Origin of the sequence: Acinetobacter sp. (assembly GCF_039596015.1) — a bacterium.
Lineage (GTDB): Bacteria > Pseudomonadota > Gammaproteobacteria > Pseudomonadales > Moraxellaceae > Acinetobacter.
The window spans coordinates 230686-288356 of record NZ_JBCNKN010000003.1; the positions used below are offsets into that span (position 1 = coordinate 230686).

Genomic DNA, 57671 nt, shown 5'->3' on the forward strand with positions numbered 1-57671 from the left:
TGAGGGAATAGAAACGGATGCACAATGGGCGTTTTTGAAGCATCAGATCAATTGTGCTTTCGCACAGGGTTGGTTATTTTATAAAGCAATGGGAATCAATGAGATATCTCGGTTGTTGCTTGAGCAGAAAAATAAAACATCATCATTTTAAAGTGAATTGATGATAAGACGTTTTAATACGAATTGTCTGTTAAAAATATAGCAATTCGTATTGGTCATAAGAAAGTAATTTGATTGTATCTTTTGTAAAAAGTAGAACATGTCTAATAACAAAAAATAGTTCTAACTTGTATATCAATAAAATTTGCTATCTAAAAATTGTCTCCGAGTTGCATTGAGTTTATAAAATGATCATAATATAATTGTGATGTAAGTCACATTTATTGTTGTAAATTTTAACGGGTTTAGCTTTTGTGATAATCGGGTATTCAAAAAACTTTTTTTTAAGACGAATGTCTGTTTTACCACTGATTCTTCCTGCTTATACATTTGCAGCTGTAAGTGATATAGACCATAGACGTGAAGCTGCTGTGGTATTGGTTCAACAAGGGCAAGTTGATTTAGGGCTAAGCCAGCTTAAAAAATTATTAGAACAATATCCAGACCAACAAAAAATCCTAGCTGATTATTGGGTTATTGCTGTTCAGCAGCGAAAGTTGAACAATGTTGAATTAAATGAATTATTACCTCATATTCAAATCAAGAATTTTCCAAGTTATGCCTATTTATCTGTTATTCGATCTTTAAGAGATCAAAAAAGATTTAATGAGGCTTTAGCTTTAAGTCAGCAGTTTGACGCGATCAATCCGAGTGTTGACCTAAAGTTGATGCAAGGTGTTTTATTGGTTGAACTGAAACGCAATGTACAAGCAAGTCAGCAACTTAAAAAAATTCCTCTTCAGGGGTTAAATGCAAATCAGCTTAGTCTGATGTCGTATGCTTATCGTCAAAACCAGAATAATCTAGAGAGTTTAAAAGCAGCTCGTGCAGCATATATGCTTGAACCCACAAAAAGTGCCATTCAAGAAGAGTATGTACAAGCATTATTGGCGATGGGAAGCTTACAGCAAGCCCAAACGGTTTTACAGCAAACAGGCTTAGGACAAACGAAACCTCAGTTGTATGAGGCATTGGTATTAAAACAGTTTAGTCAAAATATACGAGACGCGATCTCTAGATATTCTTTTTTATCGGGGCGTGGCGAATCGGATACAACCAGTTTTGCTTATTTAGATGAAGTGCTGGCTTCGGCACCATTGTTACAAAGCCAGTTCCCCATCAATAGCGAAACATATTTACGATTAACCTATGATTATATCTATGCGCTGGATGTGAGAGGGCGAGCAGCCGATGCAGTTGCGCAAATGGAAAAACTACCTGTCAATATGATGCAAATGCCGATCTATGTACGTCAGGCCATTGCCGATAGTTATCTGGATTTAAAACAGCCAGATCAGGCCGAGCGCTGGTATAAGTCGGTACTTCCCGAAAAAAAATATGCCAATATGTCGGTTTATTCTGGGCTTTATTACGCTTATCTGGAGCAAGAAAAATACCCACAGGCAGAGCAACTATTAAAAGACATCGATTCCAAAATTGCGATGTACCAATATAGCAATGCTGTAGGCGTAGACCGAACGCCCACAGCAGACCGTCAGGAATATATTCGCTTAAAAGGAATGCATCTGGCATATGGAAACCGCCTTGCAAAGGCTGAAAAATATTATCGTGAACTATTAAAAAAATCGCCAAATAACACAGCATATTTAAACAGCCTGGCAACGATTTTACGTTGGCGAGAACAGCCACTTGCAGCTCAGGCAACTTTAGCCCGTTTAAACGGGATTACGCCTATAGATAAATCAACCCGTATTAACCGTCTTCAAATCAGTCAGGCTTTAGGTGATATTTCAAAATGGCATGAGCAGCTAGATGATTCGCTGTTGATGTATCCACAGGATACGAGTGTCATAAATAACCGTAAAGAATGGAATGACCGTTCACATGCAAGTATTCGCTATCAAACAGATTTTGGGCATAGCCGTGCAGATCAGGCAAGTCAGTCGTTAAAGGGTACACGAGACCGAAATGCAGAGTTACGAGTCAATTCTCCGTGGTTAAATGACAACTATCGTGTGTTTGCATTACATCAAGACCGTACAGGCGATTATCGCGATGGAAACCAGCGTGATCAGCGTTATGGTTTGGGGCTTGAGTGGGCGTCAAAACGTAAAGATCTCACGCTTGCCTTGACCCAAAATACACGTCAGGAAAAGACAGGGCTTAGTGTTAACTGGTCACAGTGGTTAAATGATCATTGGCAATATGGTCTTGGGTTTAATTCTCAGGCACAGATTCCCTTACAGGCGGTTGCGCTTAATCAACATGGACAGCAGTATGCTGCAAATGTACTCTGGCAACAAAACGAGTCACGTAAGGTTAGACTTGGTTATCAGCTCACAGACATTTCAGATGGAAATCAACAGCAAGAATGGTTTTTAAACTATACCCAGCGTTTATTTTCCAGTCCGCATCATACGACACAAGCAACATTATCGAATTATTTTGGGCAAAATAGTCTACAAAAAGTGAGTTATTTTAGCCCGAAAAATCAATATGGCTCAGATATTACCATTGCGCATGATTGGTTGACGTGGCGTAAATATAATCAGGATTTTACCCAACATTTTGAAGCGGGCGCTGGTTTTTACCACCAACAAGGATATTCAACCAAGCCAACATGGAGCTTGCAATATACACATCAATGGTCACTTTCTCGTACATGGAAGCTGAATTATGGTGTAGGGGTATCTGGGCATCCGTATGACGGAAATAATGAACGTCGTGTTTATGGTTTATTTGGATTTCAAGGAATTTTCTAATGAAACGCCGATCTGTTTTATTGTCTAGCTTGTTGGGAAGCTCCTTACTTTGCATGATGTCTATGAGCCATGCACAGGATATACAAGCAAATTTAAAAAATAATCAGTCCATTGCACTTAACTTTCACGATGTACGTGATGATGTATTAAGACAAGGGGACAAAGATGTTTATGCCATTAGTACACAAAATCTGGCGGTTTTTTTTGATTGGTTGAGCCGTTCAGACTGGCACCCCGTGACTTTAAAACAGATTATGGAGGCTCGGCAGGGGAAAAAAGCCTTGCCAAAAAATGCCATTCTTTTAAGTTTTGACGATGGGACACTGAGTGGCTATACCCACGTTTATCCACTGCTGAAACAATATCGATTGCCTGCGGTGTTCGCAATTGTTACCAGTTGGAGCGATGGTAGAAATGATGGCGGGGAAAAGGCTTATGGTAAAGGCAACTTTATGACATGGGCACAAATGCGGGAAATGCAGCAATCAGGTCTGGTTGAGTTTGCAAGCCATTCTGACGCATTACATCAAGGTGTTCTTGCGAACCCTCAAGGAAACCAAGAGCCAGCCGCAATTACACGCCAATATTTAAAATCGCTTAACCGATATGAAACAGATCAGGAATTTGAAAAAAGAGTCCGTCACGATTTACAGCACTCAAAACAGGTCTTAGAACAGCAACTTGGGGTAAAAATTCAAACGATTATCTGGCCTTATGGTGCGGTAAATGCTGAAGTAGAGCAAATTGCCAAGAATGCTGGACTACCGCTTTCCTTTAGTTTGGGACGTTCTGGGGTCAATAGTGTATATGATGGGACATTAAAACGACTGTTAATGACCGATAACCCACAAGCAGAAAATATCCGTGAGGAATTATTGGGATTAACCGAATATTCTCCCCCCACTGACACCGATATTACACATTCCATTGGGCTTAATTTAGATGATTTAATGACAGCAACAATGCCAGAAGAAGAACAACGGCTAGGGGTGTTACTAGAACGACTAAAAGCAATGTCTGTTCAGCGGGTATTTGTTGATGCATTGCGTTATGACCAAAACCAATGGACAGCACTTTTCCCAAATCGTTATTTACCTGTAAAAAAAGATGTGTTGAACCGATTTGTTTGGCAGGCAAAAACACGCATATCCACAAAGGTCTATCTTAAATTTCCATTTTCATTCAATGCACAACCTGAGCACCTGTCTGGACTGGTTGTTGATGCTATGAAAAATAACACTGGCGTGTCGGGTTTGGTCTTTGATTTGGATAATCAAAATAAGAATGTCTGGATGGAGTCTCAAGACCTACAGCAAACGGCACAACTCGAGCAAGATTTAACGGCTATTCAACAGATCAAGCAGCAGGCACAAAAATATTCAAATTTGAGTGGAGTATTTAAAGTTGCAGTACATCAACAACTCCAATTTAATTCGCAAATGCAGTTAAAACCTGTTTTACAACACATGCTCAAATACACCGATTTTGTGTATCTGACCATTACACTTCCTAAAAACAACAACGATCAACAGCTATTGCTTAAACAACTCAATGACCTAGAACGAAACGTTAAACAAAAGCTAGTGGTCAGTTTTGATTTAAGTCAGTTGACCAATGAAAAAGACTGGATAAATGTCCAAAAAACCATGATTTCCTTGCAACAGGCAGGCATTCAAAATATTGGAGTGGATCACTACCAACTCAAGAATAGTCGGTCTGTTCAGCAATATTTATATACACCATTAAGTTTAAATGACAGCCCACTCAGTTATGAGAACCCATTTAAACTGGAACCCTATGTTGAGCGCTACAAATGAAGTGGATTGATTTTATTTTTGCTTTCGCTTTTTTCTATCCACTGTGTATGGCTTGGGTCTGGATTGTTGGGGGGCTGTGGTTTTTCTTTAAACGGGAGTACAGAAAACCCAGATTACCCGTCCCGACCACGGACGGCTGTTCAATTATTATCCCTTGTTTTAACGAACAGGCACAAGTTCGCCAGACCATTCGCTATGCGTTACAAACACAGTATCCTGAGTTTGAGGTGATTGCGGTAAACGATGGTAGTTCAGACCAGACTGGTGCAATATTAGATGAACTGGAACAACAACATGAACGATTACGTGTTGTACATCTGGCAACAAATCAGGGCAAAGCATTTGCCTTACGCTCGGGTGCACTGGTCAGCAAATATGAATATCTCGTTTGTATCGATGGGGATGCCTTGTTACATCCACATGCAGCCCTGTGGATGATGCATCATCTGACAAAATATCCACGTGTGGGTGCTGTGACAGGAAACCCGCGCATTTTGAACCGTTCAAGCATTTTAGGTAAGTTACAAGTTGGTGAGTTTTCATCGATTATTGGACTGATTAAACGTGCGCAGCGTACCTATGGTCGGGTATTTACCGTGTCGGGTGTTATTGCGGGGTTTAGAAAAACAGCTTTAGAGCGCGTTGGTTTTTGGTCAGAAGACAAAATTACAGAAGACATTGATATTTCATGGAAACTTCAATTTGACCATTGGGATATTCAGTATATTCCACAAGCGCTTTGCTATATTTATATGCCAGAAACGCTAAAAGGGCTTTGGAAGCAACGCTTACGATGGGCGCAAGGTGGCATAGAAGTTTTACGTGAATATATCCCTAAAGCCATGAAATGGCGTCTTAGGCGGATGTGGCCAGTTGTATTTGAAAGTTTTGTAAGTGCAATCTGGGCTTATATTATTGTGCTTATTTTTATCCTGTTCTTTGTTGGGCTTATTTTTCCAATCCCTCAAGATTTAAGGATTCATACGCTATTACCAGAATGGCATGGTGCAATACTTGGAGTAACGTGTCTTATTCAATTCTTTATTAGTTTATGGATTGATAAACGCTATGATGGTTCAAAACAATTTATTCGTAATTACTTTTGGGTCATTTGGTATCCACTTTTCTTTTGGTTAGTCACAATATTCACAACAGTCGCTGCTGTACCCAAAGCATTATTCCAACCGAAAAAACGTGCACGATGGGTGAGTCCAGACCGTGGTTTTAGAGGCATAGATGAGCAATGAACCAGATTCAAAATTTTAAACCAACTCAAACTCCTGTCATTATAGAAAATGAGGCCGAGTTGGATTTACCCGAATACATTAATAAACCTGAATATGTTGCGAATAAAAGTGTAGATTATGCCTTGCAAGCGGCTGGTTGGTTCTTATTTATGATGCTTTTTATGCCATTTATTACGCTGTTATTATGGTCGTATGGCATACATAATATCTATCATTATGTTCTGGATGGACAAAATCAGATTTACAAATTTAATATTATTTCATTGGGTATTCCTATTTTAATACTGGTGAGTTTACTTTTAATCTGGGCAAACTATAACTGGTTTAGATTTAGAAAAACAGAACGCAGATATAGATGTGAAGATACATCATTAACCCAATTTGCAGAAAATTTTAATTGTACAGAACAGGACATTTTGTCTTTAAGGCAAAGTAAAAATGTGACGCTGTACTATGATGATCAGGGTATGTTACAAAAATTTGAGGACTCATAATCCTTACATGACCTGTTAAAAGTGCAAAAAAGTAAAGATGACTAGAGAAAATTAAACGTATGTCGTGAAAAGCTGAATGATAGTAAATTGTAAATTATTGTAATATATTGATTTTATTTTTGTAAATTAGCTTTTGGTATTGTGCAAAAGTATTGATTTTTTTAACGATGGTTAAAATGTGGGCTATTTATAAAATGTATACAGCCTCTAATTGAACCCTAAAAAGATTAATGCTATTTTAGGCGTTAGTAGTGCAGGTCCTGAAAAATTCACCTCATTTAAACCAGAGGTGTAATTTAACTGAGAATTTAATGTCTATTTATTATTCAAGTATTTAAATCATGTTTTTTTCTAAATTCTCAAATAAAAAAGTATTACTTTTACAAGGGCCTGTAGGGCCATTTTTTAAATATTTAGCGCAGGATTTGGAAAAAGAAAATGCCCAAGTATTTAAACTTAATTTTAATGGAGGAGACCACTTTTTTTATCCCCACGGAGAAAACTTTACAGGTGGACACGCTGCACTTTCAGAATTTTTAAAAGTATATATTATAAAAAACAACATTAATAGCATTTTTGTTTTTGGTGATTGCCGTCCTATTCATCGAGTTGCAAAAGCAGTTGTTGATGATTTAAACCACCATCATGCAAATATAGATTGGTTTGTTTTTGAAGAAGGTTATTTGCGGCCAAACCATATTACGCTAGAGCGTGGTGGCGTAAATGGCTATTCAGAGTTACCACAAAAGGCCAATAACTTTCTAAACAATAAGTCCAGCTTTAGCCGAAAAGGTCATGTAAAAGAGATTGGAAAGACATTTTGGTACGCAGCACTTTGGGCAATACTCTACTATTTGTTTGCAAACTTACGTAAACGCAAATATCCAAACTATCTGCACCATCGTTCGTTAAAATTAACTGAAGGTCTTTACTGGGTAAGAGGAAGTTACCGAAAACTTTTTTATAAATTTAAAGAGCGTCATATTCAAAAGATACTTTTAGAAGAAAAACAAAAAAAATATTATCTTGTTCCATTACAAACACATAATGACGCGCAAATACGATGTCATTCAAACTATGATGATGTTGAAGCATTTATTAATGAAGTAACTAATTCATTTGCCAAAAATGCCCCGATAGATACTTGTCTAGTCATTAAGCATCACCCCTTTGATCGGGGCTATCGAGATTACACACTGTTAATAAACAACATAGCGAAGAAACTAAATATCACAGATAGAGTGATGTATATTCATGACCAGTACTTACCGTCATTACTCACCCATGCATTAGGAGCAGTGGTGGTGAACAGTACTGTGGGAATGTCAGCAGTTGAGACATTCTTGCCAGTGAAAGTTTGTGGTCAGGCGGTTTATAATTTGCCTAAAATTACGGTACAAGAAAGTTTGGATGATTTTTGGATGACATGTTGTACGTGGCAAGCAGATAAGGAAAGCATACAAAAATTTCTTTTTTTCTTAACACATACGACACAGTTCAATGGTAGTTTCTACAAACGTCTAAATGAGCGTTCGAATGCTTCAGGTGTTATCTGGAGCAGTAAAGAAATTTCTCCAAAGTTAACTGGAGAAGATTTTCAAAAAATATGATTTTGAGTGAATATGAGTTTTGAGTGAAAATAAGCCTCTTTCTTAGCACCTTTTAAGTCTCCCCTAAAAAGAGAGAAAACAAAGAGGTTATAAAAGCTTATGAAAGAAGTCTAATGTAAAGGAAATAAAGTTAATGATATTACAACCTGTTATTTTATCTGGCGGTTCAGGTACAAGATTGTGGCCACTGTCACGTGAAAAACACCCAAAGCAGCTTTTAAACCTGTTTGGCAATAAAACATTATTGCAAAATACAGTAGAACGCCTAGCTGGATTAGAAGAAAGCTTTAAAGAAATATTATCTCCTGTTGTTGTTGGTAACGCTGAATATCAATTTATTGTTGAACGTCAATTAAAACAAATTGAAGCAAACGCACATCTTATTTTAGAACCTGTTTCTAGAAATACAGCACCTGCGCTTACTGCCGCCGCATTAAATAGCCTTCAAAATAACCTTGATCCAATTTTGTTGGTGATGCCAGCAGATCATATGATTTTGAATATAAAAGCATTCCATGATGCAATTGCAAAGGGTGCTAGCAAAGCCAAAGAAGGGGCGATTGTTTGTTTTGGTATTACCCCCGACAGCCCAGAAGTTGGTTTTGGTTATGTGAAAACCATTTCTGCCGAAGATGGCATACATTTGCTTGACCGTTTTGTTGAAAAGCCAGATGAAGCAACGGCACAGGCTTATGTGGACTCGGGAGAATATTACTGGAACAGTGGAATTTTCCAATTAAAAGCCAGTACATGGATTTCTCTATTAAAAAAATTAAACCCAGAAATGCTGAGCGCATGTGAAAAAGCATATGAGTCTGCACAGCACAAAGGCCGTGTAACAAAGCTAGATGCACAAAACTTTTCGTTATCGCCAGATGACTCTATTGACTATGCCGTAATGGAGTCTTTAGGAAAATCTGGAAGTTTAGATGTAGAAAGTTTTGTTGTTCCGTTTGATGTTGACTGGTCAGACGTAGGAAGCTGGGGCGCCGTTTGGGATATTAGTGAAAAAGATGCTCAGGGCAATGCCATCAAAGGGATTGGAAAAGCTGTATTCCAATCATCAAACAATAACTTGGTACACACTACACCAAAACGCTTAATTTCGTTACTTGGGGTAGAAGACCTTGTTGTGATTGATACGGCTGACGCTTTGTTGATTGCAAACAAAAATAAAATTTCTGAAATGCGTTCTATGGTTAAAACCTTGAAAAAAGGCCATCCAGAAATTATGCAAACTGGTCGTAAAGTTGCACGACCATGGGGAACCTATGACTCGATTGACTCGGGTTCTAACTTCCAAGTTAAACGTATTGTGGTTAACCCAGGCGAAACTCTAAGCTTGCAAATGCATTACCACCGTGCGGAGCACTGGATTGTGGTGCGTGGTACAGGTCGTATCACGTGTGGTGATAAAGTATTCTTACTTTCTGAAAACGAATCGACCTATATTCCAATGGGAGAAGTCCATCGTTTAGAAAACCCAGGCAAAATACCTTTAGAAGTCATTGAAGTACAGTCTGGGGAATATCTGGGTGAAGATGATATTGTCCGTTTTGAAGATTTTTATGGCAGATGCGATAAAGAAACAACGGCAAAAGAGTAAAACCAAAGACCAACGCAAATTTAAACAAATTGGGTTTGCGCTTGGGGATTTAAAGTTTATTCTATAGCGTTAATAAATTAGGTTTAGCTATAAGATAGTATCCTTAGTTAGGCCTAATTTTTATTATTTAAATTATTTATTATGAATGTGTATAGCAAATTGAAAGGCTAGGTGCAAATGAAATCTGTCAACCAAATGTTGAAAAAAAAGCGTTTATCTTGGTCTTTCGTCATTATCGTCTTGGTTCCCTCCATAACATCGGGTGTTTATTTTGGTTTCGTTGCCTCTGACCGTTATGTTTCGGTATCGAACTTTGTTGTTCGTAGCCCACAAAAAACTACATCTGTAAGTGGTGTTTTTGCATTTTTACAAAGTGCTGGATTATCTAGATCTCAAGATGACTCTTATGTTGTGAATGAATATGTACTTTCTCGTGATGCAATGGAACATCTAAATAATAAATATGATTTGCGAAAGATATATAGTAGCTTATCTATTGATCTTTTTAGTCGATTTGATCCATTGAAATTTAATAATAGCAATGAAATGTTATATAAGTATTATAAAAATAAAGTATATGTCCAATTAGATAATGTTTCATCTATTTCAACTTTGGAAGTTAGAGCTTATACGCCTCAAGATGCTTATAAATTAAATAGTCAGTTGTTAATAATGGCTGAGTCTTTAGTCAACCAAATGAATCAAAGAGCAAGGAAAGATATTTTAGAGAATTCAATAGCAGCAGTAAATAAGGCAAAAGAAAATGTTGCTAATTTATCAAGTCAATTAGTTCAATACAGACAAAAACATAATATATTTGATATAGATAAGCAATCCTCTATAGATTTACAATTGGTATCTAAGTTACAAGATCAATTAATTCTGGTTAATACTCAGTTAGATCAAATTAGACTTATTACGCCTGATAATCCACAGATTGAAATATTAAATGAAAGAAAGGCATCTATTCAAAAAGAGATAGATAAAATCCAACAACAAATGTTAGGTGAGTCACATAGCTCATTAAATCAAAAATCTTCTGAATATGAACGGATTGTAGTTGAAAAAGATGTGGCAACAAAGCAATTAGCTGCGGCTTTAGCAACACTAGAACAGAATAGTAATGATCTAGAATCAAAACAATTATATTTGGAAAGAATATCTCAACCAAATCTTCCTGATATGGCAGAAGAGCCTTATAGATTGAAAAATATTAGTTTTACAGTTTTATTTAGTTTAATAATCTGGGGAATTTATCAATTAATTTATGCTGGTGTTCGCGAACATCAGGAGTAATGATAATGAAGACCTCTTTTATACAATCGACGAAAATTCAATTTAGGGTTATTAGTGCTTTATTAATGCGAGAAATTTTAACTCGTTTTGGTAAGCATAATATTGGATTTCTCTGGATGATTGTTGAACCTATGATGTTTACGATAGGCGTAACAGCACTCTGGTTGATTATAAGTCATAAAGAAGGGAACTTGTCGGTTGTAGCATTTGTATTAACTGGATATTCATCTATTGTTTTGTGGAGGAATTGTGCGAACAGATGTGCAATGGCTATTACTCCTAATCAAACATTATTATTTCACCGTAATGTTAAAGTTTTAGATATATTTGTTGCCCGTATTATCTTAGAAATAGTCGGAGCAACGGGTTCTTTTTTATTATTATTACTAGGAATGTGTGCTTTTAATATAATTTCATGGCCACAAGATCCTTTTAAAATGTTGATAGGATGGCTTTTACTCACATATTATTCAGCAGCTTTAGGTATTTTAGTAGGAGTAATTAGCGAAAGAAGTGAAATGTTTGAACGTCTATGGCATGTGAGTACATATCTACTTTTTCCAATATCAGGTGCTTTATATATCGTAGATTGGCTTCCTAAAAAAGCACAAGATGCAGTACTGTGGCTACCATCAGTTCATGCTACAGAGTTAATTCGAAATGGTTATTATGGGAATATATTACATTTTCATTATGACATTCTTTATGTTTTAGAGTCATGTTCAATTATGTTGTTAATTGGGCTTATATATTTACGCAATACAGTTAAGATGTCTTGATTTTAGGTTGGTTAGGTTATGAAAAAAAAGTTAGCAATTATTAGTACATTTGATGATCTTTGTGGTATCGCTAGTTATACTAGGCATTTAATGAAACAATTAGATGACTTTTATGAAATAACTGTATTTGATTTGGATCAATATGTTTTTAGATCAAATAATAAGAAAATTAAAAGATTAGCAGAAAAGGAAGTCAAAAGAATTTGTTCTGAGCTGAAAAATTATGACTGTGTAAATATCCAATTGGAGCATGGAACTTTAGGTATTTCAACAGAAGATATTTTAAGTAGATTTAAAAAATTTGTTTACGCATCTCCAAAGATATGTATTACATTTCATACTATTCTAACAGGAACGGCTAAAGAAAGTGCTTTAAAATATTTGACTAAAGGTAAATTAAAACAATCTGTTCAAGTATATAAATCTAATAATAAGATGGATGATTTAGAGTTTGGTGTTAATAAAATTATAAAAAATGCTCAAATGTATAAGCCAACGAGTATCGTGACACATACCCGTCGTGATGCGAGAAATTTTAGATTAGTAAATAATTTTAAAAATGTATATGATCATCCTCTAGCATATTTGTCAAAAGACGAAGTAAGAATAGTAAAAGAGAATACAACGATAGAAGATAATTTCCCAAGTTTAGCTGTAAAGTTAAAAGATGGGGATGTTCTATTAGGTGTTTTTGGTTTTATGGGGAAATATAAAGGTATTGAAACAGCAATAAAAGCATTAAAACTTTTACCAGAAAATTATCATTTAGCAATTTTTGGCGGATTACATCCAAATGCAATTACAAAGAATTCAGAAATTGATGGCTATGTTAAATCATTATTAGATATGGTACAGCCAAATAGAACAGTCATAAGTGGGGATAATAATTTTGTTTCTAATATTAGAACAAATTTAAATGTTGATGAATTTGAAAAGTTATTGATTGAAAAATCTCCTGAAAATTTATCAGATCGTATTCATTTTATGGGAAGTCTAACTGATAATGACTTCCCTAAAGCTATGAGTATCTGCGATATTGTAGTTCTTCCATATTTAGAAGTTGGTCAATCCGCATCAGGACCAATGTCAATTGCTGTGGATGTTGGAGCAAATATTCTTGCATCTAGAACAAAAGCATTTATGCAGTTTGCTAGATATAATCCTAATCGATTTAAAATGTTTGAAATTGGTAACTATGTTCAGCTATCTCAAATGATAGAAGCATATAGCTTGAATAAAAAGGCTGTAAATTTTGAGCAAGCTAAATTTAGTGTTGAATCAAATATTGAAACATATAAAAAAGCATTATTTTTAAATGATGATGGTAAAGGTCTTTTTGAAATTCAGAAGAAATTTATGATTATTGAAGAAAATATGCGAAATAAATATGAAACTAAAAAAGAAAATATTGAAAACATGTTTTCTAATAAGGTTAAGGGACTTCTAAATCAAATTATTATTAAGAATATTAAGGATGATTAATGAGTTTGATATTAGATAAAGTAACTAAATCTTATCCCACTAGAAGAGGGGATATAAGTATATTGCATGATATTTCATTTACGTTAAATAAAGGAGAGCGTCTAGGAATATTGGGTAAAAATGGTGCAGGTAAGTCTACTTTAATTAAGGTACTTGGCGGGGTGGAGAACCCATCTTCTGGATATATAGATAGAGGTATGTCGATATCTTGGCCATTAGCTTTTACTGGAGGATTTCAATCCACTTTATCTGGCCTAGATAATACGAAATTTATTTGCAGAGTTTATGGTGTTGACTATAAAACTGTTATTGATCAGATTAATGATTTTTCTGAATTAGGTTATCATTTATATGAGCCTATAAGAACTTATTCTAGTGGAATGCTAGCTAGGCTTGCATTTGCTGTATCTATGTCAATTAATTTTGATTGTTATTTGATTGATGAAGTAATATCGGTAGGTGATGCTCGTTTTAGAGATAAATGTAGATATGAACTTTTAGAAAAGAGGAAAGATTCTTCTTTAATATTAGTGACTCATGATATGAATATTTTACATGAATATTGTAATAGGTATTGTTATTTAGATTCTGGTTATTTGACAGAATTTAGCAGCTATGATGAGGCAAAAGATTTCTATGAACGAAATTAAAAAATCTTTCATTTTAATTTAAAGAAATAAGATGGTCTTTATTAATTGAGAGCTTATTAACTTATCATAAAAATTATTTTAGAGTTATTGTTTAACAAAAGGTGAAACTGTGAAAAAAGCAATTGTTACAGGTATTACAGGCCAAGATGGCGCATATTTAGCAGAATTATTGTTAAATAAAGGCTATGAAGTGTATGGAACATACCGTCGTACAAGTTCTGTAAACTTTTGGCGTATTGAAGAGTTAGGAATTGAAAAACATCCTAACTTACATTTAGTTGAATATGATTTAACAGACCAAGCTGCAAGCGTACACCTTGTTGCTCGTATTCAACCAGATGAAATTTATAACTTAGCTGCACAAAGCTTTGTTGGCGTGTCATTTGAACAACCTTTGGCGACAGCGCATATCACAGGATTAGGTGCTGCTCATTTGTTAGAAGCGATTCGCATCATTAATCCTAAAATTCGTTTCTATCAAGCATCAACTTCAGAAATGTTTGGTTTGGTTCAAGAAGTACCTCAAACAGAAAGAACACCATTTTACCCACGTAGCCCATACGGTGTAGCAAAATTATATGCGCATTGGCTTACTGTGAACTATCGTGAATCATATGGTATTTTTGGTAGCAGTGGTATTTTATTTAACCATGAATCACCTTTACGTGGTCGTGAGTTTGTGACACGTAAAATTACCGATTCTGTTGCGAAAATTAAATTAGGTAAATTGGATTGCCTTGAATTAGGTAATTTAGATGCAAAACGAGATTGGGGTTTTGCTAAAGAATATGTTGAAGGCATGTATTTAATGCTGCAAGCAGATGAGCCTGATACTTTTGTTTTGGCAACAAATCGTACAGAAACAGTACGTGATTTTGTTCGCTTAGCATTTAAAGCTGCTGATATTACTGTTGAATTCCAAGGAAAAGAGGAAAACGAAATTGCGATTGATGTTGCTACAGGTAAAACTGTTATGCGCGTTAATCCTAAGTTCTATCGTCCAGCAGAAGTTGATTTGTTGATTGGTAATCCTGAACATGCAAAAGAAAAATTAGGTTGGCAGCCTAATACAAGTTTAGAAGAGTTGTGCCAAATGATGGTCGAAGCAGATTTACGCCGTAATAAAGCTGGTTTCTCTTTCTGAGTAAAAAAATGAAAAAAATTGTTCTGTTAACTGGTGGTACTGGTTTTACGGGTCAATACGTTAAAGCAGCTCTGGAGCGATTACAGCTCCAGGTTGTTTGTATGACGACTCATGAACCCAAAAGTACAAATGAAGTATATGGAAATCTACTGGATCAAGAGTCACTTATTAAATTAGTTGAAACAGTTCAGCCAGATTACGTTATACATCTTGCAGCAATTGCTTTTGTTGGGCATGCCAATGAAAGTGATTTTTATAATACAAACGTAGTTGGAACACTGAATTTATTAAATGCGATAACTTTAGCTAAACCAAATGTTGAAAAAGTTATTTTAGCTAGTAGTGCTAATGTTTACGGCAACCCTAAAGTTAATCCAGTTTCTGAATTAATTTCTCCTGCACCGATAAACCATTACGCAATGAGTAAGTTATCTATGGAGACACTTGCTCAAAATATTTATGGTGACCGCCTGCCTTTATTAATTGTCCGTCCTTTTAACTATACAGGTCGTGGGCAAAGTAATAATTTCCTTGTTCCAAAGATTGTAGAACATTTCTACAAAAAGGCCGAAAAGATATCTTTAGGCAATTTGAATGTAACACGTGAATTTAATGATGTAAGGGATATTGCACAGTGCTATGCGGGTTTACTGTTAAGTGAAGCACAAGGCGAAATAGTAAATTTGTGTAGTGGATATGGTTATACATTAAATAACTTGTTAGAATCATGTGCCGAATTAACAGGTCATCAACTCGTTGTAGAGGTTGATGCTAAATTAGTTCGCCCAAATGAATTGCGGGTGCTGACTGGTGATCCAAATCATCTTTTGTCTCTTGTGCCATCGCTACAATTCACTCCACTAAAAGAAACATTAAGTTGGATGTTACAGGAATAGTGTAGATTAAATTATCATGACGCAATCAACTTCGAAATTTAAAGTTTTAATACTTTGTTTAGGTTTGGTTATTCAAACCGCATGTACATCAGCGTTTCTCCCTGGCTCTGGTCCTTCCAACAGTGAAATTATTAAATCCCAATCGATTCCCGATAATATTCCTGTTTTAGATATCAATGCTCAAAACATTCAGGGGCTATCTGGTGGCTTTCAAAACGCACCAGATTTGGGACTTTGGCAAAGAGCCAAACCAAACCTAAAATTAGGGGCGGGTGATGTCATCCAGATTTCGATGTGGGAAGCGCCTCCTGCGGTTTTATTTGGTTCTGCTGGTGTGGGTTCATCTTCAGACTCAATTGGGATTTCGGGCGGTATTTTAAATCTGCCAGAACAAATCGTGAGTAGTCAGGGATATATCGTTGTTCCTTTTGTTGGAAAGGTTCGTGCGACAGGACGTTCTTTAACCGATATTGAAGATACGATTCGTGGTCATTTATCAAAAATTGCCAATAAGCCTCAAGTCATTGCGCGTTTGGTTCAAAATAATCATAACTCGATCTCCATTATTAGCGATGGTCGTTCATTAACCTTGCCTTTGACGCCAAAGGGCGAACGACTAATTGATGTATTACCAAATGTTGTCGATATTAAAAAGATAAAAAGTACTAGTCTGCTGGTGAGTCGTGGTGGAAATAGAATCACGGTTAGAGCATCAGATTTATCTAGACAGGATCTTTTGAACTTCTATTTATACCCAGGTGATACAGTTCGAGTTTTACAAGACCCGTACACCATTTCTGTGTTGGGTGCGTCTAACGCCAATACCACTGTTCCTTTTGGTGATGAAGGTTTGACACTTGCTGAAGCGATTGCCAAAACAGCTGGTTTAAATGATTATCGTGCAGACCCGAAAGGGGTGTTTGTTTTCCGTAAAAATGCAAGTATTGATGAAGCTTCATCTGTACAGGCTGTCGGTCAACCAATCATTTATCGTTTAGATTTAACCAAGCCAGATGCAATGGCGATGGTTCAACGCTTTACTTTAAAAGATAAAGATATTTTATATGTTTCAAATGCTTCTGGTACAGAATTGCAAAAATTCTTGAGTATCATTGGTTCTATCACTAGCCCTGTGGCGAATACCAAAGCAGTTACTCAGTAAATAGAAGTGTTATGCAAAAGCCTGTTTTAATAGATGTTACTCGTTTACTTTTACGTATTATCAAAGGTAAAAATGCAACGGGAGTAGACCGTGTATGTCTAGCATATATAGATTATTTTTCTAAAAATGCGCAGGCGATCATTGCATGGAAGTCAAAAGTTACGGTTTTGGATAAAAAGACTTCAGAGCAGTTATTTCATCTGTTGTTGAATAATCCAAAACAAAAGTCGAGGAATTTCTGGATTCATACTTTAGTGAAAAGTATGTTTCTTACCCCAAGTCATTTGGGGGATTATGAAGGGTGTTTTTATTTCAACATCAATCATAAGGGGTTGGAGTCCGAAGAATATATCAACAAGATCCTTCGTCTCAAACTCATTCCTATATTTTTTATTCATGACCTGATTCCGATTACACATCCTGAGTTTTGCCGACCAGCAGAAAAAGATTTGCATGTAAAACGGATGTTGAATGTGCTTCGGGCGGATGGCGGGATTTTAGTCAATTCTGCATTTACCCAACAGCAACTTGCAGCCTTTGCCGAGCAAAACCAGATGGCCTTGCCGCCAACCGAAGTTGCTTGGTTAAGTTGTAAGTTTTTAACTCAACAGCCCCAAAGTCAGCCAGATGAAGATTTTATAAAAAATCTTGGGCAAAATTATTTTGTCATGCTGAGTACCATTGAACCTCGAAAAAATCATCTGACCATTTTGCATATTTGGCGAGAGCTTTTTGAAAAATATAAAGCGCAAACGCCTAAACTGGTTTTGATTGGTCAACGAGGTTGGGAGTGCGAGCAAGTCATGGACTTGCTAGAACGCAGTCCTGCAATTCGACAGTGTCTGGTGGAAATTCCGTCTGCATCTGATAGCCGAATTGTGGATGTGTTAAAGAATGCTCGTGCATTGCTTTTCCCAAGTTATGTCGAAGGGTATGGGTTGCCACTGGTCGAGGCGCTTTATTTGGGTGTGCCTGTGTTGGCAAGTGACATTGAGGTGTTTAATGAAATCGGGCAGCAGATTCCCGAGTTTATTCACCCAATAGATGGTGTGTCATGGATGTCTTATATTGAAGATTATATGCAGCCAACATCTGAAAAAAGAGTATTGCAGTTAGAGCGTTTAGCGCATTATCAACATTGGGAATGGTCACAGCATTTTGAATGTGTTGAGGCGCTCATGCAGAAATTGGAACAGGCGAAGAAATGAGTCTATGAACGATATGATAGATTGGTCGACTATACATCAAGCGTATGTATATGGTTTTTCATATCGAAAATTTCTGATTCTTAAAAAATTTATACCCAATACCAAGTTAAAAAGAGTAGCCAAGCTTTCAGAGATCCCCGTGCAGTCTGTCATTGTTGTATGGGGGATGGCGCCATTAACAGGTTTTGAAGAAAAGCATTGCACACTTGTGCGGGTAGAGGACGGTTTTTTACGTTCGATAGGGTTGGGTGCTGCCCTAACGCAACCTGTTTCGTGGGTGTTTGATGACTGCGGGATGTATTTTAATACGCAACAGGTTTCTCGGTTAGAAAAAGTTTTAAATGGTTCGTTGTGGAGTCGGGAGTTATTGACCCGTGCGGCACAAATCCAGACAGATTTAATTCAAAATAAGTTAAGCAAGTATAATTTACTCAATGTGCAGGTGGATTTTCCTGATATTTCGGATCGGAAAAAAATACTGGTCATTGGTCAGGTTGAGGGAGATGCCTCGCTGGAATATGGTTCTCCTGCCATTAAAAAAAATATTGAATTACTTGAAACGGTATATAAAGCCAACTCGCAAGATTACATTTTATATCGCCCCCATCCTGATGTTGTGTCAGGTTGGCGAACAGATAGTCTGGCGTATGATCGGGCAAATTTATTGTGTAATAAGATCAGTGCGGAAGGGAATATCCTCGACTGGATTGAATGGGCAGATGAAATTCATGTTATGACATCGCTCACAGGTTTTGAGGCGTTAATTCGGGGAAAAAAAGTTTATTGTTACGGTTTACCGTTTTATTCGGGTTGGGGACTGACTCAGGATTATTTGGCTTCACCACGAGAAAAAAGAACATTGACCTTGTTAGAGTTGATTGCGGGAACATTAATTGTTTATCCACGTTATCGCTCAATTTCGAAGAAAAACACGTGCGGACAAATGCAGGTTGAAGATGCCATCAAGGAACTATCGACTATGCAGCCTAAAGATGAGTCATTCTTGATTCGTTGTTTAAAACCTTTTTTAAGACGGGATTAAACCTTATTCTTTTTTCTAATTTGCAATGATTGAATAAATTTTTTAAAAACAACATATAAATAGAGCTAAGGCAAATCATAAGCCGATTTGCCTTATCGCCTGATTTTAGTTTTTTACAACAGGTGGGAAGCCGTCTTCGGTAAGGGCTTGAGTGACCTGATCAATATTCAGTTTTGTTTCAACATCGACAATTTTACTGTCAATATCAATATTGACCTGTGCAGCAGGGTCAAGTTCTTTAATGGTTGCGGTAACACTGCGCGCACATCCGCCACAGGTCATATTTTGAATTTCAAGTTTCATCGTTGTATCTCCGAGAAATTATTTCGACTCATTTTAGAGCTTACCATGAGGGTAAGGTCAAGGGTTTTTAAATGAGAATAAATGTTATTGAATAGGTTGACCTTGACCTTATGTTAAGGTTTAAGCTAAATGAAATTGATTATTTTGTTGCTTGAGGATCTGCTATGAACCAGTCACAACATCCTTATATACAAAGTTTACAAATTACAGGTATGACCTGTGCATCATGTGTTGGACGAGTCGAGAGGGCTTTACGAAAAGTCGAGGGCGTTGCTGATGTAACGGTCAATTTGGCAACCGAACAGGCGAATATTCAAAGTGATATGGCGTTAGATCGTCATGCCCTTGTACATGCGGTAGAGCGTGCAGGGTTTGGCGTATATGAACCAGAGCAAAGCATTGAATTAAATGTTCAGGGCATGACCTGTGCATCTTGTGTGGCACGTGTTGAACGGGCGTTAAAAAAAGTTGAAGGTGTGCAGGATGCAACAGTTAATCTGGCGACTGAAAAAGCAGTGGTGCAGGTGCAACATTTATCCGATGTTCAGGCGTTAATTCATGCGGTTGAAAAAGCGGGCTATGACGCAGCACTGGTTCAGCCAGAACAAGCCAGTCAGGTTGATGAATTGGCAGAACGTAGAGAACAAGAAGCAGCACATTTAAAGCGTGATTTTTATCTGGCGTTGCTGTTGACTGCGCCTGTGTTTATTTTGGAAATGGGCGGACATCTTTTCCCTGCTTTTCACCACTGGGTGGGGATGCAAATAGGGATGCACAACAGTTGGCTAGTTCAATTTGTGCTGACCACATTGGTTCTGGTTTTTGCGGGAAGACGTTTTTATCAAAAAGGCATTCCTGCTTTATTGCGTTTTGCCCCTGACATGAATTCACTGGTTGCCGTTGGAACATTGGCTGCCTATGGGTTTTCATGTGTGGCGGTATTTTTACCAGATGTGCTACCACCCAATAATGTTCAGGTTTATTTTGAATCGGCAGCAGTCATTGTTACCTTGATTTTACTTGGGCGCTATCTGGAAGCCAAAGCCAAAGGTCGTACTTCACAGGCGATTCAACATTTGTTGGGTTTGCAACCGAAAACCGCGAAAGTTCTGCAAGCTGGCGAAGTGCAGGAAGTGGACATTCGTGAAGTAAAACAGGGGATGTTACTGCTGATTCAGCCGGGTGAAAAAATACCAGTTGATGCCAAAGTAGTTGATGGGCAAAGTTTTGTTGATGAGTCGATGATTACTGGCGAATCGATTCCTGTACCGAAAAAACAAGGGGAACAGGTTGTTGCTGGAACAATCAATCAGCAAGGGTTTCTGACCGTTCAGGCAACTGCGGTTGGGGCAGATACGGTTTTATCACAGATTATTCGTTTGGTTGAGCAGGCACAAGCCAGTAAGTTACCGATTCAGGCAATTGTTGATAAAGTCACAATGTGGTTTGTACCTGTTGTGATGGGGTTGGCTGCATTAACATTTGTGGTGTGGTGGATTTTTGGCCCACAACCTGCGTTAAGCATGAGTCTGGTCAATGCGGTTGCGGTTCTGATTATTGCGTGTCCGTGTGCGATGGGCTTGGCAACTCCGACGTCGATTATGGTGAGTACAGGGCGTGGTGCAGAGTTGGGAATTTTGTTTAAACAAGGCGATGCCTTACAAAATTTGCACGGGGCGAAAATTATTGCCTTAGATAAAACAGGCACACTGACCGAAGGAAAACCAACACTCACAGAGTTTGTGACTTTACTAGATTTTGATCAACAACAGGTTTTGGCACAGATTGCCTCTGTCGAAGCGAAATCTGAACATCCAATTGCGTTGGCGATTGTGCAACATGCAACACAGCAACAGGTGTCACTGCTTCCTGTGCAGCAATTTACTGCACTGACAGGCTATGGTGTCGAAGCGAATGTTGCGGGGCAACAGGTTCATTTGGGCGCTGCCCGTTTAATGCAGCAACTTGGGCTTTCATTAGAACAGTTTGAAGCGCAAGCTGAACAGTGGGCGGCACAGGGTAAAACCCCGATTTATGTGGCGATAGATCGGAAATTAGCTGCAATGCTAGTTGTTTCTGACCCGATTAAACCGACTACAGTCAGTGCGATTCAGCATTTGCATCAACTGGGGTTAAAGGTTGCCATGATCACGGGGGATCACCATACCACAGCGCATACCATTGCTCGGGAGTTAGGGATTGATGAAGTCGTTGCGGAAGTGTTACCTGAAGGGAAAGTCGCCGCTGTTCAAAAGCTACAACAACAATATGGAACGCTGGCATTTGTAGGCGATGGCATCAATGACGCACCTGCACTGGCTGCGGCAGATATTGGGATTGCTGTGGGAACAGGAACCGATGTTGCTATTGAGTCTGCCGATGTGGTGTTAATGTCGGGCAATTTACAGGGTGTGGGAAATGCAATTGCACTAAGTCAGGCGACCATGCGTAATATTCGCCAAAATCTGTTTTGGGCGTTTATTTACAATGCCGCTTTGATTCCTGTTGCAGCAGGTGCGTTATATCCAGCGTATGGCATTTTGCTTTCACCGATGTTTGCTGCATTTGCAATGGCAATGTCTTCGGTTTTTGTTCTTGGAAATGCCTTGCGTTTAAAACGGTTTAAAGGTTTTTTTGCTGCAGCATAGGTTTGAATTTTCGCTGATAAAAGTGAGAATGAATGATGTGGCAAGAGGTTTAATAGAGGATAAATCCTTGATGAAAGATGCGAAGAGTATTGGGCAAGTGGCTCAATTAACGGGCTTGTCGAATAAGATGATTCGTTATTATGAAAGTATGGGATTACTGTCTGATATTCAGCGTACCGAAGCCGGTTATCGGGTTTATTCTGAGCAAGACATTAAAAGTTTGCATTTTATCGCCCATGCCCGAGAGCTTGATTTTTCCATTGTGCAGATTAAAGCGTTATTGGCACTGTGGCGTAATCAGGCTCGGCATAGTGCCGAAGTGAAACAGTTGGCATTGCAACATATTCAGCAGCTTGAACAACGGATTGCCCATTTGCAATCGATGGTGGAGACGTTGCAGGAAACGGTGATCTGTTGCAGTGGTGATATGGAAGCAGATTGTCCAATTTTAGAACAAATTGAGCAAGGTGCAAAAGCACGTATAACCGATTAAAAATCAGGCAAACTACAAGGCGTATCTATGGTTATAATGCTGGAGCAATAATCAGGATTGATCAGTTATGTTTCAGCATGTAGAGCCTTATGCAGGCGACCCAATTCTAACCTTGATGGAAAAATTCCAAAAAGATGAACGCCAAAATAAAGTGAATCTTAGTATTGGACTTTATTACACGGAAGAAGGCATTGTTCCTCAATTAAACGCAGTAAAACAAGCCGCTTTACGTGCCAATCAGGATATCGATAAGGCAAAGCTTTATTTACCAATGTCTGGTTTAAAATCGTATTGTGACAGCACACAGGCGCTTTTATTGGGAAATAACAGCCCAGCAAAAGCTGAGCAGCGTGCGGTGACCATTCAAACTTTAGGTGGATCTGGCGCGCTGAAAGTCGGTGCAGATTTTCTTAAAAAATATTTCCCAAGCTCGAAAGTGTGGGTCAGCCGTCCAACATGGGAAAATCATATTGCGATTTTTCAGGGGGCAGGGTTTGAAGTTGCTGAATATCCATATTTCGATGCTGCGACCAATGGCGTTGCGTTTGGTGAAATGCTGGCATGTTTAAAACAGCTTCCAGAGCAAGATATTGTGTTGTTGCATCCTTGCTGTCATAACCCGACAGGTGCAGACTTAACACCAGAGCAGTGGGATCAGGTCATTGCAGTTCTGATTGAGCGTAATTTGATTCCATTCCTTGATATTGCTTATCAGGGCTTTGCAGAAGACTTGGAAAAAGATGCGTATGCAATTCGTGCGTTGGATCAGGCTGGGGCGAAGTTCTTATTGAGCAACTCGTTCTCTAAAATCTTCTCTTTATATGGCGAACGTATTGGCGGATTGACTGCGGTGTGTGATTCGGCTGAAGATGCCGAGCATGTATTGGGGCAATTTAAAGCGACAGTACGTCGTATTTATTCAAGTCCAGCAACAACAGGTGCTGTGTTGGTCGATACTGTTTTGCGTGATGAAGCGTTAAAACTGGATTGGCAAGAAGAATTGCAAGGTATGTGTGACCGTATTACACAAATGCGTACGATTTTACGTGATGAACTTGTACAGCGTGTGCCAGAGCGTGACTTTAGTTATTTGGTAAAACAACGCGGCATGTTTAGCTATACAGGTTTAACGGCTGAGCAAGTGGATCGTTTACGCGATGAATTTGCGATTTACCTGTTACGCAGTGGTCGTATGTGTGTTGCAGGATTAAATCAAAAAAATGTCTATTATGTTGCAGAGTCGATTGCCAAAGTCATTGCAGCTTAAGGATTCTTTTCTTAAAAAACCGCTCTTTGGAGCGGTTGTTTTTTTTGTGGTTCTATATCGGGATATTTGGATTAGATATTGGAGTGATGATTTTTCACGATCATTTGTAAATAAGGTGTTTTAGATGCCCTAAAAATGATATCACGCTGATATTGATGGGAATCTGTAAAGAAATTACATCATATTGATAACCTTACATGGGTTGATTTTTTTTTGTGCTATTTTAAGCTTAAAACGAAAATTAAAAATGAGTGGAGTCATTCATGAGTAAACAGTTATTAATGTTGGTCGGTGACTATGCAGAAGATTATGAAACGATGGTGCCTTTTCAGTTTTTAACTGGACTGGGGTATGAGGTTCATGCTGTTTGTCCAGATAAGAAAAATGGCGATAGTATTGCAACAGCAATTCATGATTTTGATGGGCAGCAAACCTATAGCGAAAAACGTGGACATAATTTTGTACTGAATTATGACTTTGATGCGGTGAATACCGATCATTATATTGGACTGGTGATTCCAGGTGGTCGGGCTCCTGAATATTTACGTATGTACCCACGTGTCATTGAAATTGTACAGGCATTTGATCATGCTCAAAAACCGATTGCTGCAGTGTGCCACGGTGCACAATTGTTAGCCGCAGCAGGTATTTTATCGGGAAAAACCTGTTCAGCCTATCCAGCTTGTGCCGCAGAAGTGCGATTAGCAGGTGGAACCTATGCCGATATTGCGGTGACCGAAGCCGTGACCGATGGGCATTTGGTGACTGCACCTGCATGGCCTGCACATCCTGCATGGTTGGCGCAGTTTGTGAAGTTATTGGGTGCTGAAATTAAAATATAAATTTGGGGTTTTCCCGATGAGATCGGGTCTGATCGGGATATCTGGTATGCGACCTACATTTATTTAATGTACCGAGACGACATGACTCAAGGTTGCATTAATAGGCTTTATCATGCGTCGAGCCATGCGTATGACGAGCCAGATACATCATGCCATTTTAATCCTTAATCAAACAAAGCCTTCAGTGTAGTGAAGACAAATTCTAAATTTCTTATTCATCACCATAAATTTAAATTGAGTATATTTTATGCTATCGCCGTATATTCATTCATTTGCATTATTCTTTTCTTTGCTTAATCCATTTTTGATGAGCATTTACATGATCGGTATGATCCGAAATACCGAAGCAAAAATATTCAATAAGGCACTGATTCAGGGCAGTCTTTTGGCTTTCTTTGTCTTCCTTATGTTTGCATGGGGTGGAGAAGCCATATTTACCCGATATTTGAATGTGCGCTTTGAATCATTTCAGATTTTTGGCGGTATTATTTTTCTGGTGATTGGTTATCGTTATGTGTTTCAGGGGGCGGATACGATTGGTGCTATTCGTGGTGCACCTGAACATTTGGCGGGAACAGTGGCTATGCCTTTTATGATTGGCCCGGGAACGATTAGTGCGGCAATTGTAACAGGGATGGATGTTGGAATGACCAAGACTGCAGTTGTGATGGTTGTAACCTTAAGTTTAACTTGTATTATTCTGATTTTAATGAAGTTTATGCACGACCATCTTCGTTATAAACATGCTAAATATATCGATTATTATTTTGATATTGTCGGGCGATTATCAGCGTTATTGATTGGAACAATTGCGGTGGATATGATTGTTACGGGAACGGTCAATATTATTCAGTCAGGCGTTTAAAAAAAGAAGAATTGGATTTGTCCAATTCTTCTTTTTGATTTTTACAAGAAACTTGGTAATAAAATCAGGGCAATAACCACTAAAAACATAACCCATTTGGTGAGGTAATATAACTTACGGTTTTTAGATTTCAGTTCACGGCCTTTGGCATGAATCGCATAAAAATATTTGAAGATACGGTTAATGAAACCTGTTTGGTCTTGTGCATCATTTGGTGATGCAGAAGCAGACATGACATTTTTACCAAACCAATGGTTAAAACTTTGTGCCCATCGCCATTTCATTGGGCGTTCAATATCACAGAACAAAATAATACGCGTTTGATCCGCTTTATTTTCTGCCCAGTGTACATAAGTTTCATCAAAGAGTGTTGCTTCACCATCACGCCAGCTATGACGTTCCTGATCGACTTCGATAAAACATGCGTCATCATTGGGGGTGCTTAAACCCAAGTGATAGCGAATTGAACCTGCATAAGGGTCACGGTGTTTGCCTAAATAGCTGCCTGAAGGTAATTCGGCAAACATTGCGGCTTTTACTGATGGAATTTGCTCAAGTAATGCTACGGTTTTTGGGCAAAGCTGACGTGCCGATGGGTGACTGTCACTATACCATTTTAAATAGAAGCGTTTCCAGCCACGTTTAAAAAAGGTGTTAAATCCAGCATCATTATTGCTATCGGCAGCTTTGATTTTACCTTGTAATAATAAGGCTTCATCGCGAATCACTTGCCAGTTATCTTGTAGTGGCTTTAGCTCTGGAAATTCTTCGACATTAAAAAATGGCTGGGCTGGCAGACGGGAAAAGCCCGTCATAAACATGTTCACAGGGCCCAAAAAGGTAGAATGGTCAAATAATTGACGTGAAAGCTTGAGCCGCTCTTTTCCACGGAAATAGGTATAAAGCAAACTAATCAGAAAAATACTGATAATAATAATGGCGTACATAGAAAAATCACGATCACTACAAGACGGTTTGGCCGTACTTTGCGTATTGGGGCAAAAAGCAACGACACGATAAAAAGCGAAATAATGAGCACTATTGTAAATGCTAAATCCTGAAAAGAGGCAAATAATTTGTAAATGAGTTTAGAAAAAGACCAAAAAACAAAAGAAATTATGGAAAATTTGTCTATATTTTCAATGGTGAAGGATTTTGAAATGAGACAAAACCTGAAATAGGTTGGGTTTAGCAGATTGCGTGAATGTGATGACACACCTTGATGATTGAGTTTAAAAAACGCTTTTTCATTTTTGAAATTTTATGCTGTATTGAGGTCATTTGAGTGGAGAAGGTCAGTTATTTATAAAACATGAATAGATCTGAATCTTGCGATTGGTATAAGTTTTGCTTAATATTTACTCATGATGCCAGTGTGATGGATTGCGAATGGCATTTAAAAACATAATTTACAGGAGAGATAACAATGAAAATGATGACTGTAAAAGGTGCAGCGATGAAGAGGACAGGATGGTGGCTCTTTGGTTTGGTCATTGGACTACAATTGATGCTGATTTTATGCGTGGCATGGTTAAATATGTAGAATTGAGTAAAGGAAAAGTAGCACTCTTTTTTTGAGGGGGAGTGCTTCGCAAAAAAATACCCTTATTTTAAAAAGATCACATAAAATTACATAGATTTGCCATCTTTTTCAGCTTGAAATCAGTATCATGCCGATAATTTGTTCATGATATGATCGACAACAGGATTACACCTACATAATGTTTAAATCATTTTTTCCATCACCAAAAGCTTTTTTGCTTTCTTTTGTGGTCTGGTTTTTTATTAATTTAATTTTATGGTATTCGGGAGGGCGAGAGTGGGGAACGCTACTCGGTTTTCCTACAGGCTATGCTATGGCCGAGTTACCCGTTGGTGTAAGTCGTTTTTGGGCACCTGCTGTTTTATGGTTTTATATCTGGTTTTGGTGTTCGGTAGCACTGTTTGCAACCTTTTGGCGCATTGTGGCATATCATCGTTGGCATGCTTGGTCCATTTGGGGTTCGGCTTTTATCCTGTTTAATATTTGGTTTAATGTGCAGGTCAGTGTTGCGATTAATGCGTGGTATGGCCCATTTTGGGATCTAATCCAGAAAATGCTGGGTAGCGGTGGCGGAAATATCAAAGATCTTTATTTTGGAACGCTCACTTTTTTATGGATTGCGATGGTTGCTGTGACGGTTGCGGTGATTAACTCGTTCTTTGTCAGTCATTATATTTTCCGCTGGCGAACTGCTATGAATGAATATTATGCTTCACATTGGGCGAAATTGCGTCATATCGAAGGGGCTTCACAGCGTGTGCAAGAAGACACCATGCGTTTTGCCACAACGCTAGAAGCACTTGGAGTGAGCTTTATTAAGGCTATCATGATTTTGATTGCCTTTTTACCTGTGTTGATGCAACTTTCTGCACATGTACCTGCGTTGCCGATTATTGGTGAAGTGAAATATTCTTTGGTTTATGCAGCAGTTGGTTGGGCTATTTTTGGAACATTCTTGTTGATGGTGGTGGGGATTAAACTGCCTGGACTTGAGTTTAATAATCAGTTGGTTGAAGCGGCTTATCGTAAAGAGCTGGTTTATGGTGAAGATTATGAACAACGCGCCCAACCTGAAACATTAAAAGAATTATTCACCAATGTGCGTAAAAATTATTTCCGACTGTATTTCCATTATGCTTACTTCAATTTGGTCAGTACGTGGTACGCCCAGTTAGATGTGTTGTTTAGTCTGGTGGTTTTGTTCCCATCAATTGCTGCGGGAACCATGACCTTAGGTTTAATCAATCAGATTGGTAATGTATTTGATAAAGTTCGTGAGTCTTTCCAGTATTTGATTAATTCATGGAAAACCATCATTGAATTGCTTTCAATTTATAAGCGTCTGAAAGCCTTTGAATCGATTTTAAAATAATATACAAACATGCCTTTGAAGTGAGTTAAATCGCTTTAAAGGCATTTTTTTGCACCACCGCGTTTAATCGTTCCTTAAAAAATTTTCTATATTCACTTTGGTTGTTTTCATTATACAAGTGACTTTTTGCTGATTATTTTTGTTTTTATCCCTCATAAGACTTCAATGGTTGATTTAAACATTGTGGACTAGCCTAGCAAAAGAACCCCTAACCCTGCGCCCAATAGCATGAGCCACATTGGATGCAGTTTGGTAAAAATACCGCATAGCGCTGTGATGATAATAATGAAAATGAGACTAAAATGATCAAAAGAAGGTTGTGCAATAAAATAAGCACTGACCAGAACCAGCCCAACCGTAATCGGTTTGAGAGCCTTTTCAAAAATCTGGCGAAAAGGATGTGCTTTAAAACGATCCCAGAAATGAAGGGTGTATAGGGTTACCATGGATGATGGTGCAAATTTGGCAATCGAAGTCACAATTAGACCGCTTAACCCTGCCACATGCCAACCAATTAAAGGTGAAATCATCATATTCGGCCCTGGTGCGGCCTGAGATAGCGCGAACATAGCACTGAATTGGTCATTGCTCAGCCAATGATGAATATCGACCACTTGATGACGCATTTCTGGCAAAACAGTGACGCCACCACCAAAGGCAAGCAATGATAATTCGGTAAAAAGAAACGTCAGTTGAAGTAAAACGAGATTCATTTTTTCACCTGCAATAAAACAATATTTAAACCCACCAAAATGAGCAAGGTGAACAGTAATGGGAGCTTGAACCCAACCATTAAAACGAAGGTTAAAATGAGGGTTGGAAAGGTGAGTGGTTTTTGAATAATTGACCTAAGCAGTTTAAACCCTGTGGCAAAGAGTAGACCTGCTGCGGTGGCAGACAGTCCTAAAATCAGGTGTTCCACCCAAGGGATAGACTGGAAGTTTTGATAAAAAGAATAAAGCAAAATGACACAAAGTGTCGGGACACAAATGAGCCCTAAAATTGAATAGATTGCGCCTTTAATCCCCTGAAAACGCATGCCAATGGCAACAGACATATTGACGATATTGCCTCCGGGGAGGATTTGGCAAATACCAAGCAAGTCAGTAAATTGTTGGGCGCTTAACCAATTTTTCTCTTCAACAATCAGTCGATGTGCCAAAGGGAGAACACCACCAAATCCCATCATGCCTAATTTTAGAAACCCTAAAAAAAGTTCGGTATTGGTTGGTGAGGACTGGACGAGAACTTTGCTTTCCATCATAAAAATCATGTGTAAATTTCATTTATTCGCTATAGTTTGAAAGCCCTATGTTATATTTACAAATGCTATTTTTTACACAAAACATACTTTTTAGGTATGCTTATGATTGATATTCATAAACTCAAGGCATTTGTAGCGGTGGTTGAAGAAAGTAACATTTCAAAGGCTGCTCAGCGATTACATATGCAGCAACCACCGCTTACACGACTTATTCAGAGTCTGGAACAAGAACTCAATACAGCACTGTTAAAACGTTTGCCTCGTGGTGTGGAAGTTACCGAAGCAGGCAAGGCGTTGTATCAGGAAGCTGTGACCATATTGGCACATGCCAGTGTCATTCCCCAAAGAGTCCATAACATTGCCCAAGGTAAAGAAGGGCAATTGAATATTGGCTTTACCCATTCAATTGGTTTGCATCCTTTTTTACCGACCTTATTACGCCAGTTTAGAGAGAACTTCCCTGCGGTTTCAATTCGACTTGAAGAAGATAGCAGTAGTGTCTTAATTGATGCGGTCATGAATGAAAAACTGGATATCGCATTTGTACGCAAACCCGCATCAATGCAGACACAGCTTCAAAGTACCCATGTTTTAGACGAACCATTGGTTGTGGCTTTGCCGAGTAATCATCCTTTGGCAGAGCAGTCAGGCAATATCCAACTGAAAGACTTAGAGCCTTATGAGTTTGTGTTATATCGACGACTTGGTGGACAGGATTTATTTGATAATATTTTGGCGAATTGCTATCAGGCAGGGTTCAGTCCCAATATTGTGCAGGAAGCACCACGTTTAACTTCGTGTTTAAACCTGATTGCAGCAGGGATCGGCTTATCCATTGTGCCCATATCTATTCAGGATATTTGGAATAAGCAAATTGTGTATCGAACTTTAACGGCAAAGAAACCCAATATTGCCCCAATTTATGCGATTTATCGGTCAGATGAAAATATCAGGGTGAGGCATGTACTGGAATTATTCGCTACACTTCATCGACCAATCTAACATCGCCATTGCTTGATATTTTGGCGTATGATGCGATACAAAAGCCAATCATGGAATGGAGTTTTGAAATGTTTGCATCACATAAACGTACGTCTTTAGGCCGAGTGCTTTTGCTGGCAGCCGCAGTATTGGGTACAACACAAATGAGCATGGCAAGCCCAACCGTTGACCGCTTGAGTGATTGTTTGGTGAAATCAACAACTGCAACGGATAAAACCACGGTGTTACAGTGGACGTTTGTGGCGTTGTCTAGCCATCCCGACTTAAAACAGTTTAGCCATGTGACCGCAGAGCAAAAAACCGCACTGGATAAAAACGTGGCGCAGGTGTTACAGCGTATTTTGGTCGATCAATGTTCGACTCAAGCTAAGGCGGTGATTCAGGCAGATGGTATGCAAGCCGTTGGAGAGAGTTTTCAGCAGTTAGGTCAGATTACGGGTGAGGAAATTCTTAAGACCCCTGAGATTAAACAGCAGCTTAATGGTTTGTTGCGTTATGTGGATTTAAATAAGTTAGTGGTGACTTTTTTAACGCCTGAGGTTTGGAATAAGTTGGGTGTGTTGAGAGGGGAGTAGTTTTAAATCCTCTCCCTAGCCCTCTCCTTTAAAAAAAGGAGAGGGGATCACGCGTATCAAATTAATCACATGATAAAGTCTCCCTTTATCAAGGGAGACTTTTAATATAGAAACTAAGAAATACATTATAATTCTCTTGATTCCTTAATAGATAGAGCTTTATGTTTATAAAGCTAATTAAAGAAAATATTTAATTATACTGCATTTGTAACTTTATTTTCAGAGTTTATTTCACATAAAAACTCTTTAAGACACTCTGGCGTATACGCATAATTCGATAAGTTGCTTAAAACTTTATCAGCCATAGATGGATTTTCAAGTTTTATTTTTACTTGAAATTTTTCAAGAATTATTTCGCTTAGCTCACCATTTTCATAAAGACGCTTTAAATAGGATTTTAAAAACAATATTTGTTGCTTTCCTCTAAAGCTATTTAGTGGATCTGAAATTAAATCTTTGTAATCTGGTTTTTTTGTAAATTCCTTGAATTCAGAAATATTTGATTTTCTTAAAGTTAAATAATCTGGTTGATGTTTTAACTTTATATTGACAGTATCCTTTCCAATAAACTCAATTTTTAAGATTTTATCAAGAGAGGGGATATTAATATTTTTCAATCTAATGAATTTAAAAACACTATTTAATTTGATGGTTTTTTTGTTTGTGTGAAAGTTTTTAATTAAATACTCATAATCTTGAATAATAAAATCAATGATTTCATGTCTATTTTCAAGTTTTGAATTACTTAATCCACATTCTGACAAAATTGTATTCTTGATACTCTCTGTGTGGAGGTAAAAATTCTCAATAGAATAAGCCGGAGTACAGTATACTTTGTCTAAGGTAACTTTTTGATCAAAATCTTTGTCTACAAAGTAATAACATTTATCATTTTTATAGATTCTATGCTTTTCAAGTATTTCCTTTAAAGCAAGTACCTTTTTTTTACCTCCAACAGAAGTAATATTCCAATCAATGCTTAAGATATTGCTGAATCTAGAAATATAATATTTAGGATCATCTTTTCCCTCTACTATTAATTGAATTGATTTTTCTTTAATACGTCTACTTTTTAGATAGTCTCTAAAAATTACAGACATTTCCTCTTTAAATGCTTCCATTTTTTCTTTGCGATTAGTCATTTTCACTAATCTCCATATTCTTTAAGAAAAAGTCATTTAGATCACATGTTATTTCTTCAAGATTATCAAAAATAAAAGGACTATGAGTCATGCAGAGGAGCATATGACAGGAAGGGGCTGTTAGTACATCTTTTAAAAGCATTTTTTGCCATTCAACAGAAAGAGATAATTCTGGTTCATCAAAAAGGATAAAATACTCTTTCTCTTCCTCTAAAAATAGTTTAGAGAATAGTGAAACAATTTGTTTTTCCCCAGATGATAAATCCTCTAAAGGGATTTCATCTTTACAAATAATTTTATTTTGAATGAGATTTACAGAAACATTTATTGAATTTTCATCATAATTCATTGTTTTATTGTTGAAGTATTTTGTACATGTTTCAGTGAAATTTTTAAGTGCTTGATCTTTTTTTCGTTGTTCGAAAAAACCATTAAACATTTTGGAAATAAAATATATCAGTGCAGTATCATTTTTTTCGGAATTATTTTTGAAAGTTGCTTTTTTAATTTTTCGCTTCTCTTCATCTGTTAAATTTTTTCCAAATCGATTTAATAATAAATCTATATCTTTTTTATTGTCTTCAATTATTTTTAGCTCTTCATCATTAATTTCTAAGCCATTAATGAGTTTTTTTAGAATTTCACTATTAATTCTTGACATTGTATCGTTTGATGAAGAAAGAATATTTTTTCTAATTTCTTCAATTCTATTCTTTACATCTTGCAATCCAAATTGAATATTTTTATCTTTAATAATATCAGAATTAAGCTCTTCCATTAATTGTTCAATTCGTCTATATGTTGGTAGGTAGAGTATTTCTTTTTTAAAATTATTCTCAATTATTTGAGTGAATCTATTAATGTTCTCATTTTCAATTATTTTTTGTTTTTCAGATATTAACTCTCTTATTGCACCAGTAGGGATGTTAATTTTTCTTGCTGATGGAGTGTTTTTTATAAAATCAATAATATATTCATAATTGTGATTTTTCTCAACTAGATAAATTAATTTGTTAAAATCAGTTTCAGGCAGTCTTTTTTTGATGAAATCGTAAGCATATGAGTTATATTCAAAATCAAGATCTTCTTTTTTTAAGATAGCTTTTTCTTCAGTTTCTGTAAATTTAATAACAATTTTTTCGAATTTAATATTTTCTAAATTTTTTAATTCGAGACTTAAACAGCTCTTTATTATTCTTAAAATTGTTGATTTCCCTTGTCCATTTTCTGATAATAATATTAAATATGGTGAATCAAAATCAATTTTGATATTTTTATAGCCATGTAAATTTTCAATATAGATATAGTCAATAATGTTAGATTTATTCATAATAAAGCCCCTAAAAAGGAGCTTTATCTCATAAAAACAATAAATTAGTCAACTATTAACCAATCAATTTCTTCATCAATTCATTGACTTGCGCAGGGTTGGCTTTGCCTTTTGCAGCTTTCATCACTTGACCAACAAGACCGTTAAAGGCTTTCTCTTTACCAGACTTGTATTCTTCAACCATTTTTTCATTGGCTGCAAGCACGTCTTTAATAATCGCTTCAATCGCACCTGTATCGGTTTCTTGCTTCAAGCCTTTTTCTGCGATAATTTCGTCCGCAGTTTTGCCTTCTTCCCACATAAAGCCAAACACTTGCTTAGCGATTTTACCGTTAATGGTGTTATCCACAATACGTGCAACCATACCACCTAACTGTTCAGCAGAAACAGGAGAGTCAGCCAAGTCCAAGCCTGCTTTATTTAAAGCACCAGAGAATTCTCCCATCACCCAGTTTGCAGACACTTTACCTTGAGCAACACCGCCAGCCGCAGCCACAACAGCCTCATAAAAGTCTGCCATTTCACGAGAAAGCGTCAGTACATGTGCATCGTATTCAGTCACGCCAAAGTCAGCAATGAAACGTGCACGACGTGCAGCAGGCAACTCTGGAAGCGCAGCACGAGCCGTTTCAATTTGCTCATCTGCAATAATCACGGGTAACAAGTCTGGGTCAGGGAAGTAGCGATAGTCATTCGCTTCTTCTTTAGAACGCATTGAACGGGTTTCCATTTTGTTCGGATCGAACAAACGAGTTTCTTGGTCAATGCTACCGCCCCATTCCAAAATTTCCATTTGGCGTTCAATTTCAACATTGATCGCTTGTTCAATGAAACGGAAAGAGTTAAGGTTTTTTAGCTCACAACGTGTACCAAATGACTCACCCGGACGACGTAAAGACACGTTACAGTCGGCACGGAAAGAACCTTCTGCCATGTTACCGTCAGAAATACCTAACCAACGTACAAGCGTATGAATGGCTTTAATATAAGCAACCGCTTCTTCGACCGAACGCATATCTGGTTCAGACACAATTTCAAGCAAAGGTGTACCTGCACGGTTTAAGTCGATACCTGACATGCCTTCAAATTGGTCATGCACAGATTTACCTGCATCTTCTTCAAGATGGGCACGGGTGACGCCAATGCGTTTCACTGTACCATCTTCAAGTTGGATGTCGATGTGTCCTAAGCCCACAATCGGGTTGTCCATTTGGCTAATTTGATAGCCTTTTGGTGAATCAGGGTAGAAGTAGTTTTTACGTGCAAACACAGATGCTTGGTCGATGTAGGCATCAATCCCCAAACCAAAACGAATCGCAAGATCAACCACTTCTTTATTTAAGACAGGTAGTACACCCGGCATGGCCAAGTCAACAAGGCTTGCTTGAGTATTTGGGTCTTGACCGAACTCCGTCGAAGAACCTGAGAAGATTTTAGAATTGGTTGCAAGTTGGGTGTGAATCTCAATCCCGATGACAACTTCCCAACCATCAATTAAATTTGATTTAGGCTTTTTTTGAGCTTGTGCCATTATGCATTCTCCTCAGCAATTGCCGCACGTTGAGTATGGAAGTCGGTATGTTGTTGGTATTGATGCACAATCGAAAGCAATTGTGATTCAGACCAGTAGTTACCAATCAACTGTAAGCCAACAGGTAGGTTTTGACTGTCAAAACCAACAGGGGCATTGATGGCTGGTAAACCTGCAAGGTTGACTGCAAGGGTGTAAATGTCACCCAAGTACATTTCAACTGGCGTTAAGTTTGCGCCAATTTTGTAAGCTGTGGTTGGTGCAGAAGGCGCAGCAATCACATCGACATTTTCAAAAGCTTTCAAGAAGTCTTGTTGAATTAAGCGACGAACTTTTTGTGCTTTCACATAGTAAGCATCATAATAACCCGCAGACAGTGCATAGGTTCCGATCAAGATACGACGTTTGACTTCTTCGCCAAAACCTTCAGAACGAGAACGCTTGTACAAGTCCATCAAGTCCACTGGGTTTTCACAACGGTAGCCGTAACGTACACCGTCATAACGAGACAAGTTTGAAGATGCTTCTGCTGGTGCAATCAGGTAGTAGGTCGGCACATAGCTTTCAACCATATTCAGGTCGATTTCAACCAATGTTGCGCCAAGTTCTTCTAGTTTTTGCAACGATGCTTCAACACGAGCTTTCACGTCAGCGGCTAAACCAGCAACATTAAAGTACTGTTTTGGAATACCAATGCGTAAACCTTTAACCGATGTGCTGTTCAAGTTTGCAACGTAGTTATCAACTTCTTTATCTACAGAAGTTGAGTCTTTGGCATCGTGACCTGCCATCACATTCATGAGGTAAGCACAGTCTTCAGCCGAGCGTGCCATTGGGCCTGCTTGGTCTAAAGATGATGCATAAGCAATGATCCCGAAGCGAGATACACGACCATAGGTTGGTTTTAAGCCCGTTAAACCACAAAAAGAAGCGGGTTGGCGAATTGAACCACCTGTGTCCGTACCTGTCGCAAATGGTGCTAAATCAGCCGCGACAGCCGCAGCAGAGCCGCCTGATGAACCACCCGGAACACGATCAAGTGCCCACGGGTTGCTCGTTGCACCGACATACGAGCTTTCAGAGGTTGAACCCATTGCAAACTCGTCCATATTCACTTTACCTAAAGTGATTAGACCTGCTGCATTGGTTTTTTCAACCACAGTGGCATCGTAAGGTGAAATGAAGTTGTCGAGTATTTTTGAACCAGCAGTGGTTTTAATCCCTTTGGTACAAAAGATGTCTTTGTGCGCAAGTGGAATACCCGTCAAAGCTGTTGCATTGCCAGCTTGAATTGCGGCATCGGCAGCATCAGCTTGGCTCAGTGCCTGCTCTGGGGTAACAGTCACATAACTTTTGACTTGAGTATCAATTTTGCTGATACGATTTAAATAATGTTGTGTCAGTTCTCGAGATGAAAATTTTGCCGAAGCTAAACCTTCAGACAACTCGCGAATCGATAAGCGGTGTAGATCAGTCATAATAGAATCAGTATTTAATTTTTACAAAAAGTAACAAAAAGGAATTTATTCAATTACGCGCGGTACAAGGTACAAACCATCCTGAGTTGCAGGTGCGATGGCTTGGTACGCTTCACGATGGTTACTTTCAGTAACAACATCGGGGCGTAGCGGCTGAGGATTGTCGAAAGGACTTTTTAATGGTTCAACACCAGTAGTATCAATGGCTTTCAAGGTTTCCATCATGCCTAAAATTTTATTTAGACTTTGTGCGTACTCATTCGATTGCGTATCATTGAGTGATAAACGAGCAAGATTCGCAATCTGTGAAACGGTTTGAGCATCCAAATCTGAACGCTGCACATCTGATGTAGACATAACATCACCTAGTCAGTATCAAAAAAATGTAAAATATAGTGCTATATGATAAGCGATTGACTTGTTCAAATCATCACATTTAGTTAAAGTTGCGACCTTGCGTCCATATTTGTAAAAACTGAGAACGACCCGTGATTCTAAAACGACTAATTGGCTTGTTTTCCCCAGATCTTGCCATTGATTTAGGTACAGCTAATACACTGATTTATGCGCCTGGACGAGGCATCATTTTAAATGAACCGACGGTGGTTGCAATTCGTCACAGCGGTTCGCAGAAAATTGTTGCTGCCGTAGGTCTTGACGCAAAACAAATGCTCGGTCGTACACCAGCCAATATTTCTGCGATTCGCCCAATGAAAGACGGGGTGATTGCTGATTTCGAAGTAACTGAAACCATGTTAAACCAATTCATTGGTAAAGTTCACGAAAAACGTTTATTTCCACCAGCACCACGTGTTGTTGTGTGTGTACCGTGTAAATCAACATTGGTTGAGCGCCGTGCGATCCGTGAAGCGGTGTATAACGCTGGTGCACGTGATGTACGCCTGATTGAAGAGCCTATGGCTGCTGCAATTGGTGCAGGCTTACCTGTAGAGCAAGCATGTGGCTCTATGGTGGTTGATGTTGGTGGTGGTACCACTGAAATCGCCATTATTTCGTTACAGGGCAGTGTTTACTCAGACTCTTTGCGTATTGGTGGTGATGTATTTGATGAACAAATCATCAACTACGTTCGTAAAGCACATGGCTGTGTTATTGGTGAAACCACTGCTGAACTGATTAAGAAAGAAGTCGGCATGGCGATTGCTGAAGATGAAAAGCTGGAAATTGAAGTTCGCGGTCGTAACCTTGCAGAAGGTGTACCACGTTCAATTACCGTAACTTCAGATGAAGTGATGCAGGCCATTGCTGATCCACTACAAAGTATTGTGAGTGCAGTTAAATCAGCATTAGAGCAAACACCTCCTGAACTTTCTTCTGATATTGCTGAACGCGGTATCGTGTTGACAGGTGGCGGTGCGTTACTTCGTAATCTTGATAAATTGCTTGCTCAGGAAACAGGTTTACCTGTTGTTGTTGCAGAAGATCCGCTTACTTGTGTGACTCGTGGTGGTGGTAAAGTCTTAGAATTCTTTGACAATCCAAACCATGACATGCTTTTTGTAGGATAAAAAGGATTAGGCGGTGCAACCGAATATTTTTTCAAGACAACCGCCATCTTTTCGCTCATTTATCATTGCAGTGATTACATGCTTGGTCGTTCTATTTTTCGACTGGCGGATGCCGCATGTAATCCAACCTGCAAGGGATGTCTTGAATGCTGCATATAATCCGATTTATGCCATTGCAAGTTATCCTGTCATGTCGCGAGAGTGGCTGAATCAACAGACCAAATCTGAAGAACAATTGCGCCGTGAAAACACTGCAATGCGTGCAGAGTTATTACAGGCACAGGTCAGGTTACAAAAATTATCCGAACTTTCTGCTGAAAACACTCGATTACGTGGTTTGTTAGATACTCCTTTAATTATTGATGGTCGTATTGAAATTGCTGAAGTGATTGGAACGGATGCGGATCCATTACGCCATATCATTGTGATTAACCGTGGTACGGCAGATCATTTGCATGAAGGACAAGTTGTTCTTGATGATAAAGGCATTATGGGACAGATTATTAATGTCTATTCACATAGTGCGCGTGTATTGCTGTTATCGGATAAAGAAAGCTCATTGTCAGCACGAATTGAACGTACAGGAATGCGGGCAATTATTTCTGGAACAGGCGATTCGGGCAAACTCGAAATGCAATATGTACCAACCAGTGCTGATATTGTGGTCGGTGATCGTATCTATAGTTCTGGTCTGGGAGAACATTTCCCTGCAGGTTATTTAATTGGAACTGTAGCGAATATCCAACGGCATAATTCGGGTGAATTTGCCAAAATTGAAGTGACACCTGCGGCACAGTTATCAGGTGGGCATTATGTTGTGGTCTTGTTTTCAGACTCATTAGCTAAGGAACAACCCTATGTTGACCGCTAATTATCGCCCTGAAAAAAGAAAAGACCCTTTAATTGCGATTGCAATTTCAATCATCCTTGCATCAATTTTGACGATTTATCCATTGTCATATGAGGTCTCTGCATGGAGACCTGCCATGATGTTGCTGGTGATGCTGTATTGGGTGCTATGCCAGCCAACATGGTGCGGGGTGTGGTTTGCTTTCGGTATGGGGATTTTTACTGACCTGCTGATCGATGCACCTCTGGGACAAAATGCATTGATTTTTGTCATTTTGACTTTTGTGATACGTTTTTTTGTACGTGAACGCCGTGTATTGACCTTTTTAAATTTGTGGAGCATTGCGTTTTTAGCAATAGCCGCTTATTTGCTATTTCTTTGGGTGACACAGGTAATGGTTGGGATTAATTATCCTGTAATGCGTCGTTGGCCGCCGTTATTCAGCAGTGTTTTGATTTGGCCTGTGTTATATTATTGCTTTAAGAAATGGCGCGCTTAATTCTTGCTTCTGGTTCGCCTCGTCGTAAAGCGTTGTTATTACAACTTGGACTAAGTTTTGATGTTCTTAGTCCCGACATCGATGAAAGCGTTAAGCCGAAGGAAATTGCACAAGATTATGTCGCAAGACTTGCTCAGGAAAAAGCACATCTCGTATGGCAGCAATTTCCTGATGCCACAGTCATTGCTGCGGATACTTGTCTTGCAGTGGATGCTGAGATTATTGGGAAACCTGAAAATAAGCAGCATGCCTTTGAAATATGGTCAAAACTATCAGGTCGATACCATGATGTATTGACAGGCGTGTGTGTGATGAATGACTCAAATATTCAGGTTGAAGTCGTTCAGACCCGCGTTGAATTTCAGATTTTAACGCCAAGTGATATGGAAAATTATTGGGCGACAGGGGAACCCGTAGGTAAAGCTGGGGGATATGCAATTCAGGGAATTGCAGCACGATTTATTCCGCGAATAGATGGTAGCTATACCAATGTGGTCGGTTTGCCTCTACATGAAACGGCAGCATTACTAAAAGCGATTAATGCACTAAACTAATTGCTTTAAAAAGAATTCTTATAATGTTTTGGGTTTGTTATGTCAGATGAATTATTGATTAATGTTACGCCTATGGAATGCCGCGTTGCATTAATCGAAAATGGAACGGTCAACGAGTTATTCGTGGAGCGGGCAGTAAAACGTGGTCTGGTGGGGAATATTTATAAAGGTAAAGTGGTGCGTGTCCTACCGGGGATGCAGGCTGCATTTGTAGATATTGGTCTGTCTCGTACTGCTTTTTTACATATCAATGATATGGTCTGGCCACGTTCGCAAGCGACACCTAATGTTTTTGAGCTATTACAGCCAGGGCAAACCCTGACGGTACAAGTCATGAAAGATATGTTGGGGACAAAAGGCGCTAGACTCAGCACAGATCTTTCAATTCCTTCCCGTTATTTGGTACTTATGCCTTATGGTAACCATATTGGTGTTTCGCAGCGTATTGAATCAGAAGAAGAACGTGATCGGTTACGCTCCATCATTGAAAAAATCCAGACTCAATATAAATTACCCGGAAGCGTAATTGTCCGTACAGCTGCAGATGGCATTGATGAAGCATCTATTGCGCAGGATATGGGATATCTAGCAAAACTTTGGGAATATATCCAGCGTAAACAACGCAGTATTGTGGTGCCATCACTTATTTTTGAAGAGTTACCTTTACCACAGCGAATTGTACGAGATCTGGCAACGGAAACGACCAGTAAAATTTATATCGATTCTCGTGAAGTTTATAACAAGCTTAAAGATTTTATCGGGGAGTTTATGCCTGAGATGCTGAATCGTTTGATTCATTATCCGGGAGAACGTCCGTTATTCGATTTATATAACGTCGAAGAAGATATTCAAAAAGCCTTACAAACCCGTGTTGCATTGAAGTCGGGTGGCTATTTAATGATAGACCAGACCGAAGCCATGACCACAATCGATGTCAATACAGGGTCGTATGTTGGTGGGCGTAGTCTGGAAGACACCGTTTTCAAAACCAATATGGAAGCAACTGAGGTGATTGCACGTCAGTTACGGTTAAGAAATCTGGGTGGAATTATCATCATTGACTTTATTGACATGCAAGAAGCGGTGCATCGTGAAGAAGTCATGAAACAATTTGATCGTATGCTTGAGCGTGATCATGCCAAAACCAAAATTACACAGGTATCTGAGTTAGGTTTGGTTGAAATGACACGTAAACGCACACGTGAATCTTTAGAACATTTGCTTTGTGAGTCTTGTCCGACCTGTCAGGGACGTGGTTTTGTGAAGACCTCAGAGACAATTTGTTATGAAATATTTCGTGAAATTATGCGTTATGCCCGAGCTTATCAGTCTCAGGCTGGTTTTACGGTTGTTGCAAATCCAATGGTGATTGACCGATTGTTAACTGCTGAAGCACCTGCAGTGGCCGATTTAGAACACTTTATCAGCCGAATTATCAAATTTCAGGTGGAAAACCTATATACGCAAGAGCAATACGATATCATTTTAAGCTAAAGTTGTAACAAGATATCGCTTAATCCTTGTTACAACTGGAATTTTACTTTTGAGTCACATTTTCAATACTATAGCCCTAGGTTCTAGCCAAAGACATACGCTCTTAGCCACGGGGGAGTCCATTATGCAAGTTTGCGAAGAAAAAAGTGTGAAAACCAGTGTTCCACATACAACGAATCATCAACCAGCAAAAAATGATTGCTTTATGGTAGATGAACACGGTAAAGAGATTCCGATCACGACATCGATGGTGCAGGACGTGTGTATTGAACTATTAAGATTATGTCGTACTGTTAAAAGTTAAGCATCAAAGGGCGAAATGGTCGCCCTTTGATTTGTGTGCAATAGCTGTAGACTATTTTAAGACAATATTTGTTTCTAAATCATCTAAATTCAAAACCTGTTCATAGGTCTGAATGGCTTGTTCTAATAGAATCAATAAATTTTGTACTTTAGGTAAGGCTTTACGACAGGCCACAATTCCTACTTCAAGTTTATCTAAATAACTCGTTAGGGTGATATTGAGTGCTTGTCCATCAAACACAACAGAAGCTGGGTATAAAGCTTCGAGTTTTGCACCATTCCAATAAAGCGGCTCTCTAGGCCCTGCAACATTAGAGATCACCAAATTAAATGCCTGATGTTTTGGCATCATTCCCGATAAAATATTTAAGCCTGCTGCTGCATATACAAATGCGCTATAACTTAAAATCTGGCTTGATGTCATACGTTGAAAACGCATTTTAGCATTTTTAACACTTCTTGAAATAATGGTTGCTCTTTCAATCGGGTCTACAACATGCGTGGCAAGGTTAGCCAAAATCATGGTGATTCGGTTGCTGACATCGGAGTCGTCACTACGAATTGATGTAGGCACCATTGCAATGAGGGGTTTATTCGGCAAGCTGTTTAGGCTGATTAAATATTCACGTAATGCAGTTGAACAAACCGCTAAAACGATATCATTTAAAGTCATATCCAGTGCTTTGGCAATGCGTCTGAATCGCTCGAAGGCAAAAGACTGTGCCGCAAACCGTCGAGAAGCCGTTACACGCTGATTTAAAATGCAGGCAGGTGCTTGAAAACTTGAGACATAATCTGGATTGTATTTGCGTTCCTGAACGGCCTGAAACAGTTCGTTAAATACCGCAGGTGTTGTGGTGACCTGATGTTTTAGGTTTGAAACAGTCTGTCCTATGCGACGAATCACATTGGGCTTTTTAGGTTTTTCTCTGCGGCTATTGATACACCACGGTGGTACAATACTTTGCTTGTTGGGGTCTTTAGAGAACGATTTTTCCATCAAACGCATGCTGGCAACACCATCGACCATTGCATGATGGATTTTGAAATACATGGCAAAACGGTTGTCTTCAATCCCTTCAATAATAGTGCATGTCCACAAGGGTTTTGCCCGATCAAGCAAAGTGGCATGTTCTTGTGAAATATAAATCAGTAATTCACGAATACGCCCGGGGTGTGGCAATGCAATGTGGCGAAAGTGATGGTCTAAATCAAATTCCTGATCTTCATCCCAAAATAAACCATTTAATTTATTGTTAAAAGGCGCTACAGGGATACTTTTAGACTCACGGATATCCTGAACTAAATCTTGAATGTAAGTTGAAGGCGCATTGTCTGGAATTTTAAACAAAAATAACCCACCTACATGCATAGGCTGCTGTCTTTTTTCTAAAGACAGAAAAATAATATCGATGGGGTGGAGTGGTCGCATGGATACGGGCCTCATTTGCCTATGCCACAAGATTTAAATAGAATCTGTTTCTGTTGCTATTTTAATCAAGTATAAACCGGCGCATTAAAAATAGAGAAAGGTTCAATCATTATGACACCAGTCAATCCTTGAACTGGTGTCTCATTTTTATATTTGCTTATTTTTTCAGGTTGCCTGCGTGTAATCCGCATTCTTTATGGGTTGCCTCTTCCCACCACCAACGACCTTCACGTTCATGTTGGTTCGGGAGTACGGCACGGGTGCAAGGTTCGCAGCCAATAGAAATAAAACCACGTTCATGCAGTGGGTTATATGGAATTTCCATCATGCGGATATAATTCCAAACATCTGCACTTGACCAGTTTGCAAGCGGATTATATTTAATCAGTTGTTTATCTGGCCCAGAAAAACCAGCGTCGGCCTGAATCACAGGAATTTCGTTCCGTGTACCTGGGCTTTGGTCTTTACGTTGTCCTGTGATCCAGCCATCAAGGGTGGCCAATTTTTTGCGTAAAGGCTGCACTTTGCGAATGCCACAACATTCTTGATGTCCATCTTCAAAAAAACTAAAGAGTCCTTTTTGAGTTACAAAGTCTTGAACGCTTTGCGATTCAGGAAAACAGATTTCAATGTCAATTTTATAAAACTTACGTACTTGTTCTAGAAATTGATAGGTTTCAGGGTGTAAACGCCCCGTATCCAAGCTAAAAACACGGAAGGGTTTACGTAAACGATAAGCCATGTCGATGAGTACAACATCCTCGGCACCCGAAAAAGAAATGGCAATTTCACCTTGTTGATTTAAGGCAAGCTCTAAAATTTCAGAGGGTGACTTCTGTGCATATTCAGCAGCAAGTGCATCAATAAGGTCAATAGAAGGAATCGTGTTGGTCATGATTGTTCCTGGCTGTCAGCTTGGATGCTAATTTACAGATATTGGGTTAAATCCAAAAGTGTGTAAAGTAAATCATAGAATCTGCTCAGCATTATAAAGATAAAAACTTATCGATAAAAATGATTTATTTATAAGCTAAATCATAGCATTAAATATTGTTGTTTAAAGATCTATCTTAAAATTTATATCTCGAATGAAAATTTGAGATTGTGATTTAAATAGGCGATAGCATTTGGCAATATTGGCTACAGATTTTCTTTTTGGTAAAATAAAAAACAAATAATTATAAGTGCTTATATGGTAGGCTGAATGAATTTTACCAATCGTAATACAAGCAGTATTTGCTTTGGTTATATAATAGTTTATGGTGTCACATTCACCGACTGCTTTTCTTTATATTTAATCTCCTATTTCTATGATAACTTCTCCTTCACCAGTGACCCAAGGGCGCTGGATTAGTGTTATTGCTTTGGCTTTAGCCGCTTTTATTTTTAATACGACAGAGTTTGTTCCTGTCGCATTACTCTCAGACATTGCCAAAAGTTTTGATATGCAACCTGCACAGGCAGGTATCATGCTGACCATTTATGCATGGGTTGTGGCTCTGGTTTCATTACCGATGATGCTATTAACTAAAAATATGGAAAGAAAAAATTTATTACTTTCGATATTTGTAATCTTTATTTTTAGTCATATTTTATCCAGTTTCGCATCAAGTTTTATTGTCTTATTGATCAGTCGAATTGGTATTGCATTTTCCCATGCGCTGTTTTGGTCGATTACCGCTTCTTTGGCGGTACGCGTTGCACCAGAGGGCAAAGGTGTACAAGCACTGGGACTATTATCTACAGGGACTGTACTGGCTTTGGTCTTGGGAATTCCGTTTGGTCGAATTATTGGGGAAACTTTTGGTTGGAGAAATACGTTTGCACTGATTGCATTTCTTGCTGCCATCACCACCATGATTTTAGCCAAAACCTTGCCAGCACTGCCTAGCCAAAACTCAGGCTCTGTGAAAAGCTTAGCATCACTTTTTCAAAGACCTGCCTTACTACTATTGTTTTGTAGCACTGTATTTGTGATTACTGCACAGTTTACGGCATATAGTTATATTGAACCATTTTCGATGACGATCGCTCATTTAAACTCAGCACAAACCACGTCATTGTTATTGCTTTATGGTGGTTCTGGAATATTAGGTTCAATTTTATTTAGCCGTTTTGGACGGAAAAAACAACGCTGGTTTGTTATGGGGTCATGCGTTTCAATTGGTCTAAGTATGTTCTTACTTTTACCTTTGTCTTTTAGTTTTATTGGGCTTGCCGCTTTAACGATACTCTGGGGAATTGCGATCATGAGTTTTGGATTGGTAATGCAAGCCAAAGTGTTACAGCTTGCCTCCGATGCAACAGATGTAGCAATGTCTATTTATTCAGGGCTATATAACGTCGGGATAGGGGGCGGTGCTTTATTGGGAAGCATCGTAAGTTTACATATGGGGTTAAATGCCATTGGCTGGGTTGGCGCAAGTGTTGCCGTTATCGGATTATTCACATGTATTGCGATGGTAATGCGCCCAGAGTTTGAAACGCAAATCAAAGGATAAAGACGATAAATAAAAAAGCCTATCTTTTTGAGATGGGCTTTTTTATCGGTCTGATATTGTTGTTCTTAATCTAAAAACAATCAGCACAAATTTTAAAAATATTGACCGTCGTATTTATATGCTGTGACAATGAACATCTAGAATTTAACCCAAGTTTTATTTTCATCTTCTTTGGCCAAAGTGAAAGTAAATCCCTCATCGGTACTCACCAAATAACAATTTGGAAAATCTTGCTGTACTTTAAACAGAGTCCCTTTTGCAAATTCAATAGGTTTACAATCTTCTTTTTCTAGTTTAATGGATTGCACCAACTCGATAATTTGAGACATTCGTATTCCTGAAATAAAACTGGCTATAAAGTGTAATTTATATGGATCTACATAAAAATTAAACAACTTTAATAAGAGATTTATGTGAATTTGTCGATTGTTTTGTATGAAATTTTTAAATTATTTACGAATCGTTTGATGTCAGATGCAACTTTGAAAATTCACTTTGCTTTCTCAATATATCCGATTTATGTCACCACACATTATTTGCTTGAATCCTAAAACGTGAGAAAGTTCCCATTTGGCGGACAACGAGCGATCTTGAGATTATGTACCTTAAGCTTAAAATGCTTTTGTAATGTTATTTATTTGATTAGAATCTCGAGTTCCAATTATAAAATTAAGACCAATTCGGAATTTATAAAATATGAAAGGCACATTACTCGATTTTAATATACAGCTGAATGAAGGCGCAATTTCTGGGGACGATGGCAGACGCTATAGTTTTTTTGGCTCAGAATGGAAAGAACAACAGATGCCTATGCGTGGGCAGCAGGTCGATTTTAATATCAATGAATTAGGACAAGCCACCTCGATTTATTTGGTCAGTTTTGGTGGAAACAACGTACAACATACTTTTCATTATGGGCAAAATAGCCAAATTGCAGCAGAAGAAAACTACGGTTTTTTTGACTGGACGATGAAATGTCTAAAAAATTATGCCAATTTTTCAGGACGTGCCCGCAGAAAAGAATATTGGTATTTTTATCTATTTCAGATTTTGATTAGCTTTTTTGTCGGTCTTGTTTTGACTGTTCTGGGCATGAGCAAGGGCGGCATGGATATGGTTTCAGGGCTACTGTCATTGGTTTTTCTTTTGCCGAGCCTTGCGGTAGGCGTGCGCCGTTTGCACGATGTTAATCGTTCTGGGTGGTGGATGCTGATTGCATTTACAATTATTGGTTTAATTCCACTCTTTATTTGGTCGGTGATGGAAACGAAACCCGAGCCAAACCAGTGGGGTAATCCAGCCAAATAAAAATGGATTCGCTCAAACCTGATTGGATTCAATGAAATTAACAGTCATGTGTCACTTAACAAATCACTGCTTTAGATTGCTTTTAAGGCCGATTTTTAGTCGAAGGTGTAGATGTATTAGAAAGTTATTGAGATCTGATTGAGTTAAAAGGCAACAAGTCATTAACCAATGTTTGTTTAAACCAGTGATTTGAACTGAAATCATTGGCTTATTTCTATGGTGAATTTGAAACATATAAAATGGGTGAAAGGACAAAAATTAAGATTTATTGAACAGCTAAAATGGGAATATTCTTATTCGTTTGATCTGTAAATATGGATGGTTTTTAAATTAAGTTTATAAAGTCATAAGTTTGTGATTATTTTAATATGTTGTTTTTAGATGGTTTTTGTGAAATGGTGCGGTCTGCGGGACTCGAACCCACGTCGGTCGCTTAGGAGGCAACTGCTCTATCCAGTTAAGCTAAGGCCGCATTTTACTGGCGTTACTGTACCGTAAACTTGGTTAAAAAAAAAGTTATCGCATGGCAATAACTTTTTAAAAAATAAAATATTGGTATGAAAAATAATCAGAAATACCAATAAAAGAGCTTAAGACTTCTGTACTTTGAGCACTTTAAATAAGATAAACATGAGAATAATCCACACAGGAATCATAATTACAGATTCTTTAAAGCCCTGTGTCCACATGATATACAACACAACGGCGATAAAACCTAACACGATATAATTAGTGACAGGGTATAACAATGATGGGTATTGGGTCTTAATCCCTTCAGCATTGATTTTCTTTTTAAAGTTAAGATGTGTTAGCGAGATCATCGCCCAGTTCAACACCAATGCGCCAACTACGATATACATCAAATGGCCCAAAGCATCTTCGGGTACAAAATAGTTCAACAATACACACGCAAAAATAAGCGAAGCTGAAAATAGCACAGCAGGAATCGGCACGCCTTGTTTATTGACTTTCATAAACACTTTAGGTGCATTGCCTTGCTCAGCCAAGCCAAACAACATACGGCTATTGGCATACATACCACTGTTATAAACAGATAATGCTGCAGTCAAAATAATAAAATTCAGGATGCTCGCTGCCCAGCCAATACCTAATTGACTAAAAATCATCACAAATGGACTTTTGTCCAAACCACCGAGTTGTAACTTATCCCATGGAACGAGAGAAAGTAGAACAGCCAGTGAACCGACATAGAAAATCAGTACCCGAAAAACCACTTGGTTGATGGCTTTTGGAATGGTTTTTTCAGGTTGTTCTGCTTCGGCTGCTGCCATCCCAATCAGTTCAATACCACCGAAAGCAAACATGATAAAGGCCAGCATGTAGAACAGGCCAGGAACGCCCTTTGGAAAAAATCCGCCATGTGTCCATAGGTTACTAATATGTGAACCTGATGTTGGGTCAGCCGTAAACAAGAGCACAATGCCAAATACAATCATGGCGATCACGGCTGTGACTTTAATAATCGCAAGCCAAAATTCAGATTCGCCATAAAATTTGACATTACCTAAATTGATTAAGCTAATGACAACAAAGAAGAATAAAACAGAAACCCATGCAGGAATAAAAGGCCACCAATAATTGATATATTTGGCAACTGCTGTAAGTTCAGACATGGCAACAAGAATATATAAAATCCAGTAATTCCAGCCCGAAATAAACCCAGGGAATTTCCCCCAGTATTTATAGGCAAAATGACTGAAAGAGCCTGTGGTCGGTTCATGAACAATCATTTCACCAAGTTGGCGCATAATTAAAAAGGCGATGAGACCACCAATAGCATAGCCTAGAATAATCGATGGCCCAGCAGATTGGATGACTTGCGCAGAACCTAAAAAAAGACCTGTTCCAATGGCTCCCCCCATGGCAATGAGCTGGATATGGCGGTTTTTTAGTCCTCGCTGAAGTGGTGTGTTATTGCTCACGTGTCTTACAGCTCGATATGAAATAACTTGGATTGTAATCGATTGGTAATCTTTCGCCTAGCAGTCGTACAGTTTTTATCTTGACTTGAAATCATCTTTGCTTGAGCTTAAAAAAGATGAATAAAAGTACAATCCAGACTGGCAGAATAATTACAGATTCCATAAAGCCTTGTTGTGCCATAATAAAAAGTACTAAGCCAATAAAAATTAAGACAATATAATTACTGATAGGGTAAAAAAGAGCAGGGAAACGCGTGGTTTTTTGTTGTGCTTTGATGATGTTCTTAAATTTTAAATGGGTGAGGGTAATCATTGCCCAATTTAGAACCAACCCCGTGACTGACAAGTACATTAAGTGGCTGAGTGCTTGTTCTGGTACAAAATAATTTAACAATACACATAAAAAGATCAGCGCCGCGGAAACTAAAACACAGTAATACGGCACACCTTGCTGATTTACCTTGAGCAGAAATTGAGGCGCCTGTTTTTGCTGTGCCAGACCGAACAGCATCCGACTATTGGCAAACATGCCACTGTTATAAACAGAAAGTGCCGCTGTTAAAATAATAAAATTGAGTAAGTGTGCAGCCCAAGAAAAGCCGAGTTGTTTGAAAATAAGGACAAATGGGCTTTGCTCTAAACCACCCAATTTTAACGCGTCCCACGGCACCAGCGACAGTAAAACACTAAGTGAACCAATATAGAAAACCAGTACCCGAAAAACCACTTGATTAATGGCTTGTGGAATTGAGCGTTCTGGCTGTTCTGCTTCGGCTGCGGTCATGCCAATAAGTTCTATGCCACCAAAAGCGAACAGAATAAATGCCAGCATATAAAACAGACCACTGAACCCGTGTGGGAAAAATCCGCCATGTGACCAAAGATTACTTAAGCTAATATGAGAATCTGGGCTTGCAGTGAAAATTAAATACAACCCAAAGACAATCATGGCAATGACGGCAGCAACCTTAATGATGGCAAGCCAAAATTCAGATTCGCCATAAAATTTAACATTGCCCAAGTTAATCAGGGTAATGACGACAAAGAAAAAGAAGACAGACAACCAAGATGGAATCTGTGGCCACCAAAAATGAATATATTGGGCGACTGCGGTGAGTTCAGTCATAGCGACCAATAAATAAACCACCCAATAATTCCAACCAGTTAAAAAGCCTGCAAACTTCCCCCAATATTGATAGGCCAAATGACTAAAAGAACCCGCAACAGGCTGTTCGACAATCATTTCACCCATTTGGCGCATAATTAAAAAAGCAATCAGACCACCAATGGCATAACCCAAAATAATTGATGGGCCAGCAGATTGAATAATATGTGCCGAACCTAAAAATAAGCCAGTACCAATGGCACCGCCCATGGCGATGAGTTGAATATGTCGGTTTTTTAAACGTCTTTGCAGTGTGATTGGTTGATGGCTCAAAATAAATGACTCACATTTATAGCAGGGGTTCGCCATTGTAATAGATTCATTTTTTTTCGCTAGTCAGCCGCATTGCCTAAAAAGAGATGAAATCCCTATAGAAAATAAGGAAAATTTAAAAAATGAGCAGAATAGAAGCATTATTGAAAAAGATAATTTTGAAAAAACTGAGCATACAGGTGATAATATTTTTATTTTTGAGAATATTGAATGACGATTCCAGCTTGTCCAAAATGTCAGTCTGAATACACCTATGCTGATGGTGAACTTTTTATTTGTCCAGAATGTAGCCATGAATGGAAAGAAGGGGAAGCTCAAGCTGAGCAAGCCGAAACGATTCTGGATGCAAACGGCAATGTATTACAAGATGGCGATAGCGTAACTGTCATTAAAGATTTAAAAGTCAAAGGCTCGTCTTTGGTTGTGAAAGTGGGAACAAAAGTAAAAGGCATTCGTTTAGTGCCAGATGCGTCAGATGGTCACAACATCGATTGTAAAATTACTGGTATCGGTGCGATGAAACTTAAATCTGAGTTTGTTAAAAAAGCTTAATTAGATCAATAGAGGCAATTGTGTCAGTGACTACACCCGTTTTTGCAGATGTTTTAAAGTCTGCCCAGCAACAAATTCAACAGGATTTAACCACTGCTTTAGATGCTTTTGCACTTCCTGAACCTCTAAAAGGAGCAGTGCATCATGCAGTGATGCTAGGTGGGAAGCGGGTTCGTCCAGCACTTTGCTATGCAACGGCAGCACTTGGCGATAATGTCAATGTTGCTGCGGTGCGTCGTGCGGCTGTAGCAGTTGAGCTGATTCATTGCTATTCGTTGGTTCATGATGATTTGCCGTGCATGGACGATGATTCACTTCGTCGTGGGCAACCGACTTGTCATGTGGCATTTGAAGAAAGTACTGCTTTGCTTGCAGGCGACATTTTGCAATCAATGGCGTATGAAATTTTATCGAGTCGGTTGTTTGATCAAAGTGTTGCGGTTGATCAGAGCATTATGTTTAGACAAATGCAAATTTTAGCAACATCAAGTTCTAAAATGGTCTGTGGTCAAGTGCTTGATTTACAAGCTGAAGGACAAAGAATTACACAGGATGCACTGGAAAATATTCACCGTAACAAAACAGGCGCATTGATTCAGGCAGCGATTATGATGAGTGCCGTGACTATTTTTAAAGGGACAGATCCTGCCATTTTAAAATTACGTCAGTTTGGTCAGGCGATTGGTTTAGCATTTCAGGTACAGGATGATATTTTAGATATCACCGCAGACACTGAAGTATTAGGCAAAACCGCAGGTAAAGATCTACAAGTTGAGAAATCGACTTATCCAGCACTGATGGGGTTACAGCAAGCGCAGGATTATGCCAAGCAGTTGCATGATGAAGCATTTGAGGCTTTGTCTTATTTTGGGCAAGATGCACAGCAATTGACGGATATTTCAGCATTTTTATTAAATAGAACCCATTAATATTCATTGAAGGATGTGCGGGAAGATGAATGGTGAGCAATTACATCAATGTGCGATTGAAATAGCAAATAACCTTCCGTTTAGTCAGCACTGCCATCCTTTTGGGCCAGATTTTGATGTTTTTAAAATTTTTGACAAAATGTTCATGCTTACTGTAGAAGTTGCTGGGGTAAAAATGATCAATGTTAAATGTGATCCTTTTAAAAGTCAGGAATATCAAGAACTGTATGGGTTTATAAAAGATGGCTACCACATGAATAAAAAGCATTGGATTTCAATTGTGGCGCATCAAGATCTGGATCGGGTATTTGTTCAGGATTTAATTCAGGATTCTTATCATTTGGTTGTTGCCAAATGTCCTAAGCGAGATCAGAAACTTTTGAATATTCAAAAGTAATTCAGTCATTTCTGATCGCTAAAATGCAGCTTTTAGAACGAAAAAATCGCTATTTATTTACCCATTACACCACGGATGGTGTTTAAGACATCGGCAGGAAGAACCACGGTTTTCGCATTATTAGACTTCGCCATGTCTTGCATTGCCTTGATATATTGTTCACCCAGCAAATAGGCGACAGGTGTTTCTTTGTCGCCAACAGCACTGGTAATCATGGTAATGGCTTTTTGTGAAGATTCAGCGAGTACGACTTGGGCTTCGGCATCACGACGAGAGGCTTCCAAGCGACCATCGGCTTCTAAAATAGCCGCTTGTTTTTCACCATCAGCTCTTGTGACTGTTGCACGGCGTTGGCGTTCAGCCGCAGCTTGTGCTTCCATCGCAGCTTGCATAGTGGTTGATGGTTGAATATCCTGAATTTCAACTGTTTTTAAGGTAATCCCCCAATCGGCAATATCATCGGAAATAGCAGCTTTAAGTTTGGCTTTAATATGGTCACGTGAGGATAAGGCATCATCTAAGTCCATTTCACCGACAATTGAACGTAAAGAGGTTTGCACAAGATTTTGAATCGCCCAGTTAAAATTCTCAATACCATAAACGGCTTTTTCAGGTGTGGTCAAATTAATATAGGCAACGGCATTCATGACCAAAACAGCATTATCCCGAGTGATCACTTCTTGAGATGGAATATCTAGTACAATATCTTTGGTTGTAATTTTATAAGCAACATCATCGATATAGGGAATCACAAAATTCAGCCCCGGGTTGAGGGTGGTGTGATATTTTCCTAAGCGTTGCACAATCCACTTGTAACCTTGTGGCACAATACGAACGCCTTTAAAAATTGTGACGCCAACAAAGATAAGCAGAGCAAACATAATAATGGTGAAATTCATCGTTTTTTCCTAATTTATTGTGTTTGTATAGATTGATACGGTTGTATGACGAGATCATTTCCTAAAATATCAATGACACTCACCCGATCACCCACGGCAACAGGAACGATTGCTCGGCAGAGCCATTCATCTGCACCTAATACTGGTACAGGAAAACGGACTTTGACTTGTTCATGATTAAGACCAATCTGAATCACCATCCCGATTTGTCCAATGGTTGCCTCACGTGGTAAACCCGCCTTGGTTTTATCGGTTGAGAGGGGGCGAATAAACTTGAACCATAAAATAGTACAAAGAATAGATAGAATGATCCAAGTAATCAGTTGAACACTTAAACTCATCCATGGCAAAAGCCACAGTAAAATACTGACCATTACTGCTGCAATACCAAACCATAAAGCAGCAAATGCTGGCAAAATCAATTCACATAGCATAAGGGCGATGCCAGCAACAAACCAATGCCATGGTTCTAAAACGAGCGTCATAAATCGCCTCTAAATATTTTTAGGTTGTTGGAATATATATACTTTACGAATATAGCATAGAAAGCACCAACAAAAAGATGGTCTTTTTGTGACCATCTTTTTGTGGTTCAGCATGAGGATAAAACTTAAATACTTGGACGTGGTGCAGGTCGATATGCTGCTGGAGATTTTTTAAAGTTGGCAATTGCCATTTGGATGGCCCGAATTTTGAGTTGAGCTGCTTGCTCACCTTCTAAAATTGCAGATTGTCCTGCATTAAGATCCAGTGCTCCAATCTGTCCGACTTTAGGTTGAATCACGACAGTGGCGTGTTTTAATTCATCCTGAATACTTTGCTGCCCCATAATATTTAACGTCTGATCTAACAAACCAAACATGTTGGTTGCGCCCCCTGATGGACGGGCAGAAATATCAACAGCAATCACAATATCAGCACCCATACTTCGTGCTGTCTTAACAGGAATAGGGCTAACCAGACCACCATCTACATATTTCACCCCTGCAATGGTTGCGGGTAAAAACACATTAGGAATACTACATGATGCTCGAACCGCCTGACCTGCATTACCTCGAATAAATGTGGTTTTCTGACCATTGTCTAAACGGGTAGCTACCGCAGCAAAGCGCATTGGAAATTGTTGAATAGGTTTATTGGCAACTTGCGCATTAATATAGTTCTGTAGTTTCTGACCAATCAGGAAACCCTGTCGATTAAGCGTTAAGTCGCGCAAGTCAGATTCTTTGAGTTGAGCTGCCATTTGTTGCAGTTGATAGGGTGTTTTACCACTGGCATATAAACTGCCGACAAAACTTCCCGCACTGGTTCCTGTGACAATTTGTGGTTTAATCCCATGTGCTTCTAAAATTTTAATCACACCGATATGTGCAAATCCTTTTGCACCGCCGCCGCCGAGTGCCAAAGCAATCACAGGTTCTCTGGGTTTTAGTGTTGTTCCTGCTTTTTTTGTTCCTGTTGTATCACAACCAAATAAACTAACACCAAGAAGGGCAATACAAGACCATTGAGCAAATTTGAACATGGGACTTTCAGATATTCCAGTGTAAAAATAAAGCTGAATCTCAGCAGATTTAAACCATTTTGACCAGTCAATTTACAAAAGATTTTTGAATGGAAAATCTAGGTTGCATATTAAACGATTAAATTGGTTCAAAATAACTGGTTCGATCAGTTTTTGTTTATCTAATAGACGGATATTACAAACGCAATATTTTATATCTCTATATATTATTTATAGAATAAATCTATTGGATAATTTTCATTTTGCACTATAATTAATCATCATGTAGATACAGTGAATGCACTACAATCGATCACATTTTATAGTAATAAATTTATTTTATACCGTTAGTTATAAGATTATCTAAAGAATAATTATGGATTATTTAAGAATAATAATGACTGTTATTTGTTCTGTTGCAAAATTTGGTGTTGAGCCTATTAATAGTTTTTACCAATATATTTTGAGCTATTTATTGAACGAAACCTTGTCAAAACAGAGGATGGTCTAATATACAAAATAAAATTGTATTAAAAGTAATCAAAGAAACAAATAAAGCGTAAAAAAAAATGTAAAGTGCTATTGGAAAATTCTAATTTTACAGTTATGTTTTTGTAGAAATCTTCAACTTGCTTGTATAGAAGTATATGGAATAAGTAAGGAAGATTAAATTTATACATGGATTGTCATAATTTTGTTATGTTTGTTTGAAATAGTACAGCTACTTTTCAAAACAATAAGTTATTTTTTTTATGGAGAGAATACGTGGTCAAGGTTAATATTTTATCGGCTTCAATTGGTGCGGCGTTACTTCTTGGTGCAATGGGTTCTGCTCAAGCAGCAACAAAAAATCAAGATGTTGCATCATTAAAAGCACAAGTTGCTGAACTACAACAAATGGTTCAACAACTTTCTAGTCAACAGCAGCAACAAGCTGTGCAATTGCAACAGCAAGCTCAGACACCTCCACCAGCGCCAGTTGCAGCACCTGTAAATGCCAGCACAAAACCGGGTTGGATTACACTGCCAGATGGTCAAACCCAGTTAAAAGTTTATGGTAGTGTTCGTGTGGACAGTACTTATGACTTTAAAGCAAACCCAACATCTAGTATTAACAACAATACAAACGCAGTTCCATTGAATTCTGCGAATGGCACTAAAAATAACTTAAACGTTACTGCTGCAACATCACGTATTGGCTTGGATATCGTTCGTCCGACAGAATACGGTGATTTAATCGGTAAAATCGAAGCTGATTTTATGGGTGGCGGTACTTCAGGTGTTAATGGTGATGGTACATTCCGTGTTCGTCATGCCTATATCTCTTTAAACAAATGGTTAGTAGGTCAAACGACTTCTCCATTTGTAAATACAGATACAGCACCTGAAACTGTCGACTTCAATGGTCCTATGGGCTATGGTTCTAAACGTACAGTTCAAGTACGTTACACACAACCTACTTTTGCTAATCAAAAATTATTGGTGGCTTTAGAAGGTGGTGATGTTGATAACCTTAATAGTAATACGACTTTCGTAAATGGTTCATATGTGAAGACTTCTGGCGGTAACCGTTTACCTGCTTTAACTGCACGTTATGATATTGCGACACCAGATAAAAAAGGTTTGTTACAACTTCATGGTTTGCTTCATGAAAACCGTATCTCTGTAAATGATAACATTGATGAAACCAAGTTGGGTTGGGGTGTTGGTGTTGGTGGTAAATATAACTTAACATCAAACGATACAATCTTTGCTAACTACTATCATATTAAAGGTGATAGTAAATATTTACTTTATGCTAACCCTGCTTATGTTGCTTTCCGCAATGGCGCAGATCTTTCTATTTTTGAAAGTGAATATGATACAGGCCTAATTGGTTACTCACACAAGTGGTCACCACAATGGCGTTCAACTTTAGCTGCTGGTGCAATTTGGTATAAGAAAGACAATGCTTATGCTAAATATGCAGAGAATAAATCTGATACAGCACTTAACAAAACAATGTATAACATCATTGCAAACAGCTTCTATACACCTGTTAAAAACTTAGACTTGGGTGTGGAATATACTTACGGTCAACGTCAAACATTTGTAAACAGCACTGCAACTACAGATGACAAAGGCGATTATTCACGTCTTAACTTGATGGCACGTTATAGCTTCTAATCCAAGCAATATCTGTTCATTTAACAAAGGCTGTCCATTCGTGGACAGCCTTTTTATTTTTAGAGTGGTTATTACTGTTAAAGTTATATGTTAAGTGAAAGAGAAACATCGTTAAATTTGAAAGGTTACTGTAATCGGTTTCAGTTGGTCGATGAGAATTAAAAGCATCTTGTTTGATGTGTCGGTTTATGTGACATTTCTTTAGAATGGTAAAATGAGAACGATCACGGCAAATCAAATGCAGGCAGAGCTTTATCAACAAATTTTAGCAGTTGTATTTAAAATTCCCTTTGGCAAAGTTGCAAGCTATGGGCAAGTTGCAAAAATGGCGGGATTACCAAAACATGCTCGCTTGGTGGGTACAGTACTCAAGCAGTTGGATCAAAATACTCAGATCCCTTGG

The 57671-nt window shown here is 38.4% G+C and carries 54 protein-coding genes and 1 tRNA gene (2 of these 55 only partly in view); 37 read left to right on the forward strand and 18 right to left on the reverse strand.

Going from position 1 to position 57671, the window contains the following annotated elements; all coding sequences use genetic code 11:
- The 16 genes from ABDV70_RS04635 to ABDV70_RS04710 all read left to right on the forward strand — a co-directional run.
- On the forward strand, positions 1-151 hold the 3' portion of the coding sequence (locus ABDV70_RS04635) for an EAL domain-containing protein (protein WP_343595793.1). Its footprint begins 1403 nt before the window's first position; 151 of the gene's 1554 nt are visible here — the last part of the coding sequence; the start codon falls outside the window, past its left edge; it ends in the stop codon at positions 149-151.
- Positions 152-452: 301 nt separating this feature from the next.
- Positions 453-2882 carry a poly-beta-1,6 N-acetyl-D-glucosamine export porin PgaA gene (gene pgaA / locus ABDV70_RS04640; protein WP_343595795.1) on the forward strand — a complete coding sequence of 810 codons (2430 nt, stop codon included), beginning with the start codon at positions 453-455 and terminating at the stop codon, positions 2880-2882.
- Positions 2882-4699, forward strand: coding sequence for a poly-beta-1,6-N-acetyl-D-glucosamine N-deacetylase PgaB (pgaB, locus tag ABDV70_RS04645; RefSeq protein WP_343595797.1), 1818 nt, complete (start codon positions 2882-2884; stop codon positions 4697-4699). The genes pgaA and pgaB overlap by 1 nt, the downstream gene beginning before the upstream one ends.
- On the forward strand, positions 4696-5946 hold the full coding sequence (pgaC, locus tag ABDV70_RS04650; RefSeq protein ID WP_343595799.1) for a poly-beta-1,6-N-acetyl-D-glucosamine synthase: 1251 nt from the start codon (positions 4696-4698) through the stop codon (positions 5944-5946). Before pgaB ends, pgaC begins: the two co-directional genes overlap by 4 nt.
- The gene (gene pgaD / locus ABDV70_RS04655) at positions 5943-6440 is read left to right on the forward strand and encodes a poly-beta-1,6-N-acetyl-D-glucosamine biosynthesis protein PgaD (protein ID WP_343595801.1); all 498 of its coding nucleotides are present in this window, start codon (positions 5943-5945) and stop codon (positions 6438-6440) included. Before pgaC ends, pgaD begins: the two co-directional genes overlap by 4 nt.
- Before the next feature lie 341 nt (positions 6441-6781).
- Positions 6782-8050, forward strand: coding sequence for a capsular biosynthesis protein (locus ABDV70_RS04660; RefSeq protein ID WP_343595803.1), 1269 nt, complete (start codon positions 6782-6784; stop codon positions 8048-8050).
- A 133-nt stretch (positions 8051-8183) separates the two neighbouring features.
- Entirely contained in the window at positions 8184-9656 is a 1473-nt protein-coding gene (locus ABDV70_RS04665; protein ID WP_343595805.1) for a mannose-1-phosphate guanylyltransferase/mannose-6-phosphate isomerase, read from the forward strand.
- Between the two features lie 177 nt (positions 9657-9833).
- Positions 9834-10952, forward strand: a complete 1119-nt coding sequence (locus ABDV70_RS04670) for a hypothetical protein (protein ID WP_343595806.1) — start codon at positions 9834-9836, stop codon at positions 10950-10952.
- A 5-nt stretch (positions 10953-10957) separates the two neighbouring features.
- Positions 10958-11731 (forward strand): ABC transporter permease, encoded by a 774-nt coding sequence (locus ABDV70_RS04675; protein WP_343595808.1) that lies wholly within the window; start codon positions 10958-10960, stop codon positions 11729-11731.
- A gap of 18 nt (positions 11732-11749) precedes the next feature.
- Entirely contained in the window at positions 11750-13213 is a 1464-nt protein-coding gene (locus tag ABDV70_RS04680; RefSeq protein ID WP_343595810.1) for a hypothetical protein, read from the forward strand.
- A complete protein-coding gene (locus tag ABDV70_RS04685; protein ID WP_343595812.1) occupies positions 13213-13863 on the forward strand; it encodes an ABC transporter ATP-binding protein in 651 nt (216 codons plus the stop codon). Before ABDV70_RS04680 ends, ABDV70_RS04685 begins: the two co-directional genes overlap by 1 nt.
- Before the next feature lie 109 nt (positions 13864-13972).
- Positions 13973-15007 carry a GDP-mannose 4,6-dehydratase gene (gmd, locus tag ABDV70_RS04690; protein ID WP_151778373.1) on the forward strand — a complete coding sequence of 345 codons (1035 nt, stop codon included), beginning with the start codon at positions 13973-13975 and terminating at the stop codon, positions 15005-15007.
- Between the two features lie 8 nt (positions 15008-15015).
- On the forward strand, positions 15016-15903 hold the full coding sequence (locus ABDV70_RS04695; protein WP_343595817.1) for an NAD-dependent epimerase/dehydratase family protein: 888 nt from the start codon (positions 15016-15018) through the stop codon (positions 15901-15903).
- A gap of 16 nt (positions 15904-15919) precedes the next feature.
- The gene (locus tag ABDV70_RS04700; RefSeq protein WP_343595819.1) at positions 15920-17065 is read left to right on the forward strand and encodes a polysaccharide biosynthesis/export family protein; all 1146 of its coding nucleotides are present in this window, start codon (positions 15920-15922) and stop codon (positions 17063-17065) included.
- Between the two features lie 11 nt (positions 17066-17076).
- Positions 17077-18273, forward strand: a complete 1197-nt coding sequence (locus ABDV70_RS04705) for a glycosyltransferase family 1 protein (protein ID WP_343595821.1) — start codon at positions 17077-17079, stop codon at positions 18271-18273.
- A gap of 4 nt (positions 18274-18277) precedes the next feature.
- Positions 18278-19315 carry a hypothetical protein gene (locus tag ABDV70_RS04710; RefSeq protein ID WP_343595822.1) on the forward strand — a complete coding sequence of 346 codons (1038 nt, stop codon included), beginning with the start codon at positions 18278-18280 and terminating at the stop codon, positions 19313-19315.
- A gap of 105 nt (positions 19316-19420) precedes the next feature.
- On the opposite strand, the gene ABDV70_RS04715 is transcribed toward ABDV70_RS04710, so the two are convergent.
- Positions 19421-19618, reverse strand: coding sequence for a heavy-metal-associated domain-containing protein (locus tag ABDV70_RS04715; RefSeq protein ID WP_343595823.1), 198 nt, complete (start codon positions 19616-19618; stop codon positions 19421-19423).
- A 164-nt stretch (positions 19619-19782) separates the two neighbouring features.
- On the opposite strand from ABDV70_RS04715, the gene ABDV70_RS04720 reads away from it, so the two are divergent.
- From ABDV70_RS04720 to ABDV70_RS04740, 5 genes are all read left to right on the forward strand, one after another.
- On the forward strand, positions 19783-22266 hold the full coding sequence (locus ABDV70_RS04720) for a heavy metal translocating P-type ATPase (RefSeq protein ID WP_343595824.1): 2484 nt from the start codon (positions 19783-19785) through the stop codon (positions 22264-22266).
- 70 nt (positions 22267-22336) lie between these two features.
- Positions 22337-22759, forward strand: a complete 423-nt coding sequence (gene cueR, locus ABDV70_RS04725; protein ID WP_343595825.1) for a Cu(I)-responsive transcriptional regulator — start codon at positions 22337-22339, stop codon at positions 22757-22759.
- A gap of 67 nt (positions 22760-22826) precedes the next feature.
- Positions 22827-24026, forward strand: coding sequence for an amino acid aminotransferase (locus ABDV70_RS04730; protein WP_343595827.1), 1200 nt, complete (start codon positions 22827-22829; stop codon positions 24024-24026).
- A 263-nt stretch (positions 24027-24289) separates the two neighbouring features.
- The gene (locus tag ABDV70_RS04735) at positions 24290-24868 is read left to right on the forward strand and encodes a DJ-1/PfpI family protein (protein WP_343595829.1); all 579 of its coding nucleotides are present in this window, start codon (positions 24290-24292) and stop codon (positions 24866-24868) included.
- 247 nt (positions 24869-25115) lie between these two features.
- A complete protein-coding gene (locus tag ABDV70_RS04740; RefSeq protein ID WP_343595830.1) occupies positions 25116-25733 on the forward strand; it encodes a MarC family protein in 618 nt (205 codons plus the stop codon).
- A 41-nt stretch (positions 25734-25774) separates the two neighbouring features.
- Here the strand turns inward: ABDV70_RS04740 and lpxO are convergent, their stop codons facing one another.
- Positions 25775-26680 (reverse strand): lipid A hydroxylase LpxO, encoded by a 906-nt coding sequence (gene lpxO / locus ABDV70_RS04745; protein ID WP_343595831.1) that lies wholly within the window; start codon positions 26678-26680, stop codon positions 25775-25777.
- A 774-nt stretch (positions 26681-27454) separates the two neighbouring features.
- Here lpxO and sbmA point away from each other — a divergent pair.
- Positions 27455-28648: a peptide antibiotic transporter SbmA gene (sbmA, locus tag ABDV70_RS04750; protein WP_343595833.1), complete on the forward strand. Its 1194-nt coding sequence runs from the start codon at positions 27455-27457 to the stop codon at positions 28646-28648.
- 188 nt (positions 28649-28836) lie between these two features.
- Here the strand turns inward: sbmA and ABDV70_RS04755 are convergent, their stop codons facing one another.
- Positions 28837-29361: a chromate transporter gene (locus tag ABDV70_RS04755; protein ID WP_343595835.1), complete on the reverse strand. Its 525-nt coding sequence runs from the start codon at positions 29359-29361 to the stop codon at positions 28837-28839.
- Positions 29358-29909: a chromate transporter gene (locus ABDV70_RS04760; RefSeq protein WP_343595971.1), complete on the reverse strand. Its 552-nt coding sequence runs from the start codon at positions 29907-29909 to the stop codon at positions 29358-29360. The genes ABDV70_RS04755 and ABDV70_RS04760 overlap by 4 nt, the downstream gene beginning before the upstream one ends.
- A gap of 105 nt (positions 29910-30014) precedes the next feature.
- Here ABDV70_RS04760 and ABDV70_RS04765 point away from each other — a divergent pair, with 105 nt between their 5' ends.
- On the forward strand, positions 30015-30914 hold the full coding sequence (locus tag ABDV70_RS04765) for a LysR family transcriptional regulator (protein WP_343595837.1): 900 nt from the start codon (positions 30015-30017) through the stop codon (positions 30912-30914).
- Positions 30915-30982: 68 nt separating this feature from the next.
- Complete coding sequence (locus ABDV70_RS04770; RefSeq protein ID WP_343595839.1) at positions 30983-31489, forward strand: hypothetical protein; 507 nt, start codon at positions 30983-30985, stop codon at positions 31487-31489.
- A 194-nt stretch (positions 31490-31683) separates the two neighbouring features.
- Here ABDV70_RS04770 and ABDV70_RS04775 read toward each other — a convergent pair whose 3' ends face one another.
- The 5 genes from ABDV70_RS04775 to gatC are packed head-to-tail and all read right to left on the reverse strand — an operon-like array spanning position 31684 to position 37327.
- The gene (locus ABDV70_RS04775; RefSeq protein WP_343595841.1) at positions 31684-32631 is read right to left on the reverse strand and encodes a DUF4435 domain-containing protein; all 948 of its coding nucleotides are present in this window, start codon (positions 32629-32631) and stop codon (positions 31684-31686) included.
- Positions 32624-33961, reverse strand: coding sequence for an AAA family ATPase (locus ABDV70_RS04780; protein ID WP_343595843.1), 1338 nt, complete (start codon positions 33959-33961; stop codon positions 32624-32626). Before ABDV70_RS04780 ends, ABDV70_RS04775 begins: the two co-directional genes overlap by 8 nt.
- A 55-nt stretch (positions 33962-34016) precedes the next feature.
- Positions 34017-35492 (reverse strand): Asp-tRNA(Asn)/Glu-tRNA(Gln) amidotransferase subunit GatB, encoded by a 1476-nt coding sequence (gene gatB, locus ABDV70_RS04785; RefSeq protein ID WP_343595845.1) that lies wholly within the window; start codon positions 35490-35492, stop codon positions 34017-34019.
- Positions 35492-36970 carry an Asp-tRNA(Asn)/Glu-tRNA(Gln) amidotransferase subunit GatA gene (gatA, locus tag ABDV70_RS04790; RefSeq protein WP_343595846.1) on the reverse strand — a complete coding sequence of 493 codons (1479 nt, stop codon included), beginning with the start codon at positions 36968-36970 and terminating at the stop codon, positions 35492-35494. Before gatA ends, gatB begins: the two co-directional genes overlap by 1 nt.
- A gap of 45 nt (positions 36971-37015) precedes the next feature.
- Positions 37016-37327: an Asp-tRNA(Asn)/Glu-tRNA(Gln) amidotransferase subunit GatC gene (gene gatC / locus ABDV70_RS04795; RefSeq protein WP_343595847.1), complete on the reverse strand. Its 312-nt coding sequence runs from the start codon at positions 37325-37327 to the stop codon at positions 37016-37018.
- Positions 37328-37458: 131 nt separating this feature from the next.
- Between gatC and ABDV70_RS04800 the strand changes: the two genes are divergently transcribed.
- The 6 genes from ABDV70_RS04800 (at position 37459) to ABDV70_RS04825 (ending at position 42200) form a co-directional block, all read left to right on the forward strand.
- Positions 37459-38499, forward strand: coding sequence for a rod shape-determining protein (locus ABDV70_RS04800; RefSeq protein ID WP_343595848.1), 1041 nt, complete (start codon positions 37459-37461; stop codon positions 38497-38499).
- A gap of 13 nt (positions 38500-38512) precedes the next feature.
- Positions 38513-39370 (forward strand): rod shape-determining protein MreC, encoded by an 858-nt coding sequence (gene mreC / locus ABDV70_RS04805; protein ID WP_343595849.1) that lies wholly within the window; start codon positions 38513-38515, stop codon positions 39368-39370.
- Positions 39357-39848 (forward strand): rod shape-determining protein MreD, encoded by a 492-nt coding sequence (mreD, locus tag ABDV70_RS04810; protein WP_343595851.1) that lies wholly within the window; start codon positions 39357-39359, stop codon positions 39846-39848. The genes mreC and mreD overlap by 14 nt, the downstream gene beginning before the upstream one ends.
- Positions 39836-40402, forward strand: a complete 567-nt coding sequence (locus ABDV70_RS04815) for a Maf family nucleotide pyrophosphatase (RefSeq protein WP_343595853.1) — start codon at positions 39836-39838, stop codon at positions 40400-40402. Before mreD ends, ABDV70_RS04815 begins: the two co-directional genes overlap by 13 nt.
- 39 nt (positions 40403-40441) lie before the next feature.
- Positions 40442-41896, forward strand: a complete 1455-nt coding sequence (gene rng, locus ABDV70_RS04820; RefSeq protein WP_343595855.1) for a ribonuclease G — start codon at positions 40442-40444, stop codon at positions 41894-41896.
- 124 nt (positions 41897-42020) lie between these two features.
- Positions 42021-42200: a PA1571 family protein gene (locus tag ABDV70_RS04825; RefSeq protein ID WP_343595857.1), complete on the forward strand. Its 180-nt coding sequence runs from the start codon at positions 42021-42023 to the stop codon at positions 42198-42200.
- Between the two features lie 51 nt (positions 42201-42251).
- On the opposite strand, the gene ABDV70_RS04830 is transcribed toward ABDV70_RS04825, so the two are convergent.
- Positions 42252-43631: a wax ester/triacylglycerol synthase family O-acyltransferase gene (locus ABDV70_RS04830; protein ID WP_343595858.1), complete on the reverse strand. Its 1380-nt coding sequence runs from the start codon at positions 43629-43631 to the stop codon at positions 42252-42254.
- A 157-nt stretch (positions 43632-43788) separates the two neighbouring features.
- Positions 43789-44526 carry a phosphoadenylyl-sulfate reductase gene (locus ABDV70_RS04835; protein WP_343595860.1) on the reverse strand — a complete coding sequence of 246 codons (738 nt, stop codon included), beginning with the start codon at positions 44524-44526 and terminating at the stop codon, positions 43789-43791.
- A 415-nt stretch (positions 44527-44941) separates the two neighbouring features.
- Between ABDV70_RS04835 and ABDV70_RS04840 the strand changes: the two genes are divergently transcribed.
- Entirely contained in the window at positions 44942-46132 is a 1191-nt protein-coding gene (locus ABDV70_RS04840) for a sugar transporter (RefSeq protein WP_343595861.1), read from the forward strand.
- Between the two features lie 137 nt (positions 46133-46269).
- Here the strand turns inward: ABDV70_RS04840 and ABDV70_RS04845 are convergent, their stop codons facing one another.
- Complete coding sequence (locus ABDV70_RS04845) at positions 46270-46461, reverse strand: hypothetical protein (RefSeq protein ID WP_343595862.1); 192 nt, start codon at positions 46459-46461, stop codon at positions 46270-46272.
- A gap of 367 nt (positions 46462-46828) precedes the next feature.
- On the opposite strand from ABDV70_RS04845, the gene ABDV70_RS04850 reads away from it, so the two are divergent.
- Positions 46829-47440, forward strand: a complete 612-nt coding sequence (locus ABDV70_RS04850; RefSeq protein ID WP_343595863.1) for a DUF805 domain-containing protein — start codon at positions 46829-46831, stop codon at positions 47438-47440.
- A gap of 396 nt (positions 47441-47836) precedes the next feature.
- Here the strand turns inward: ABDV70_RS04850 and ABDV70_RS04855 are convergent.
- The 3 genes from ABDV70_RS04855 to ABDV70_RS04865 all read right to left on the reverse strand — a co-directional run bounded on the left by ABDV70_RS04855 (position 47837) and on the right by ABDV70_RS04865 (position 50821).
- Positions 47837-47912 (reverse strand) — tRNA-Arg (locus ABDV70_RS04855).
- 118 nt (positions 47913-48030) lie between these two features.
- Entirely contained in the window at positions 48031-49383 is a 1353-nt protein-coding gene (locus tag ABDV70_RS04860) for an amino acid permease (RefSeq protein ID WP_343595864.1), read from the reverse strand.
- A gap of 91 nt (positions 49384-49474) precedes the next feature.
- A complete protein-coding gene (locus tag ABDV70_RS04865) occupies positions 49475-50821 on the reverse strand; it encodes an amino acid permease (RefSeq protein WP_343595972.1) in 1347 nt (448 codons plus the stop codon).
- Between the two features lie 210 nt (positions 50822-51031).
- On the opposite strand from ABDV70_RS04865, the gene ABDV70_RS04870 reads away from it, so the two are divergent.
- Genes ABDV70_RS04870 through ABDV70_RS04880 form a run of 3 tightly spaced genes read left to right on the forward strand, consistent with a single transcriptional unit; the run spans position 51032 to position 52699 of the window.
- On the forward strand, positions 51032-51373 hold the full coding sequence (locus ABDV70_RS04870) for a zinc ribbon domain-containing protein YjdM (protein WP_343595865.1): 342 nt from the start codon (positions 51032-51034) through the stop codon (positions 51371-51373).
- 20 nt (positions 51374-51393) lie between these two features.
- The gene (locus ABDV70_RS04875) at positions 51394-52302 is read left to right on the forward strand and encodes a polyprenyl synthetase family protein (RefSeq protein ID WP_343595867.1); all 909 of its coding nucleotides are present in this window, start codon (positions 51394-51396) and stop codon (positions 52300-52302) included.
- Between the two features lie 25 nt (positions 52303-52327).
- Complete coding sequence (locus tag ABDV70_RS04880) at positions 52328-52699, forward strand: MmcQ/YjbR family DNA-binding protein (protein WP_343595869.1); 372 nt, start codon at positions 52328-52330, stop codon at positions 52697-52699.
- 53 nt (positions 52700-52752) lie between these two features.
- Here ABDV70_RS04880 and ABDV70_RS04885 read toward each other — a convergent pair whose 3' ends face one another.
- The 3 genes from ABDV70_RS04885 to ABDV70_RS04895 all read right to left on the reverse strand — a co-directional run bounded on the left by ABDV70_RS04885 (position 52753) and on the right by ABDV70_RS04895 (position 55123).
- Positions 52753-53598 (reverse strand): SPFH domain-containing protein, encoded by an 846-nt coding sequence (locus ABDV70_RS04885; protein ID WP_343595870.1) that lies wholly within the window; start codon positions 53596-53598, stop codon positions 52753-52755.
- Between the two features lie 14 nt (positions 53599-53612).
- Positions 53613-54083: an NfeD family protein gene (locus ABDV70_RS04890; RefSeq protein WP_343595872.1), complete on the reverse strand. Its 471-nt coding sequence runs from the start codon at positions 54081-54083 to the stop codon at positions 53613-53615.
- A 125-nt stretch (positions 54084-54208) separates the two neighbouring features.
- Complete coding sequence (locus ABDV70_RS04895; protein ID WP_343595874.1) at positions 54209-55123, reverse strand: patatin-like phospholipase family protein; 915 nt, start codon at positions 55121-55123, stop codon at positions 54209-54211.
- Between the two features lie 744 nt (positions 55124-55867).
- Here ABDV70_RS04895 and ABDV70_RS04900 point away from each other — a divergent pair.
- Both ABDV70_RS04900 and ABDV70_RS04905 read left to right on the forward strand, forming a co-directional pair.
- On the forward strand, positions 55868-57268 hold the full coding sequence (locus tag ABDV70_RS04900) for a DcaP family trimeric outer membrane transporter (RefSeq protein WP_343595875.1): 1401 nt from the start codon (positions 55868-55870) through the stop codon (positions 57266-57268).
- A gap of 214 nt (positions 57269-57482) precedes the next feature.
- Positions 57483-57671, forward strand: the 5' portion of a protein-coding gene (locus ABDV70_RS04905) for an MGMT family protein (RefSeq protein WP_343595876.1). The gene runs 150 nt beyond the window's last position; only the first 189 of its 339 coding nucleotides appear in the window; it begins with the start codon at positions 57483-57485; the stop codon falls past the right edge of the window.

Coding starts and splice junctions, on each gene's coding strand:
- ABDV70_RS04760 (WP_343595971.1), bottom strand. CDS start 29,909: ATGGAAAGCAAAGTTCTCGTCCAGTCCTCACCAACCAATACCGAACTT.
- ABDV70_RS04850 (WP_343595863.1), top strand. CDS start 46,829: ATGAAAGGCACATTACTCGATTTTAATATACAGCTGAATGAAGGCGCA.
- rng (WP_343595855.1), top strand. CDS start 40,442: ATGTCAGATGAATTATTGATTAATGTTACGCCTATGGAATGCCGCGTT.
- gatB (WP_343595845.1), bottom strand. CDS start 35,492: ATGGCACAAGCTCAAAAAAAGCCTAAATCAAATTTAATTGATGGTTGG.
- ABDV70_RS04660 (WP_343595803.1), top strand. CDS start 6,782: ATGTTTTTTTCTAAATTCTCAAATAAAAAAGTATTACTTTTACAAGGG.
- pgaD (WP_343595801.1), top strand. CDS start 5,943: ATGAACCAGATTCAAAATTTTAAACCAACTCAAACTCCTGTCATTATA.
- ABDV70_RS04665 (WP_343595805.1), top strand. CDS start 8,184: ATGATATTACAACCTGTTATTTTATCTGGCGGTTCAGGTACAAGATTG.
- mreD (WP_343595851.1), top strand. CDS start 39,357: ATGTTGACCGCTAATTATCGCCCTGAAAAAAGAAAAGACCCTTTAATT.
- ABDV70_RS04685 (WP_343595812.1), top strand. CDS start 13,213: ATGAGTTTGATATTAGATAAAGTAACTAAATCTTATCCCACTAGAAGA.
- ABDV70_RS04890 (WP_343595872.1), bottom strand. CDS start 54,083: ATGACGCTCGTTTTAGAACCATGGCATTGGTTTGTTGCTGGCATCGCC.
- ABDV70_RS04880 (WP_343595869.1), top strand. CDS start 52,328: ATGAATGGTGAGCAATTACATCAATGTGCGATTGAAATAGCAAATAAC.
- cueR (WP_343595825.1), top strand. CDS start 22,337: ATGAAAGATGCGAAGAGTATTGGGCAAGTGGCTCAATTAACGGGCTTG.
- lpxO (WP_343595831.1), bottom strand. CDS start 26,680: ATGTACGCCATTATTATTATCAGTATTTTTCTGATTAGTTTGCTTTAT.
- gatC (WP_343595847.1), bottom strand. CDS start 37,327: ATGTCTACATCAGATGTGCAGCGTTCAGATTTGGATGCTCAAACCGTT.
- ABDV70_RS04830 (WP_343595858.1), bottom strand. CDS start 43,631: ATGCGACCACTCCACCCCATCGATATTATTTTTCTGTCTTTAGAAAAA.
- ABDV70_RS04885 (WP_343595870.1), bottom strand. CDS start 53,598: ATGAATTTCACCATTATTATGTTTGCTCTGCTTATCTTTGTTGGCGTC.
- ABDV70_RS04675 (WP_343595808.1), top strand. CDS start 10,958: ATGAAGACCTCTTTTATACAATCGACGAAAATTCAATTTAGGGTTATT.
- ABDV70_RS04815 (WP_343595853.1), top strand. CDS start 39,836: ATGGCGCGCTTAATTCTTGCTTCTGGTTCGCCTCGTCGTAAAGCGTTG.
- ABDV70_RS04700 (WP_343595819.1), top strand. CDS start 15,920: ATGACGCAATCAACTTCGAAATTTAAAGTTTTAATACTTTGTTTAGGT.
- ABDV70_RS04765 (WP_343595837.1), top strand. CDS start 30,015: ATGATTGATATTCATAAACTCAAGGCATTTGTAGCGGTGGTTGAAGAA.
- ABDV70_RS04715 (WP_343595823.1), bottom strand. CDS start 19,618: ATGAAACTTGAAATTCAAAATATGACCTGTGGCGGATGTGCGCGCAGT.
- ABDV70_RS04780 (WP_343595843.1), bottom strand. CDS start 33,961: ATGAATAAATCTAACATTATTGACTATATCTATATTGAAAATTTACAT.
- ABDV70_RS04825 (WP_343595857.1), top strand. CDS start 42,021: ATGCAAGTTTGCGAAGAAAAAAGTGTGAAAACCAGTGTTCCACATACA.
- ABDV70_RS04895 (WP_343595874.1), bottom strand. CDS start 55,123: ATGTTCAAATTTGCTCAATGGTCTTGTATTGCCCTTCTTGGTGTTAGT.
- ABDV70_RS04845 (WP_343595862.1), bottom strand. CDS start 46,461: ATGTCTCAAATTATCGAGTTGGTGCAATCCATTAAACTAGAAAAAGAA.
- ABDV70_RS04870 (WP_343595865.1), top strand. CDS start 51,032: ATGACGATTCCAGCTTGTCCAAAATGTCAGTCTGAATACACCTATGCT.
- ABDV70_RS04705 (WP_343595821.1), top strand. CDS start 17,077: ATGCAAAAGCCTGTTTTAATAGATGTTACTCGTTTACTTTTACGTATT.
- pgaB (WP_343595797.1), top strand. CDS start 2,882: ATGAAACGCCGATCTGTTTTATTGTCTAGCTTGTTGGGAAGCTCCTTA.
- ABDV70_RS04720 (WP_343595824.1), top strand. CDS start 19,783: ATGAACCAGTCACAACATCCTTATATACAAAGTTTACAAATTACAGGT.
- ABDV70_RS04680 (WP_343595810.1), top strand. CDS start 11,750: ATGAAAAAAAAGTTAGCAATTATTAGTACATTTGATGATCTTTGTGGT.
- gatA (WP_343595846.1), bottom strand. CDS start 36,970: ATGACTGATCTACACCGCTTATCGATTCGCGAGTTGTCTGAAGGTTTA.
- ABDV70_RS04710 (WP_343595822.1), top strand. CDS start 18,278: ATGAACGATATGATAGATTGGTCGACTATACATCAAGCGTATGTATAT.
- ABDV70_RS04840 (WP_343595861.1), top strand. CDS start 44,942: ATGATAACTTCTCCTTCACCAGTGACCCAAGGGCGCTGGATTAGTGTT.
- ABDV70_RS04670 (WP_343595806.1), top strand. CDS start 9,834: ATGAAATCTGTCAACCAAATGTTGAAAAAAAAGCGTTTATCTTGGTCT.
- ABDV70_RS04755 (WP_343595835.1), bottom strand. CDS start 29,361: ATGAATCTCGTTTTACTTCAACTGACGTTTCTTTTTACCGAATTATCA.
- pgaC (WP_343595799.1), top strand. CDS start 4,696: ATGAAGTGGATTGATTTTATTTTTGCTTTCGCTTTTTTCTATCCACTG.
- ABDV70_RS04740 (WP_343595830.1), top strand. CDS start 25,116: ATGCTATCGCCGTATATTCATTCATTTGCATTATTCTTTTCTTTGCTT.
- ABDV70_RS04770 (WP_343595839.1), top strand. CDS start 30,983: ATGTTTGCATCACATAAACGTACGTCTTTAGGCCGAGTGCTTTTGCTG.
- ABDV70_RS04775 (WP_343595841.1), bottom strand. CDS start 32,631: ATGACTAATCGCAAAGAAAAAATGGAAGCATTTAAAGAGGAAATGTCT.
- ABDV70_RS04835 (WP_343595860.1), bottom strand. CDS start 44,526: ATGACCAACACGATTCCTTCTATTGACCTTATTGATGCACTTGCTGCT.
- ABDV70_RS04695 (WP_343595817.1), top strand. CDS start 15,016: ATGAAAAAAATTGTTCTGTTAACTGGTGGTACTGGTTTTACGGGTCAA.
- ABDV70_RS04735 (WP_343595829.1), top strand. CDS start 24,290: ATGAGTAAACAGTTATTAATGTTGGTCGGTGACTATGCAGAAGATTAT.
- sbmA (WP_343595833.1), top strand. CDS start 27,455: ATGTTTAAATCATTTTTTCCATCACCAAAAGCTTTTTTGCTTTCTTTT.
- pgaA (WP_343595795.1), top strand. CDS start 453: ATGTCTGTTTTACCACTGATTCTTCCTGCTTATACATTTGCAGCTGTA.
- ABDV70_RS04730 (WP_343595827.1), top strand. CDS start 22,827: ATGTTTCAGCATGTAGAGCCTTATGCAGGCGACCCAATTCTAACCTTG.